Source organism: Ciceribacter sp. RN22 (assembly GCF_024054295.1).
Classification (GTDB): Bacteria; Pseudomonadota; Alphaproteobacteria; order Rhizobiales; family Rhizobiaceae; genus Allorhizobium; species Allorhizobium lividum.
On sequence record NZ_JAMXLD010000001.1, the window covers coordinates 290,369 to 345,965 of the forward strand.

The 55,597-nt window shown below is 62.4% G+C and carries 56 protein-coding genes, 2 pseudogenes and 1 riboswitch (1 of these 59 only partly in view); of the genes and pseudogenes, 35 read left to right on the forward strand and 23 right to left on the reverse strand.

Annotation, left to right across the window (positions count from 1 at the left end; genetic code table 11):
- A protein-coding gene (locus NHF53_RS01425; protein ID WP_252832808.1) for a bifunctional 2-polyprenyl-6-hydroxyphenol methylase/3-demethylubiquinol 3-O-methyltransferase UbiG crosses the window boundary here: on the forward strand, positions 1-716 show its 3' portion. The gene continues 22 nt to the left of window position 1, outside the view; 716 of the gene's 738 nt are visible here — the last part of the coding sequence; its start codon lies off the left edge, out of view; its stop codon occupies positions 714-716.
- Here NHF53_RS01425 and NHF53_RS01430 read toward each other — a convergent pair.
- The 6 genes and pseudogenes from NHF53_RS01430 to mutM form a co-directional block, all read right to left on the reverse strand.
- Positions 694-1,644, reverse strand: a pseudogene (locus tag NHF53_RS01430) (DMT family transporter). The gene NHF53_RS01425 and the pseudogene NHF53_RS01430 sit on opposite strands and share 23 nt — an antisense overlap.
- A 129-nt stretch (positions 1,645-1,773) precedes the next feature.
- Positions 1,774-2,364 carry a bifunctional 2-polyprenyl-6-hydroxyphenol methylase/3-demethylubiquinol 3-O-methyltransferase UbiG gene (locus tag NHF53_RS01435; protein ID WP_252832809.1) on the reverse strand — a complete coding sequence of 197 codons (591 nt, stop codon included), beginning with the start codon at positions 2,362-2,364 and terminating at the stop codon, positions 1,774-1,776.
- A 57-nt stretch (positions 2,365-2,421) separates the two neighbouring features.
- Entirely contained in the window at positions 2,422-3,978 is a 1,557-nt protein-coding gene (gene dnaA / locus NHF53_RS01440) for a chromosomal replication initiator protein DnaA (RefSeq protein ID WP_114363846.1), read from the reverse strand.
- An 834-nt stretch (positions 3,979-4,812) separates the two neighbouring features.
- Positions 4,813-5,079, reverse strand: a complete 267-nt coding sequence (gene rpsT, locus NHF53_RS01445) for a 30S ribosomal protein S20 (RefSeq protein WP_112685733.1) — start codon at positions 5,077-5,079, stop codon at positions 4,813-4,815.
- 196 nt (positions 5,080-5,275) lie between these two features.
- Positions 5,276-6,049, reverse strand: coding sequence for an enoyl-CoA hydratase (locus NHF53_RS01450; RefSeq protein WP_252832810.1), 774 nt, complete (start codon positions 6,047-6,049; stop codon positions 5,276-5,278).
- 24 nt (positions 6,050-6,073) lie between these two features.
- Positions 6,074-6,964 carry a bifunctional DNA-formamidopyrimidine glycosylase/DNA-(apurinic or apyrimidinic site) lyase gene (mutM, locus tag NHF53_RS01455; RefSeq protein ID WP_252832811.1) on the reverse strand — a complete coding sequence of 297 codons (891 nt, stop codon included), beginning with the start codon at positions 6,962-6,964 and terminating at the stop codon, positions 6,074-6,076.
- A gap of 147 nt (positions 6,965-7,111) precedes the next feature.
- Here mutM and ubiE point away from each other — a divergent pair, with 147 nt between their 5' ends.
- The 5 genes from ubiE to NHF53_RS01480 all read left to right on the forward strand — a co-directional run bounded on the left by ubiE (position 7,112) and on the right by NHF53_RS01480 (position 12,147).
- Positions 7,112-7,888: a bifunctional demethylmenaquinone methyltransferase/2-methoxy-6-polyprenyl-1,4-benzoquinol methylase UbiE gene (gene ubiE / locus NHF53_RS01460; RefSeq protein ID WP_252832812.1), complete on the forward strand. Its 777-nt coding sequence runs from the start codon at positions 7,112-7,114 to the stop codon at positions 7,886-7,888.
- Between the two features lie 62 nt (positions 7,889-7,950).
- The gene (gene ubiB / locus NHF53_RS01465; RefSeq protein ID WP_252832813.1) at positions 7,951-9,525 is read left to right on the forward strand and encodes a 2-polyprenylphenol 6-hydroxylase; all 1,575 of its coding nucleotides are present in this window, start codon (positions 7,951-7,953) and stop codon (positions 9,523-9,525) included.
- Positions 9,526-9,634: 109 nt separating this feature from the next.
- On the forward strand, positions 9,635-10,474 hold the full coding sequence (modD, locus tag NHF53_RS01470; protein ID WP_252832814.1) for a ModD protein: 840 nt from the start codon (positions 9,635-9,637) through the stop codon (positions 10,472-10,474).
- 102 nt (positions 10,475-10,576) lie between these two features.
- Entirely contained in the window at positions 10,577-11,797 is a 1,221-nt protein-coding gene (coaBC, locus tag NHF53_RS01475; RefSeq protein WP_252832815.1) for a bifunctional phosphopantothenoylcysteine decarboxylase/phosphopantothenate--cysteine ligase CoaBC, read from the forward strand.
- Entirely contained in the window at positions 11,794-12,147 is a 354-nt protein-coding gene (locus NHF53_RS01480) for an MmcQ/YjbR family DNA-binding protein (RefSeq protein WP_114363589.1), read from the forward strand. The genes coaBC and NHF53_RS01480 overlap by 4 nt, the downstream gene beginning before the upstream one ends.
- A 15-nt stretch (positions 12,148-12,162) precedes the next feature.
- Here the strand turns inward: NHF53_RS01480 and NHF53_RS01485 are convergent, their stop codons facing one another.
- Positions 12,163-12,975: a class II glutamine amidotransferase gene (locus NHF53_RS01485; protein WP_114363590.1), complete on the reverse strand. Its 813-nt coding sequence runs from the start codon at positions 12,973-12,975 to the stop codon at positions 12,163-12,165.
- 241 nt (positions 12,976-13,216) lie between these two features.
- Between NHF53_RS01485 and NHF53_RS01490 the strand changes: the two genes are divergently transcribed.
- The 3 genes from NHF53_RS01490 to NHF53_RS01500 all read left to right on the forward strand — a co-directional run bounded on the left by NHF53_RS01490 (position 13,217) and on the right by NHF53_RS01500 (position 15,483).
- Positions 13,217-14,128 (forward strand): pirin family protein, encoded by a 912-nt coding sequence (locus tag NHF53_RS01490; protein WP_252832816.1) that lies wholly within the window; start codon positions 13,217-13,219, stop codon positions 14,126-14,128.
- A 210-nt stretch (positions 14,129-14,338) separates the two neighbouring features.
- Positions 14,339-14,956 (forward strand): hypothetical protein, encoded by a 618-nt coding sequence (locus NHF53_RS01495; protein WP_252832817.1) that lies wholly within the window; start codon positions 14,339-14,341, stop codon positions 14,954-14,956.
- Positions 14,953-15,483, forward strand: coding sequence for a flavin reductase family protein (locus NHF53_RS01500; RefSeq protein ID WP_252832818.1), 531 nt, complete (start codon positions 14,953-14,955; stop codon positions 15,481-15,483). The genes NHF53_RS01495 and NHF53_RS01500 overlap by 4 nt, the downstream gene beginning before the upstream one ends.
- A 12-nt stretch (positions 15,484-15,495) precedes the next feature.
- Here NHF53_RS01500 and thiD read toward each other — a convergent pair whose 3' ends face one another.
- The gene (thiD, locus tag NHF53_RS01505) at positions 15,496-16,356 is read right to left on the reverse strand and encodes a bifunctional hydroxymethylpyrimidine kinase/phosphomethylpyrimidine kinase (protein WP_252832819.1); all 861 of its coding nucleotides are present in this window, start codon (positions 16,354-16,356) and stop codon (positions 15,496-15,498) included.
- A gap of 48 nt (positions 16,357-16,404) precedes the next feature.
- A riboswitch (TPP riboswitch) is annotated at positions 16,405-16,501 on the reverse strand.
- Between the two features lie 128 nt (positions 16,502-16,629).
- Here thiD and NHF53_RS01510 point away from each other — a divergent pair.
- Both NHF53_RS01510 and NHF53_RS01515 read left to right on the forward strand, forming a co-directional pair.
- Positions 16,630-17,430: an AraC family transcriptional regulator gene (locus NHF53_RS01510; RefSeq protein WP_252832820.1), complete on the forward strand. Its 801-nt coding sequence runs from the start codon at positions 16,630-16,632 to the stop codon at positions 17,428-17,430.
- A gap of 78 nt (positions 17,431-17,508) precedes the next feature.
- Positions 17,509-18,119 (forward strand): annotated as a pseudogene (locus NHF53_RS01515) (LysE family translocator).
- A 4-nt stretch (positions 18,120-18,123) separates the two neighbouring features.
- Here NHF53_RS01515 and NHF53_RS01520 read toward each other — a convergent pair.
- Positions 18,124-19,707, reverse strand: coding sequence for a peptide chain release factor 3 (locus NHF53_RS01520; protein WP_252832821.1), 1,584 nt, complete (start codon positions 19,705-19,707; stop codon positions 18,124-18,126).
- Positions 19,708-19,798: 91 nt separating this feature from the next.
- Between NHF53_RS01520 and dut the strand changes: the two genes are divergently transcribed.
- Positions 19,799-20,269 carry a dUTP diphosphatase gene (gene dut, locus NHF53_RS01525; RefSeq protein WP_114363597.1) on the forward strand — a complete coding sequence of 157 codons (471 nt, stop codon included), beginning with the start codon at positions 19,799-19,801 and terminating at the stop codon, positions 20,267-20,269.
- Here the strand turns inward: dut and NHF53_RS01530 are convergent.
- Entirely contained in the window at positions 20,266-20,724 is a 459-nt protein-coding gene (locus tag NHF53_RS01530; protein WP_252832822.1) for an Lrp/AsnC family transcriptional regulator, read from the reverse strand. The two genes, dut and NHF53_RS01530, sit on opposite strands and share 4 nt — an antisense overlap.
- A gap of 106 nt (positions 20,725-20,830) precedes the next feature.
- Here NHF53_RS01530 and NHF53_RS01535 point away from each other — a divergent pair, with 106 nt between their 5' ends.
- Positions 20,831-21,736 (forward strand): DMT family transporter, encoded by a 906-nt coding sequence (locus NHF53_RS01535; protein ID WP_252832823.1) that lies wholly within the window; start codon positions 20,831-20,833, stop codon positions 21,734-21,736.
- A complete protein-coding gene (locus tag NHF53_RS01540) occupies positions 21,733-22,035 on the forward strand; it encodes an NIPSNAP family protein (protein ID WP_114363600.1) in 303 nt (100 codons plus the stop codon). Before NHF53_RS01535 ends, NHF53_RS01540 begins: the two co-directional genes overlap by 4 nt.
- 4 nt (positions 22,036-22,039) lie before the next feature.
- Here the strand turns inward: NHF53_RS01540 and NHF53_RS01545 are convergent, their stop codons facing one another.
- On the reverse strand, positions 22,040-22,672 hold the full coding sequence (locus NHF53_RS01545) for a LysE family translocator (protein WP_252832824.1): 633 nt from the start codon (positions 22,670-22,672) through the stop codon (positions 22,040-22,042).
- 141 nt (positions 22,673-22,813) lie between these two features.
- Here NHF53_RS01545 and NHF53_RS01550 point away from each other — a divergent pair, with 141 nt between their 5' ends.
- Together NHF53_RS01550 and cysK are read left to right on the forward strand one after the other, a co-directional pair.
- Positions 22,814-23,431: a LysE family translocator gene (locus NHF53_RS01550; RefSeq protein WP_252832825.1), complete on the forward strand. Its 618-nt coding sequence runs from the start codon at positions 22,814-22,816 to the stop codon at positions 23,429-23,431.
- A gap of 136 nt (positions 23,432-23,567) precedes the next feature.
- A complete protein-coding gene (gene cysK / locus NHF53_RS01555; protein WP_252832826.1) occupies positions 23,568-24,536 on the forward strand; it encodes a cysteine synthase A in 969 nt (322 codons plus the stop codon).
- A gap of 81 nt (positions 24,537-24,617) precedes the next feature.
- Here the strand turns inward: cysK and NHF53_RS01560 are convergent, their stop codons facing one another.
- The 9 genes from NHF53_RS01560 to rsmI form a co-directional block, all read right to left on the reverse strand.
- Positions 24,618-26,150: a YifB family Mg chelatase-like AAA ATPase gene (locus tag NHF53_RS01560; RefSeq protein WP_252832827.1), complete on the reverse strand. Its 1,533-nt coding sequence runs from the start codon at positions 26,148-26,150 to the stop codon at positions 24,618-24,620.
- A gap of 201 nt (positions 26,151-26,351) precedes the next feature.
- Positions 26,352-27,299, reverse strand: coding sequence for a glutathione synthase (gene gshB, locus NHF53_RS01565; RefSeq protein ID WP_252832828.1), 948 nt, complete (start codon positions 27,297-27,299; stop codon positions 26,352-26,354).
- Positions 27,300-27,387: 88 nt separating this feature from the next.
- Positions 27,388-27,888, reverse strand: a complete 501-nt coding sequence (locus tag NHF53_RS01570) for a cupin domain-containing protein (protein WP_252832829.1) — start codon at positions 27,886-27,888, stop codon at positions 27,388-27,390.
- 140 nt (positions 27,889-28,028) lie between these two features.
- Positions 28,029-29,144, reverse strand: coding sequence for a sn-glycerol-3-phosphate import ATP-binding protein UgpC (locus tag NHF53_RS01575; protein ID WP_252832830.1), 1,116 nt, complete (start codon positions 29,142-29,144; stop codon positions 28,029-28,031).
- Positions 29,145-29,158: 14 nt separating this feature from the next.
- A complete protein-coding gene (gene ugpE, locus NHF53_RS01580) occupies positions 29,159-30,001 on the reverse strand; it encodes a sn-glycerol-3-phosphate ABC transporter permease UgpE (protein WP_252832831.1) in 843 nt (280 codons plus the stop codon).
- 10 nt (positions 30,002-30,011) lie between these two features.
- Positions 30,012-30,893 carry an ABC transporter permease subunit gene (locus NHF53_RS01585; protein WP_252832832.1) on the reverse strand — a complete coding sequence of 294 codons (882 nt, stop codon included), beginning with the start codon at positions 30,891-30,893 and terminating at the stop codon, positions 30,012-30,014.
- Positions 30,894-30,961: 68 nt separating this feature from the next.
- On the reverse strand, positions 30,962-32,260 hold the full coding sequence (locus NHF53_RS01590) for an extracellular solute-binding protein (RefSeq protein WP_252832833.1): 1,299 nt from the start codon (positions 32,258-32,260) through the stop codon (positions 30,962-30,964).
- A gap of 121 nt (positions 32,261-32,381) precedes the next feature.
- Positions 32,382-32,765, reverse strand: a complete 384-nt coding sequence (locus tag NHF53_RS01595; RefSeq protein ID WP_252832834.1) for a YraN family protein — start codon at positions 32,763-32,765, stop codon at positions 32,382-32,384.
- Positions 32,762-33,667 (reverse strand): 16S rRNA (cytidine(1402)-2'-O)-methyltransferase, encoded by a 906-nt coding sequence (gene rsmI / locus NHF53_RS01600; RefSeq protein WP_374591136.1) that lies wholly within the window; start codon positions 33,665-33,667, stop codon positions 32,762-32,764. Before rsmI ends, NHF53_RS01595 begins: the two co-directional genes overlap by 4 nt.
- A gap of 233 nt (positions 33,668-33,900) precedes the next feature.
- Here rsmI and dnaN point away from each other — a divergent pair, with 233 nt between their 5' ends.
- From dnaN to pyrF, 3 genes are all read left to right on the forward strand, one after another.
- Positions 33,901-35,019, forward strand: a complete 1,119-nt coding sequence (gene dnaN, locus NHF53_RS01605) for a DNA polymerase III subunit beta (RefSeq protein ID WP_252832835.1) — start codon at positions 33,901-33,903, stop codon at positions 35,017-35,019.
- Between the two features lie 136 nt (positions 35,020-35,155).
- Positions 35,156-35,749 carry a phospholipid N-methyltransferase PmtA gene (pmtA, locus tag NHF53_RS01610; RefSeq protein ID WP_114363640.1) on the forward strand — a complete coding sequence of 198 codons (594 nt, stop codon included), beginning with the start codon at positions 35,156-35,158 and terminating at the stop codon, positions 35,747-35,749.
- Between the two features lie 83 nt (positions 35,750-35,832).
- Complete coding sequence (pyrF, locus tag NHF53_RS01615; protein ID WP_252832836.1) at positions 35,833-36,525, forward strand: orotidine-5'-phosphate decarboxylase; 693 nt, start codon at positions 35,833-35,835, stop codon at positions 36,523-36,525.
- Between the two features lie 23 nt (positions 36,526-36,548).
- Here the strand turns inward: pyrF and NHF53_RS01620 are convergent, their stop codons facing one another.
- Positions 36,549-37,721 (reverse strand): NosD domain-containing protein, encoded by a 1,173-nt coding sequence (locus tag NHF53_RS01620; RefSeq protein ID WP_252832837.1) that lies wholly within the window; start codon positions 37,719-37,721, stop codon positions 36,549-36,551.
- A 31-nt stretch (positions 37,722-37,752) separates the two neighbouring features.
- Here NHF53_RS01620 and NHF53_RS01625 point away from each other — a divergent pair, with 31 nt between their 5' ends.
- Together NHF53_RS01625 and NHF53_RS01630 are read left to right on the forward strand one after the other, a co-directional pair.
- Positions 37,753-38,040, forward strand: a complete 288-nt coding sequence (locus NHF53_RS01625; RefSeq protein ID WP_112685799.1) for a DUF1330 domain-containing protein — start codon at positions 37,753-37,755, stop codon at positions 38,038-38,040.
- A gap of 114 nt (positions 38,041-38,154) precedes the next feature.
- The gene (locus tag NHF53_RS01630) at positions 38,155-39,135 is read left to right on the forward strand and encodes a complex I NDUFA9 subunit family protein (protein ID WP_252832838.1); all 981 of its coding nucleotides are present in this window, start codon (positions 38,155-38,157) and stop codon (positions 39,133-39,135) included.
- A gap of 400 nt (positions 39,136-39,535) precedes the next feature.
- On the opposite strand, the gene NHF53_RS01635 is transcribed toward NHF53_RS01630, so the two are convergent.
- The gene (locus NHF53_RS01635; RefSeq protein WP_252832839.1) at positions 39,536-40,342 is read right to left on the reverse strand and encodes an undecaprenyl-diphosphate phosphatase; all 807 of its coding nucleotides are present in this window, start codon (positions 40,340-40,342) and stop codon (positions 39,536-39,538) included.
- Positions 40,343-40,500: 158 nt separating this feature from the next.
- Between NHF53_RS01635 and NHF53_RS01640 the strand changes: the two genes are divergently transcribed.
- The 14 genes from NHF53_RS01640 (at position 40,501) to NHF53_RS01705 (ending at position 54,863) form a co-directional block, all read left to right on the forward strand.
- Positions 40,501-41,193 (forward strand): glutathione S-transferase family protein, encoded by a 693-nt coding sequence (locus NHF53_RS01640; RefSeq protein WP_112685805.1) that lies wholly within the window; start codon positions 40,501-40,503, stop codon positions 41,191-41,193.
- 12 nt (positions 41,194-41,205) lie between these two features.
- Positions 41,206-42,375 (forward strand): tRNA epoxyqueuosine(34) reductase QueG, encoded by a 1,170-nt coding sequence (gene queG / locus NHF53_RS01645; RefSeq protein WP_252832840.1) that lies wholly within the window; start codon positions 41,206-41,208, stop codon positions 42,373-42,375.
- A 4-nt stretch (positions 42,376-42,379) separates the two neighbouring features.
- Positions 42,380-43,252 (forward strand): SDR family oxidoreductase, encoded by an 873-nt coding sequence (locus tag NHF53_RS01650; RefSeq protein ID WP_252832841.1) that lies wholly within the window; start codon positions 42,380-42,382, stop codon positions 43,250-43,252.
- A 361-nt stretch (positions 43,253-43,613) separates the two neighbouring features.
- The gene (locus NHF53_RS01655; RefSeq protein WP_114363649.1) at positions 43,614-43,976 is read left to right on the forward strand and encodes a septal ring lytic transglycosylase RlpA family protein; all 363 of its coding nucleotides are present in this window, start codon (positions 43,614-43,616) and stop codon (positions 43,974-43,976) included.
- 108 nt (positions 43,977-44,084) lie between these two features.
- On the forward strand, positions 44,085-45,374 hold the full coding sequence (locus tag NHF53_RS01660; RefSeq protein WP_252832842.1) for an RsmB/NOP family class I SAM-dependent RNA methyltransferase: 1,290 nt from the start codon (positions 44,085-44,087) through the stop codon (positions 45,372-45,374).
- A 141-nt stretch (positions 45,375-45,515) separates the two neighbouring features.
- Positions 45,516-46,796, forward strand: coding sequence for an imelysin family protein (locus NHF53_RS01665; protein WP_252832843.1), 1,281 nt, complete (start codon positions 45,516-45,518; stop codon positions 46,794-46,796).
- A gap of 43 nt (positions 46,797-46,839) precedes the next feature.
- A complete protein-coding gene (locus NHF53_RS01670) occupies positions 46,840-48,378 on the forward strand; it encodes a di-heme oxidoredictase family protein (protein WP_374591139.1) in 1,539 nt (512 codons plus the stop codon).
- Positions 48,378-49,475, forward strand: coding sequence for an imelysin family protein (locus tag NHF53_RS01675; protein WP_374591142.1), 1,098 nt, complete (start codon positions 48,378-48,380; stop codon positions 49,473-49,475). Before NHF53_RS01670 ends, NHF53_RS01675 begins: the two co-directional genes overlap by 1 nt.
- A 2-nt stretch (positions 49,476-49,477) precedes the next feature.
- Positions 49,478-50,566: a DUF1513 domain-containing protein gene (locus NHF53_RS01680; RefSeq protein ID WP_252832846.1), complete on the forward strand. Its 1,089-nt coding sequence runs from the start codon at positions 49,478-49,480 to the stop codon at positions 50,564-50,566.
- Between the two features lie 36 nt (positions 50,567-50,602).
- A complete protein-coding gene (locus tag NHF53_RS01685) occupies positions 50,603-51,055 on the forward strand; it encodes a TspO/MBR family protein (RefSeq protein WP_252834878.1) in 453 nt (150 codons plus the stop codon).
- A gap of 75 nt (positions 51,056-51,130) precedes the next feature.
- On the forward strand, positions 51,131-51,580 hold the full coding sequence (locus tag NHF53_RS01690) for a PaaI family thioesterase (RefSeq protein WP_114363653.1): 450 nt from the start codon (positions 51,131-51,133) through the stop codon (positions 51,578-51,580).
- Positions 51,577-52,215: a 5'-methylthioadenosine/S-adenosylhomocysteine nucleosidase gene (locus tag NHF53_RS01695; RefSeq protein ID WP_252832847.1), complete on the forward strand. Its 639-nt coding sequence runs from the start codon at positions 51,577-51,579 to the stop codon at positions 52,213-52,215. The genes NHF53_RS01690 and NHF53_RS01695 overlap by 4 nt, the downstream gene beginning before the upstream one ends.
- A gap of 85 nt (positions 52,216-52,300) precedes the next feature.
- Entirely contained in the window at positions 52,301-53,863 is a 1,563-nt protein-coding gene (guaA, locus tag NHF53_RS01700; protein WP_252832848.1) for a glutamine-hydrolyzing GMP synthase, read from the forward strand.
- 205 nt (positions 53,864-54,068) lie between these two features.
- Positions 54,069-54,863 (forward strand): hypothetical protein, encoded by a 795-nt coding sequence (locus NHF53_RS01705; RefSeq protein WP_252832849.1) that lies wholly within the window; start codon positions 54,069-54,071, stop codon positions 54,861-54,863.
- 45 nt (positions 54,864-54,908) lie between these two features.
- On the opposite strand, the gene NHF53_RS01710 is transcribed toward NHF53_RS01705, so the two are convergent.
- Positions 54,909-55,520, reverse strand: a complete 612-nt coding sequence (locus tag NHF53_RS01710; RefSeq protein ID WP_114363657.1) for a GntR family transcriptional regulator — start codon at positions 55,518-55,520, stop codon at positions 54,909-54,911.
- Positions 55,521-55,597 lie beyond the last annotated feature (77 nt).

A 55,597-nucleotide genomic window follows, 5' to 3' on the forward strand; every position in this document is an offset into this window, starting at 1 on the left:
CTCGACACGACATGGCGATCCTCTACGACAGCTTCAACGGCGACGGCCCCGATCGCGAATTCTATCTCCGACTTGTGGACAAACCCTGCCGCATTCTGGATCTCGGCTGCGGTACCGGCTCGCTGACGCTCGCGCTTGCCCGGCGCGGACATGCGGTGACCGGACTGGACCCGGCTTCCGGCATGCTCGCGGTCGCGCGAGCCAAGGATACTGACGGTATGGTCGAGTGGATTTCCGGTAACGCCGTGGACTTCAGGCTCGGTCGAGAATTCGATCTGATTATCATGACCGGACATGTCTTCCAGGTTTTTCTCGACGATGCAGAGGTAGGTGCGGTTCTCGCTGCCGCACGCAAGCACCTCGCACCCGACGGCCGCCTGGTCTTCGAAAGCCGCAATCCACTCGTCCGTGAATGGGAGCAGTGGACCGAAGAGCTTACTCGGGAAAGGGCCGTCATTCCCTGTCTTGGTCCGGTCGAAGTCTACTACCAGGTGCAACATGTCGACGCGGAGCACGTCACCTTCGACACCGTTTTCACGCTCACCGAGACAGCTGAACAGCGAACGGGCGCGAGTACCTTGCGTTTTCCGAGCCGGGACACCATTGCCCGCCTTCTCGATGAAGCCGGCTTCCATACCGTCCACTGGTATGGAGACTGGGATCGCTCTCCATTCGCCCCTCAAAGCCCCGAGATCATCGCAGCCGCCAGTCGCTAGAGGCTTTAGTCCGAGAGGCGCGGGCCGTCAGACGGCGCCACAGCCTGCCATCGATGGCGAGAAGGCCGAGTCCGATCGCCAGCATTCCGACGAAGTGTCGCGGGGCGAGCCGCTCGCCAAGAACCACCGCGCTCAAGAGGATCGCGCTCGGCGGGATGAGGATTGTGACCAGCATGATATTCGTCGCACCCGCCGTCGCGAGAATCCTGAAAAAGAGGATGTAGGCGAGCGCGGTCGAGAGAACGGCGAGCCCGAACAGCGCCGCCTAGGCCTCAGGCCCAGGGAGCGGCAGGGCGAAGGGGCGATCGATGAAGAGCGCTACCGGCAGCAGCAGCAAGGACGAGGCCGTCACCTGGCCGGCGGCGGGCAGGAGTGGCGGCAACCCCATGCGGCGGAAACGGCGGCCGTAGACGCTGGCAAAGGCGTAGCTCAGCGCCGCACCGAGGACGGCAAGTTCGCCCCAGGCATCACCACCGAGGTCGCCGAGCACGGCTGGCCCGATCATGATCACAACCCCGGCGAGGCCGATCAACAATCCCGCCACGCGGTTCACTGTCAGCTTCTCGTCTTCGGTCAACAGATGTGCGACGAGAACCCCGAAAAGTGGCGTGGTGGCATTGAGGATCGCCGCGAGCCCGCTTGCGATATGGGTCTGCCCCCAGACGATCAGCGTGAAGGGAATGGCGTTGTTGAGAAGCCCCATGCCGAAGAAGGAAAGCCAGGCGTCACGGCTTTTCGGCACGGCAATCCCCGACAGCCGGACAACGATCCAGAGCGTAATCGCCGCCAGCAGGACCCGAGCCGTCACGATGGTGAGCGGTGGCCAGACCTTGACCAGAATTCCGTTGAAGAGAAAGGATCCGCCCCAAAGCAGCGAGAGCCCGAGAAGCATCAGCCATTCCGCGGTTGCCATTTCCTTGTGAGCCATCGCATCTTTCCTTTTCCGGAAAGATCGCAAATCTCAGGATGGTCCACCACCCGATTTCCGCCGCTGGCGAAACGCGGATCCGGCGAGCGGGAAACGACAAGGCACGAAGGGCTCAGCCTCAACGCCGGTTCAGGCCGGCCTTGCGACTACGTGAAGCCATTCCGTCGCCACACCGTCGTAGCCGCCACCATGTGCGCATTCGACGACCGGTTCGGCAAATCCTTGCATCCTGTACTGATGGATGAGCCATTCCGGCGCCGGCCGATTGTAATAGCGGCCGAACCGGTCGCAGCCCTCCTGCTGCCCTGCCTTGAAGCTTGCATAGAACAGTCCGGACGGGCGCAGGGCGCGGCGGATTTTCCCAATTACCGAGGGAAGTTCCGCCAATGGCACGTGCAAGAGACAGGCATTGGCCCAGACGCCATCATAGGCAGCGCTGGCGTCGAGCTCGGAGAAGAGCATGACCCGCACCGGACGGCGAAGCCGTATTTCGGCCTGCTGCGCCATAGCCGCCGAGCCGTCGGTCGGTACGACGTCGAACCCTCGCGCAAGCATGGCGGCGCTGTCGTCGCCGGCACCGCAGCCGAGCTCGAGAATCCGCGAGCCGGGCACCAGCGCGCCAAGAAAGGCCTCGAGCCTGTCATGCGGCAAAGATCGGCGGCGCACGGCGTAGGAGCCCGCATTCGCTTCGTAGAAGGCAAGCGACGGATCGTGGGGCATCGTGTCTCCTACGGCTGTCTCAGAAAGCGAAAGGCCGGCGTCTCCGCCGGCCTTGCCTCATGCGTTGTTCTCGTTGATCAGCCGCTTGAGAAGCTCGATCTCGTGGCTGAGCTTGGTATCGGCGCCGATCATCTCTTCGATCTTCCGGACCGCGTGCAGCACGGTGGTGTGGTCGCGTCCGCCGAAACGGCGGCCGATCTCCGGGAAGGAGCGAGGGGTCAGCGTCTTCGACAAGTACATCGCGATCTGCCGCGGCTTCACAATGACCCGGGTGCGACGGTTGGAGACCAGTTCCTGGCGCGAAACGTTGTAATGGCGCGCCACGACCCGCTGGATGTCCTCGATGCGGACGCGCTTCTGTTCTCCCGCACCCACCAGATGGGCGAGCAGTTCGTCCACCCGGTCGACCGAAAGGTTCGGCTCGAACGATCGACGGAAGATCAGCTGGTTGAAGGCGCCTTCGAGATCACGGCCGCTGCTTGCGACACTGCGCGCCACGTGCGCGAGGATCTCGACGGGAATGTCGAGCGAGCCGTCGTCCTTCTGCGCGGCTTCGAGCCGCTTCTTCAGCATGGAGAAGCGCATCTCGAAATCAGGCGCCTCCATCTCGATCGCAACGCCGCCCTGCAGGCGCGAGCGAACCCGCGGGTCGAGCGACTCCAGCTCCCAGGGCGCACGATCGGCGGCCACGACCACCTGCTTGGCGCTGTCGAGCAGCGTGTTCAGGAGATGGCAGAACTCATGCTGGATCATCTTGCCCTGCAGGAACTGCATGTCGTCGATGATGAGCAGGTCGATGTTGCGCAGCGAGTCCTTCAGCGTCAGCGCGTCGTTGTCGCGGATGGCAGTCGCGAAGCGCCACATGAAATATTCGGCCGTCAGATAAACGACACGCGGCGCCCGCGGGCTCTGGATCGCAGCGTTGGCAATGGCCTGCAGCAGATGGGTCTTGCCGAGACCGACCGACGAATGAATGAAAAGCGGATTGAAGCGAACGGCACCGGCGCCAGCCTCGGCAATGGTCTTGGCCGCCGCAAGCGCGACACGGTTCGAGGCGCCTTCGATGAAACCGTCGAAGGTAAAACGAGAGTCCAGCGGCGAACCGAACAGCGGTCCGGGCGGAGCCGAGCGGGGAGCAGCGCCCTGGTGGGCGGAAACCTGCCCGATCTGCTGGGGCGCGGAGGGCTTGCGAACGGTGGACGACGGAACGGTTTCGGAAACTGGCTTGTGATGTTCGTCCGGCGCCTGTGGGCGCACGCCGCGGCTTGCGCTGCGCACGACGATCTCCACCTTCAGGATGCTCGCGTCCTCCTGCTGAAGGATATTCGTGATCAGGTCCAGGTAGCGATTGTTGATCCAGGACTTGAGGAAGGTCGTGGGGACCGACAGTCGCAGAACGCTCTTCGAAGCCGAATGCAGCTTCAGCCGGCCGAACCAACTCGCATAGACATCCGGCCCGACCTGAGCCTTCAGCCTGGCACTGAAGCGCTCGAACAACACATCTTGCGTTGCCACGGACGAGTCCTCCGCCGCTTCAGAACGAACAATACCCGTCGTCTCCCGTGCATGGTTCCCGTCAACCGCTGCACCGGCCGTCAGTGAATTAATTTGCATTTTGCCGCCTTCCAAAAATTACCTTCGCCGAACAGTGCAATCTTCCCGCCCAGCTGCCTTTGACTGCCCGTGGTGCCTCTCACAAGAAAACAGCACACCTCACGAAAACGAGGCCAGATCCCATGCCAAGCGGATCAGGCACCCTGTCGTGACGGCCCAAGGCCAGTCCCCCTTTTCATTCATCAAACTCGCCGATCGCCCACCCTCGAAACGGACATTCGGCCGCGCCCTCGCCTACTCCTTACTACTTTCGCCAGCCCCTGAAACTGTGCACAAACTCACCCCGTCGCAATCCGAGCGGATTACGATGCAAGGTCAAACACTGGATGAAAAAACGGAATCAGAACCATTCCGCTACGAGAGCCACCGGGACATTTCAGCACCTGACCAGCAGTTGCAGATCGCCCCCGAGGTCAACTCCGTGCCTCTCGTTGGAAGCCATTTAGGCAGGATCAAAAGCCAAGATCAACAGTGAATTTTACCCAAAATTAAGTTCGAACCATTGACTCCCGACCCGAATTTTGTCCGCCACAATCGAGGAAAAAAGAATCGCTGTTGAATCAAGGGGATTCAAAAATGAGGAGACGCGAAGGTCCTTTGCGACAAAAAAAAAATAAATTCGCTTGACTCGAAACTGGTGGCGCCTGCCGTTAAGTGAAGAGGAGGCCCTCCACATCACCTCTGATAAGCTTTTGTTTTTATTTGATTTTTCTTGTCACCGTAATGACATCCTAGTGTCAACGTGACAGACCAATGACAACGATATGAAAGAAAACACGAAAAGCCCGGCTGGACAGCCGAGCTTCACGAAAAGTGGCGATATTGTGTCTTAAATTAGACGGCCAGTGCCTTAACGCGCTGGGCAAGACGCGAAATCTTGCGCGATGCGGTATTGGCGTGCAGGACACCCTTGGTCGCCGCACGATGCAGCTCGGGCTGGGCGGCCTTGAGAGCTTCACGCGCTACGGCAACGTCGCCGGTAGCGATGGCCTCTTCGACCTTGCGAATGAAACCACGAACCCGCGAACGGCGAGCCTTGTTGACTGCAGTGCGGCGAGCGATCTTGCGGGTCGCCTTCTTCGCCGAAGTGGTATTGGCCATGGATGCCTCTCTTCGAATTCTAACCAAACTCCGCCATCGCCGCATCGGGTCCTTGCGACCTACGCATTCAGCAATTCGGGAGCAATCGCGGAAAAGCCAGAAGCTTTCCTAACTGTGGGCGGGCATATAGCGGGAAAGCGGACCGCCGTCAACGCGCAATTTCGTCAGGACCGCGCTGCCCCGGCCGCTTTTGCCCTCAACGGTTCCTGAATGCCGCCTTGCGCTTCTCCACGAAGGCCGCCATGCCCTCCTTCTGATCCTCCGTCGCAAAGAGCGAATGGAAAAGACGCCGTTCGAAACGCAACCCCTCGGCCAGCGTCAGCTCGAAGGCGCGATTGACGCTCTCCTTCGCCATCAGCACGGCGGGGGCGGAAAAGGCCGCGATCTTCTCGGCCGCAGCGATCGCCTCCTCGAGCAGCCGTTCAGGCTCGACGATGCGCGCCACGAGCCCCGAGCGCTCGGCTTCCGCGGCGTCCATCATGCGGCCGGTCAGGCAGAGATCCATTGCCTTCGCCTTACCCACAGCGCGGGTCAGGCGCTGCGAGCCACCCATGCCCGGTATGACGCCGAGCGTGATTTCGGGCTGGCCGAACTTGGCCGTGGTCGAGGCGATGATGAAGTCGCACATCATTGCAAGCTCGCAGCCACCGCCGAGCGCGAAGCCGGAAACGGCGGCGATCATCGGCTTGCGAAAGCCTGCGACTTCCTCCCACCCGCTGATGAAATCGCCGAGATAGGCGTCGACGAAGTCGAGGGACTGCATCTCCTTGATATCGGCACCGGCCGCGAAAGCCTTTTCCGAACCTGTAAGCACGACCGCGCCAATGTCACCGTCCTTCTGGACGCCCGCGAGCACCTGGCGCAATTCCGCCATCACGGTCGAATTGAGCGCGTTCAGCGCCTGCGGCCGGTTGAGCGTGACGATCGCCACACGGCCGCGAACCTCCACAAGCAGCGTCTCATAAGTCATTCCAATCTCTCCCTTGGTCGGTGGCTATTCCTGGCAGCGGCTGCAATAGAATGTCGAGCGGCCGGCCTGGACGATGCGCGCCACGGTACCGTCGCATTCGGGGTTCGCGCAAGCGTGACCGTCGCGGTCATAGACACGGAAAGTGTGCTGAAAATAGCCGAGCGTGCCGTCCGTGCGGATATGATCGCGCAGCGAGGAGCCCCCGGCGGCGATGGCATCGGCGATGACGGCGCGGATGGCCTCGACAAGGCGGACAAGCTCCCTCTTCGGCTTGCCGGTCGGCGTTACCATCGTCCCCGCTGCCCGCAACGGCGAAAGCCCGGCGCGCCAGAGCGCCTCGCAAACATAGATATTGCCGAGCCCCGCTATATTGCTCTGGTCGAGCAGTGCCGCCTTGAGCGGCTGGCTGCGCCCGGCAAAACGCGCGGCTAGACCTGCCGCGTCGAGAGCATTGCCGACCGGTTCGGGGCCGAGATGACGGAACGCAGGATAGCTGTCGAGATCGACGCGCGGCACAAGATCCATGAAGCCGAAGCGCCGTGGGTCATTATATATGACGCGCACGGCATCTTGCGCCCCTTCGATATGAAAGACGACGTGATCGTGCTTCTCGTCCTTCGAGCGGACGTGGTGGAAGGCTCCAGGCAGTTCGTTCTCCGCCTCATGCTCAACCCTGAACGAGCCGGACATGCCGAGATGGGCGATCACCGTCTCGCCGCTGTCGAGGTCGATCAGCAAGTACTTCGCCCGCCGACCGAGCCCGACGATACGGGTGCCGGAAACACGATCGGAGAAGGCCGTCGGAAACGGAAAACGGAGATCGGCTCGGCGCAATTCCAGGCGCCCGATACGCGCACCCTCCATCGCCGGAGCAAGCCCTCTCCTGACCGTCTCTACCTCTGGCAATTCCGGCATTGCTGGCCCATCTTTCTGTTTCAACCACGCTTCTTGTGGTCTATAGACCAGCGCGAAGGTGTCGCAGCCGGTACCGGCGAGACAGATAGCGTGCCTTGGACGATTTCGCTATGGTCACCCGGCCATAAAGGACAATGGAGCGAGCACATGGCTGAAACCCGCACGACCGCCGAAGGCGGCATGGCGACATCGTACGGCTTCCGCGATGTGCAGGAAGACGAGAAACAGGGGCTCGTCAACGACGTCTTCCACAAGGTGGCCAAGCGCTACGACATCATGAACGACGTCATGTCCGCAGGCCTTCACCGGGTCTGGAAGAACGCCATGGTCGCAGCACTCAACCCCCGCAAGGATCCGGCATACAAGGTACTCGACGTCGCCGGAGGAACCGGTGACATCGCCTTCCGCATCATCGAAGCCTCCGATCGCCTCGCACTCGCGACCGTTCTCGACATCAACGGCTCCATGCTCGCCGTCGGCGCCGAAAGGGCCGCAAAGAAAGGGCTCTCCGACAATATTACCTTCGTCGAGGCGAATGCCGAAGAGCTGCCCTTCGAGGACAACAGCTTCGACGCCTATACCATCGCTTTCGGCATCCGAAACGTGCCGCATATCGAGGTCGCGCTGAAGGAAGCGTATCGTGTGCTGAAACGAGGTGGGCGCCTCCTCGTGCTCGAGTTCTCGGAGGTCGACATGCCGCTGCTCGACCGGTTCTACGACGAGTGGTCGTTCAAGGCGATCCCGCAATTCGGCAAAATGATCACAGGCGACGCCGAGCCCTACCAGTATCTCGTGGAGTCCATCCGCAAGTTCCCCAATCAACGCGACTTCGCAGCGATGATTTCAAAAGCCGGGTTTTCGCGTGTCACCTTCACCAACTACACCGGTGGCATTGCCGCGCTGCATTCCGGCTGGAAGCTCTGACCTATGAGGGCATTCTCCATGAAGTCCCTCCGCGGCCGGGCCCTTGAGGCTGACAACGCACGATGAGCACGATCGGCGCATATTTCCGCCTGGCGCGGGTCGGTTGGGTTCTGGTGCGCGAGGGTGTGATATCCGCCCTGCCCTCCGAAGGCCTGCCGCCGATGCTCGTCTTTGCCCAGTCGGCCGCCGGGCTGCTCGCCCGCAAGCGCGCGATGCGCGAACGGCGCTCGGATCGTCTGTCGAAGGCGGTGGCCCGCCTCGGCCCATCCTACGTGAAGATCGGCCAGTTCCTCGCTACCCGCCCCGACGTCGTCGGCGCGGAGATCGCGGAAGACCTTTCCGGCCTGCAGGATCGGATGGACTTCTTCCCGACCGAAGCCGCCAAGATTTCCATCCGCGAGTCGCTCGGACGTCCCGTCGGCGAACTCTACGCCTCCTTCGATGAACCGATCGCTGCCGCCTCGATCGCACAGGTCCACCTCGGTGAGGTCGAGACCGGTCAGGGCCGCAGGAAGGTCGCGATCAAGGTCATCCGTCCCGGTGTTCGCCGGCGCTTCGCCGCCGACCTCGAGGCGATGTACATCGTCTCGCGCCTGCAGGAACGCTTCTTGCCGCATATGCGACGGCTGAAGCCGGTAGAAGTGACGCGCACGCTCGAGCAGACGACCAAGGTCGAGATGGACCTCCGGCTCGAGGCCGCGGCACTGTCCGAACTCGCCGAGAATACGAAGAACGATCCGGGATTCCGGGTCCCCGCCGTCGACTGGGAACGCACCGGGCGTGACGTCGTCACCATGGAATGGATCGACGGCATCAAGATGTCGGACGTCGAGGCGCTCAAGGCGGCGGGGTACGATCTCAATGCACTTGCCGATACGCTGATCCAGTCCTTCCTGCGTCATACGTTACGGGACGGCTTCTTCCATGCCGACATGCACCCCGGCAATCTCTTCGTCGACGAAAGCAGCATGATCGTCGCCGTTGACCTCGGGATTGCGGGTCGGCTCGGCAAGAAGGAGCGGCGCTTCCTGGCGGAGATCCTCTACGGGTTCATCACCCGCGACTATCTGCGCGTCGCGGAGGTGCACTTCGAGGCCGGCTACGTACCCTCCCACCACAACGTCGCGAGTTTCGCGCAGGCGATCCGCGCGATCGGCGAGCCGATCCACGGTCAGCCGGCCGAGACCATCTCCATGGGAAGGCTGCTGACGCTGCTTTTCGAGGTGACCGAACTCTTCGACATGGCGACTCGCCCCGAGCTCGTCATGCTGCAGAAGACCATGGTGGTGGTCGAGGGTGTGGCGCGCATGCTCAATCCGCAATTCAACATGTGGAAGGCCTCCGAACCCGTCGTTTCCGGCTGGATTCGCGACAATCTCGGCCCCAAGCGGATCGTCACCGACCTGAAAGACGGATTGCACGCGGCCATCCGTCTAGCAGAGGCGATCCCCGAGATCGCAGTGAAGACCGAGAAGTTCCATACCGAACTTATGGCGATGAGCGAAAACGGCCTGCGCCTCGACCAGGAAACCACTGACGCGATTGGGCGTGCCGAAGCGCGCCATGGCAGGCTCGACCGCCTGGCGCTCTGGGTCATCGCGGCATCACTCGTCTACATCGCTGTCCAGATCCGCTGACCCGGCGCCGGCACGCAATCGCAGGACCGGACGGCATACATCTTGCATTGCATCTGGCATGACAACCGAACCCGACGTCACGGGTTCGACCTCATGTCCGGAGATTGCCATGTCCAGACTATCTGACAGCCTTCTCGATCAACTCCTGCTACAGGACGTACCGCTCGGCGATCTGACCACCGAAAGCCTCGGAATCGGCGCACGATCAGCAGAAATCACTTACTGCGCCCGCAACCCGATGGTGCTCTGCGGCAGCGAGGAGGCGGGTCGCATGCTCGAAATGCGGGGTGTCCGCATCGATCACCTGCTGCCGAGCGGTCGCATGCTGGCGGCAGGAGAGATATTCCTGTCGGCCCAGGGCAGCGCGCAGAGCCTGCATGCCGTGTGGAAAATCTCACAAACCCTTGTCGAGTACCTTTCAGGAATTGCAACACGTACGCGCCGGATCGTCGATGCGGCCCGCAACGTGGCGCCGGAGACAGTGATTGCATGCACCCGCAAGAATTTTCCCGGCACGAAGGAAGTCAGCATCCGGGCAATACGGGCAGGTGGCGGTATCATGCATCGTCTCGGCCTGTCTGAAACCATTCTCGTCTTTCCCGAGCACCTGGCCTTCGTCGACGAACCGCCGGAGATCTGGATGACAAAGCTTCGGGCACAGGCTCCGGAGAAGAAGATCGTCGTCGAGGCGGCAACGGTCGAGGCCGCCGAGCAGCTGATCGCCTGCGGCGCCGACGTGATACAATTGGAAAAATTTTCGCCTCAGGAAACGGCAGTGGTGGTGGAACTCGCCCGACGGCAGCGTCCAAGCCCGGTCGTAGCAGTCGCCGGCGGCATCACGGAGGACAATGTCGGCGCTTTCGTGGAGGCAGGATGCCGGCTCATCGTCACCTCCGCACCGTTCTTCGGCAAGCCGTGCGACGTCAAGGTCACTCTCAAGCCTTGCTGAGAGAGTGCGGGGACGATCCGGCTTCCACGCCTCCGGCGAAAATCGATTTCGATTTGCCGTGCCTTGCGGTAGGTTCGCGCAAACGAGCGACCGGACCATCAGATGAGCTTATCCGCCAAACGCATCCTCCTTGTCATTTCCGGCGGCATCGCCGCCTACAAGAGCCTCGACCTCATTCGTCGATTGCGCGAGCGCGGCGCGACGGTCCGGCCGGTCATGACGCGGGCCGCACAGGAATTCGTCACCCCGCTTGCAGTCGGCGCGCTCTCCGCGAGCCGTGTTTATACCGACCTCTTCTCCCGTGAAGACGAGCAGGACGTCGGCCATATCCGCCTTGCGCGGGAGTGTGACCTGATCGTCGTGGCCCCTGCCACCGCCGACCTGATGGCGAAGGCGGCCAACGGTCTTGCCGACGATCTTGCCTCGACCGTGCTGCTTGCGCGCTCGCGTCCCGTCCTGATGGCGCCGGCCATGAACCCGATGATGTGGTCGAACCCGGCGACCCAGCGCAATATTTCGCTGCTGAAGGCGGACGGCATGACCTTCGTCGGCCCTGCGGAAGGTGAAATGGCGGAGGCCGGCGAGCGGGGTGTCGGTCGCATGGCGGAGCCGCTCGACATCGTTGCAGCCATAGAGACCCTCCTGGATGGCGGCCCGAAACCGCTTGCCGGCAAGACGGCGGTCGTGACGTCGGGGCCGACGCATGAACCGATCGACCCGGTCCGCTACATCGCCAATCGCTCGTCCGGACGGCAGGGCCATGCGATCGCAGCGGCGCTGGCGAAGCTCGGCGCAGAGGTCACCCTCATATCCGGCCCCGTGACCATTCCAGATCCCGCCGGTGTCGCCACGCTTCATGTGGAGAGGGCAGAAGAGATGCGGGACGCGGTTATTTCGCGCCTGCCGGCAGATATCGCAGTCATGGTCGCGGCTGTCGCCGACTGGCGCGTGGCGACCTCCGCCGGCCAGAAGATCAAGAAGACGCCAGGGGAGGCTCCTGCGCCGCTGCAGCTTACCGAGAATCCCGATATCCTCAGAACGATAGGGCACCATGAGAAGCGCCCGACGATCGTGGTCGGCTTCGCCGCCGAAACCCAGGATGTCGAGCAGAACGGCCGTATCAAACTCGAAAAGAAGGGTGCCGACCTGATTGTCGCCAACGACGTCTCACCGGGAACCGGCATTATGGGTGGTGCCCGCAACCGGGTGAAACTGATCACCAAGACCGGCGTCGAGGAATGGCCGGAACTCGACAAGGATACGGTCGCCGAGCGTCTTGCGTACTGGATCGCCGAGCACCTGAACCAGGGAGCACTCCGATGAGCCTCTTCGAACGCGCAGGCTTCGACGCCTTCGTCACCGGCTTGGCTGGAGTGACCCTCGTGGACCAATGGGAGTCGCGCGTCGCCAAAGTCGGCGACAAGGTTTTTGCGGTCTTGAACGACGACGGCGCCAAGATCGCATTCAAGGTCAGCGAGGAGAGCTTCGAGATCCTGACCGCGCTCGACGGCGTCGGTCAGGCGCCCTATTTCGCCAAGCGCAAGTGGGTCGCCGTCTCACCGACGGCGCCGCTGTCAGATGATGAACTGCGCCATTATCTCCACCGCTCTTACGAGCTTGTCGCCGCCGGTCTTACGAAGAAACTCAGGGCGGAGCTCGGTATTCCATTCTGAGACGAGAATGGCGGCTCAGCCGGCCATGGCCGGCTGCAGCACGGCCGCACCGTCGACCGCCGGTTGGAAACGGACGACTTCGATCCCTTTTTCCGAGAGTGTCACCGCACTACCGGCCGGAATCTCCATCCACGCATCGGTATCATCGTTGAGCGGCTCGGAAACGAGGCAGTGCCCGCCCTCTCCCATCGGCGCGGCGAAGAGGGTCGGCGCATAGGCGTCAGTCGCGTAGCGCACCGCATGAAGCGAGTGCCCGTCGGAGAAGGCGGCGGTGAACCGTACCTTTGCGCTGCCGGTCAGATTGAGGCTCAGCTGCTCGACAAAGCCTATCGCCTCGGCCATGGCGGCGAGCGGCCGCTCGCGCATGCCGAACTGCAGCGCGAGCAGGAACAGGAGTTCGGAGTCGGTCGTGCCGACACGGGCATTGAAGTGTTCGTCGTCGAGCATCGATTCCATCGACCGGCGCAGGCGATCGAAGTGGTCGATCTGACCATTATGCATAAAGGACCAGGTGTCGCAGACGAAGGGATGGCAGTTGTCCCGACGCGTGGAACCGTGCGTCGCCGCGCGGACATGCGCCAGAAAGAGCCGTGAACGGATCTGCCGTGCCATGCTCTTGAGATTACAGTCCGACCAGGCCGGCAGAACATCGCGGAAGCGTCCGGGTTCCGGGCGATCTCCATACCAGGCGATGCCGAAACCGTCTGCATTGGTCGCCGTCTTCGCGCGGGTGGCGCAATGGGACTGCTCGATCAGGGAATGCGCGGGAGAGCTCACCAGTTCTTCGAGATAGATCGGTTGACCACGATAGGCTGCCCAGCGACACATGCTGCAATAGACTCCGGATGCATTCCGCCAATGGCGGCAAGGGATTAACTACTTTTGCCTGATTTGGATAACGAAAGCTAAATAGCCCATTCGCGGCCGAATTTTGACTGGTCGGCGCGATCACATTTTGCGCCGGAGGATTGCGTTCTGTGAACACTGCGTTCCGGGGAACGGTCTTCGCCACCCGCCGGATTTCCCTATATTGGGGGCAACTGAAATTCCGCTCGAAAGGAGCAATTCCATGTCCATTCGACCTGTGAAACATGAAAGTCGCGCCACGCCGGCGATGGAAGGGGCCGGTGTCAAATTGCATCGGGTCTTCGGCTTCGGCGATCCGTCGATGACCGATCCCTTCCTGATGATGGATGATTTCCGCAACGACAATCCGTCGGACTACCTCCGCGGCTTTCCGTGGCATCCCCATCGCGGCATCGAGACCATCACCTACGTCCTGGCCGGCACCGTCGAGCACGGCGACAGCCTCGGCAATCAGGGCCTGCTCGGTGCCGGTGACGTGCAGTGGATGACGGCGGGAAGCGGCATCATGCACCAGGAAATGCCGAAAGGCGACTTTGCCGGCAGAATGCACGGTTTCCAGCTCTGGGCGAACCTGCCGTCGTCGCTGAAGATGACGGCACCGCGCTATCAGGACGTCAAGAGCGCGGACATTCCCTTGATCGTCGACGATGACGGCACCGCAGTCCGCGTCATCACCGGAGACTTCTGGGGTAAGACCGGTCCCGTCGACGGCATTGCCGCCGAGCCCGTCTATCTCGACATCTCGGTTCCGCCGGGCAAACGGAAGAGCTTCCCGGTCGATACCTATCGGTCGGCCTTCGCTTATATCTTCGCCGGCTCCGGCACCTTCCGCGATGCCTCGAAGCCCTTCGGCGTGAAGGTGGAGAAGGAGTACCAGGGGCAGGAACTCAACATCCGCGACCTTTCCGGCAACCGCACGCTCGTCGTCTTCGACACCGGCGACGAGGTCACGGTGCAGGCCGGCGAAGAGGGTATCCGCTTCCTTCTCGTCACGGGCAAGCCGATCCGCGAGCCGGTCGCCTGGCACGGACCGATCGTCATGAACACCCGCGAGGAACTGATGCAGGCGATGCGCGACCTGCAGAACGGCACTTTCATCAAAGCCGATCACTGAAGGCAACCAAACGATCGGAACGAGAACGCCGGAGCAGCCGGGTCCGGCGTTCTTATCGTTCGCCATCGACAGCCCCTCCGGCAAGGCCTAGTCTCCTCTCGGCTGCTCGTCAGAAGCGCGTGCGGAAACCGGCGTGCCGTTCCTTCCGCCCGAAATGCAACCGCTATCCTCTGAAGTCCGCGGAGCCCGGACAGGGAAAGGAACAGGCGCGTGGAGAGGAATGTCCTTGAAGAGATCGAAGAGCGCCTGAGGGCAACACGGCTCGAGTTCGAGGCGGAGATCGAACGCCAGCTCAAGGCCCAGCGCGAGCATTTCCGCTACCGCCTGCAGCGCGGCAAGGTACGCTTCGAACGGGATGTCCGCGAGTTCCAGTCCCGCTATCGCATCAACCTCTGGCCCTACATCACCCGCGCCCATGTCGCCTATGTCCTGACGGCGCCGATGATCTACGCACTCATCGTGCCGCTCGTCTTTCTTGATCTCTCGGTGACGATCTACCAGCACATCTGCTTCCGCGCCTACGGCATTCCGCGGGTCAGGAGGAGCGACCATGTCATCATCGACCGGCACCACCTCGCCTATCTCAACGGCATCGAGAAACTCAACTGCATCTATTGCGGCTATGCAAATGGGGTAATCGCCTACGCCCGCGAGATCGCTGGCCGTACCGAGGCCTTCTGGTGCCCTGTCAAGCACGCCCGCCGGGCCGTCGATCCGCACGAACACTTCAACCGCTTCTTCGACTATGGCGACGCGCAATCCTATCGCGCCTGGCTCGACGCTCAGAGAAAGGGACAACAGTCATCGAAGGAAGGACCGCGGTCATGAAGGAATTTCCGCTTTCCAAGGTCTACCAGCTCATCGAACCCGGCCCGGTCGTCCTCTTGACGACCTCGGAAGGCGGCCGGCCCAACGTCATGACCATGTCGTGGCACATGATGATGGAATTCACTCCGCCGATGATCGCCTGCATCGTCAGTGCTGCCGATCACAGCTTTCATGCGCTCCAGCAAACCGGCGAATGCGTGATCGCCATCCCGACCGTCGAACTCGTCGAAAAGGTTGTGGCAGTCGGCAACTGCTCCGGCCGGGACACCGACAAGTTTGCGACGATCGGTCTGACGCCCCTGCCCGCCGAGGAAGTGCGTGCGCCGCTCATCGGCGAGTGCTTCGCCAACCTCGAATGCCGCGTAGGCGATCAGGGATTCGTCGCACGCTACAATCTGTTCGTCCTGGAGGTGGTGAAGGCGTGGTATGACCCCGCCCAAACGGCGCCGCGGACCATTCATCATCGCGGCTACGGCACATTCGCCGTCGACGGCGAGGAAATCACGCTCGACTCTCGGATGCCCTGACGGGCTAACTGGTTACGGTGCGCCTTCGTCTCTCCAGAGCGCATGAAAGTGGTGCACCGGCCCGTGCCCGGAGCCGACGTTCAGGGCGTCCGCGGCATTGATCGCTCCGGCGACGTAGGCCTTTGCGACAGCGACGGCCTCTTCCGGCAACGCTCCCTTGGCAAGCTCGGCGGCGATCGCGCTCGACAGCGTGCAGCCGGTACCGTGCGTGTTGCGGGTCGCAACGCGTGGCGCCTCGAACCAGGTAAGACCCGCGGCAGACGCGAGCACATCGGGACTGTCGGCTCCCGGAAGGTGTCCCCCCTTGACCAGCACCGCTTTCGCGCCAAACCGCATGAGGCGGAGCGCCTGACCGGCCATTTCGTCCCGATTGCATGCCTCGGGCTCTCCGAGAAGGGCCGCCGCCTCCGGCAGATTGGGGGTGATGACTGTCGCGATGGGCAGAAGCCGGCCGGTGAGAGCCGCTACCGCGTCATCCGTGAGCAGCGACGCGCCGCCCTTGGCGATCATCACCGGATCGAGAACCACCGGCACCTCGTGAAGACGAGCAAGGACATCGGCCACGGCTCCCGCAATCGCCACGTCGGCGATCATGCCGATCTTGACGGCATCCACGCGGATATCGGCGAAGACCGTTCGGATCTGCTCCGCCACGAAATCCGGCGGCACGACGTGTATGCCGCTCACGCCTTGGGTGTTCTGCGCCGTCAGGGCGGTCACGACCGCCATGCCGTAGACACCGCGCGCGGAGAAGGTCTTGAGATCGGCCTGAATGCCGGCACCGCCGGACGGATCGGAACCGGCGATCGACAGGACATTGGCAATCGCTGCTGCCGACGAGCTCCGCCCTGCCATATTGTGAATGTCGGTCATCTTCAGCCTCTCCGTGGCGGAGAGGTCACAAGACTTCGGCACTGCAGGCCTCGCCCCGAAACGACTCCCTCCGCCAGCATGATCTGGTTCAGGTTCAAAGGGTCCTTCTCAGCCCGCCTGCCGGCGGACGCCCCTGTCTCGCCTTTCTGTCGCACAGATCGCCGCGGCTGTCACCCAGACTGTCGCAGGACGGTTGCCGCTGGAAGACGAAACTGGCACTCTGCATGACGCTGGCAGAGCCCACCCAGCCAGCATTTCGGAGCCGTCGCGTGCATGAGTAAGGGCCGATTCAAAATTGCGAACACTGCGCTTTTCGGCGTGACCGCGGTCACTGCCGACACGCAACACAGCTTCCCGCGCCACACCCACGACGCCTTCGGTGTCGGGATCATCCGCCGGGGTGCGCAGAAGTCCCTGAGCGGGCGCGGCGTGGTGGAGGCGGGCCCGGGCGACATCATCACCGTCAATCCCGGCGAAGTGCACGACGGCGCACCGATCGGAGACCACGGTCGTTTCTGGCAGATGCTCTACCTCCTGCCGGAGACAATAGCGGCCGCGACACTGGACATCACCGACGGCGGCAGTGGGACGTTCGAGTTCGAACATCCGGTCATCCGTGACGCCCGCCTCGCGGGGCGCTTTCGACAGTTGTTTGCCACGACGACGGCAGACGACGGGGCGTTTCTCGAGGGCGAAACAGGACTTCTGGCACTCGTCGCCTCCGTGTTGCGGCCGCGCGCGACGGCGGCCGCGACGAAGAGTGCCGGCATCCGACGCGCTGCAAGACTGCTGGATGACGATCCAGCGCGCCCGGTAACTCTCGGAAGACTGGCGCAGGAAGCCGGCGTCAGCAAATTTCAGCTGCTGCGAGCATTCGTGAGGCAGACCGGGTTCACGCCGCACGCCTACCAGATCCAGCGGCGGATCGACATGGTACGACGCCTCATCGACGCTGGCTCTCCGCTTGCGGAGGCGGCAGCGACAAGCGGCTTCGCCGATCAGAGTCATATGACCCGCGCCTTCGTGCAGCGATACGGGGTGACACCCGGCGCCTATGCCGCGGCCGTCCACTGAAAGCCTGCTGCAATTCTGTTCAAGACCGGCGGCCGTGTTCCGGTGTTTGCTTTGCCCTCCCATGCAAGGAGAGCTGCAATGACCCCTGAATACCTCATGACGTCGCTGATCATCATCCTTCTGCCCGGCACCGGCGTCATCTACACGATTGCCCATGGCCTCGGCGCCGGCTGGCGGGCGAGCGTGATCGCGGCCTTCGGCTGCACGCTCGGCATCATTCCCCATGTCGCGGCGAGCATTACCGGTCTTGCCGCCCTCCTTCATGCAAGCGCGCTCGCCTTTCAGGCGTCAAGTATCTCGGGGTCGCCTATCTGCTCTTCATGGCATGGGGCATATGGCGGGACGAGGGTGTGCTTCAGGTCACCTCGGCCCGCGCATCATCGGGAGCAAGCAAGATCATCCTCGACGGCCTGCTCCTCAACATCCTCAATCCGAAGCTGTCGCTTTTCTTTCTCGCCTTCCTGCCGCAATTCGTGCCGGCGAACACGCCGAACGCATCCCTGCACATGCTGGTGCTGGCCGGCGTCTTCATGGTGCTGACCTTCGTGGTCTTCATCGGCTATGGCGTCTTCGCCGCGGCCACGCGGCGCCACGTCATCAGCCGGCCTCGGCTGCAGCTGTGGCTACGCCGGTCGTTTTCCGGTGCTTTCGCGGTCCTCGGGTTACGTCTGGCGCTCGCCGACCGATAGGAACTCACGCCGCCTTGGCGACGTGATATTCCTTGATGGCGACCATCTTGATGGCAGGGTACCGCTCCGCCTCGTAGCGAAGCGAAAAAGCGTCCTGCGCCATGAACACCGGATCGCCGTCGAGGTCGCGGCACATATTGCCCCGCTGCTGGGTCATGAACTTTTCGAGTTCGGCCGGCTGATCAGCGGAGATCCAGCGACAGACGGAGAAGCGCGGCATGTCGAAGGAAACCGGCAGGCCGTATTCCGCAGAAAGCCGCTCCTTCAGGACGTCGAGCTGCAGAGCGCCGACCACGCCGACGATCGCCGGCGACCCGTCCTCCGGCTGGAAGAGCTGCACCACGCCCTCCTCCGCCATCTGCTGCAGCGCTTCCTTCAGTTTCTTCGCCTTCATCGCGTCCTCGAGCCGTACGCGGCGCAGGATTTCCGGCGAGAAGTTCGGCACGCCCTGGAAGACCAACGGCTCCCCTTCGGTCAGCGTGTCGCCGATCCGGAGTGTGCCATGGTTCGGAATACCGACCACGTCGCCCGCATAGGCGGTGTCGGCAAGCTGGCGCTGGGAGGCGAAGAAGAACTGAGGAGCCGTCAGCCCCATCTGCTTTCCGGTGCGCGACAGCCGCGCCTTCATGCCGCGCTCCAGCTTGCCCGAGCAGATGCGGGCAAAGGCAATGCGGTCGCGATGGTTCGGATCCATGTTGGCCTGAATCTTGAAGACGAAGGCCGTCATCCGGTCTTCGGCAGCGTGCACCGTGCGGATGTCTGCCACCTGGTCGCGCGGCGGTGGCGCGAATGCGCCGAGCGCGTTGATGAGGTCACGAACACCAAAGTTGCGTAGCGCCGAACCGAAGAAGACCGGCGTCATGTGGCCTTCGAGAAACGCCTTGCGGTCGAACGGACGGCAGGCCTCGCGGGCAAGCTCCAGTTCCTCGATGAAGGCTTGCCGTTCATTCTCCGGCAGGTGTTCGGCGACGCTCTGCGGGCCATTGACCTTCAACGGCTCGACCTGGGTGTCGGAACCGCGGAACGTGTTGTCTGCCAGATTGTAGGAACCGCAGAAGGTCTTCGAGCGGCCGACCGGCCAGGTGACCGGTGCGGTGTCGAGGGCCAGCTTCTCCTCCACTTCGTCCAAAATCTCGAAGGGATCACGGCTTTCGCGGTCCATCTTGTTCACGAACGTGATGATCGGAATGTCGCGCATGCGGCAGACTTCGAAGAGCTTCAGCGTCCGCGGCTCGATACCCTTGGCGGCGTCGATGACCATGACGGCAGCATCGACCGCGGTCAGCGTGCGATAGGTGTCGTCGGCGAAGTCTTCGTGACCGGGTGTATCGAGGATATTGAAGACCTTGCCGTCGTATTCGAACGTCATGACGGATGTCACGACCGAAATGCCGCGTTCGCGCTCGATCTTCATCCAGTCCGAACGTGTCTGGATGCGATCTTTCTTCGCCTTCACCTCGCCGGCGAGCTGGATCGCCCCGCCGAACAGCAGCAGCTTTTCGGTGAGCGTCGTCTTACCGGCGTCCGGGTGCGCGATAATCGCGAAGGTGCGGCGGCGGGATACCGCCTCTGCAAGCGTTTCAGCCATGAGTGTGAATCCTGTGAATTGCCGCGTATCTAGCGATTAAAGGCCGGCATTGCAATTGACCTCGGGAGATCGCGCGCAAAGTAATGGAAGCATGAACATCCACAACGACATTCGCCCGACCGTCAAGCTTCTCCGTCTTCCCCATGGAGAGGACATCCCCCTGCCCTCCTATGAGACGGCGGGGGCCGCCGGCATGGACCTGCGCGCGGCCGTTGCCGAGGGCGCTCCGATGACGCTTGTGCCCGGCCAGCGGGCTCTGGTTCCGACCGGCTTCGTCATGGAGATCCCCGAAGGCTTCGAGGCGCAGATACGTCCGCGTTCCGGGCTCGCCTTCAAGCACGGCGTCACCTGCCTCAACACGCCAGGCACCATCGACAGCGACTATCGCGGCGAGGTCAAGGTGCTTCTCGTCAATCTCGGCGGCGAACCATTCGAGATCGGTCGGGGCATGCGGATCGCCCAGATGGTGATAGCGCCGGTCACGCAGGCGCGCATCACGGAGGTCACGGAGACTTCTACGACCGTGCGCGGTGCCGGCGGTTTCGGCTCGACCGGCGTCTAAATAACCGGCGGCAGACGCCGCTTGACGGTCGTCGACTTGATCATCGACGTGTTCGTCTGCGCCCGCTCCACCACGCGTTCGAGGATGCGGTCCAGATCGGTCATGCTGCGCACGGCCATGCGGCAAATGAAGCAGTCGTCACCCGTCACCTTGTCGGCCTCCGTAATCTCCGGCGTCTCCTGAATGATCCGCTCGACGATATGCAGCATGCCGGGCAACGGCCGCACGCGGACAATCGCCTGCAAGGGATAGCCGAGCGCTTCCAGCTCCACATCCGCGCTGTAGCCAATGAGCACACCGCGCTCTTCGAGCCGTCGCAGCCGCTCCGAGCAGGTCGGGGAGGAGAGCCCGGCGCGGGCGGCAAGTTCCTTGAGCGAAAGGCGAGCGTCTTCGGCAAGCGCTTCGACAATCTTCCGGTCGGCGCCATCCAGAAACTGAAGGAAATGCGTATTCACCGGCGTTTCTCCTAACTTTATTCTGCCTCCAGTATTGTATACCTCATTTCGAGAAAGCAAATCCGCATTCGTCTTCACTAGACTGCAACCATCCAAGGAGGTTGCCATGTCCCCTATCATCAAGAGCGGAATCCTCGATATGACCATTGCCATGGTGCTGTCCGGCACCATCGGCTGGTTCGTCCTGAAGTCGGGGCAGTCGCCCGTCAATGTTGTCTTCCTGCGCTGCCTGATCGGCGCTCCGGTTCTCGCGCTGCTCGCGCGCCGTGCGGGCATGCTCACTCTGCTCGACTGGCGCCGCCTGCTCTTGGCCATGCTCGGTGGTGTCGCACTCGTCCTGAACTGGCTCGCCCTCTTCTCGGCCTATCCGCTCGCTTCCATCTCGGCGGCAACGATCGTCTACAATGTCCAGCCCTTCATGCTCGTCGGTCTCGGCGTTCTCTTCCTCGACGAAAAGGTCTCCGCCAGCAAGCTCGTCTGGCTCGGGCTCGCCTTTGCCGGCATGCTGGCCATGACGCTATCCGGCCCACCGGTGGAAGGGAACGCCCAGGGCAATTATCTGCTGGGCATCCTGCTCGCGGTCGCCGCTGCCTTCTGCTATGCGGTGGCCGCCTTTTTGACCAAGCGGCTCAAGGGCACGTCCCCCTATCTGATCGCGCTGATCCAGGTGCTCACCGGCATTGTCATGCTGGCGCCCCTCGCCGACTGGCAAGCCCTGCCGTCGGCGCCCCGAGACTGGGCCATGGTGGCGACGCTTGGCATCGTCCACACCGGAGTGATGTATGCGTTTCTCTATTCGGCGATCCAGAAGCTGCCGGTCGTCATGACCGGCACGCTGTCCTTTCTCTATCCGGTCGTGGCAGTGATCGTGGACATGTCCGCGTTCGGACATGTATTGACGCCCGTGCAGGCGCTCGGTGGTGCTGCCATTTTGTTCGCGGCCATCGCGACCACGCTCAATCTCGCGCCAAGAGCGCTTCTCCTGCCGAAAAGAAAGGTCTCGCAACGATGATAACCTGCTATCTCCGCTATGTGATCGATCCCTACAAGGTCAGGGAATTCGAGCACTATGCGCGGCTCTGGATACCGCTGGTCGAGCGGCTCGGTGGCACGCACCACGGCTATTTCCTGCCACATGAGGGCGCAAACAACATCGCGCTGGCGCTGTTCAGCTTTCCTTCGCTCGCCGACTACGAGGCGTACCGGCAGAAGATGGCCGACGACATCGAATGCCAGTCGGCTTTCGCCTATGCGGACGAGACCCGTTGCATCCTCAGCTACGAGCGGAGCTTCATGCGACCGCTGTTCTGAGCCGTCAGCGCTGGGCTTCCGTTGCCATGCGCACTGCAAGCCCGGCGAGAACCGTTCCCATCAGCCAGCGCTGAATGGTCATCCAGAACGGTCGCCCGGCGAGAAAGAGCGCGATCGCGCCGGCACTCACCGCGATCATGGCGTTGACGGTGACGCTGATCGTGATCTGGGTGAACCCGAGAACCACCGATTGAACAAACACGCTGCCGGAAGACGGATCGATGAACTGCGGCAGCAGCGACAGGTACAGCACCGCCACCTTCGGATTAAGCAGGCTCGTGACGAACCCCATCGTGAACAGGCGCCGGGACGAATCCTTCGGCAGCTCGCGAACCTGAAAGGGTGAGCGCCCGCCCGGTCGCAATGCCTGCCACGCAAGCCATGCGAGATAGGCGGCACCTGCAAGGCGCAGGGCGTCATAGGCATAAGGTACCGCCAGCACCAGAACGGTGATGCCGAGCGCCGCCGACAGCATGTAGAAGACGAAACCGAGCGCCACGCCGCCGAGAGAGACGAGACCCGCTGCCGGCCCCTGGCAGATCGATCGCGACACGAGGTAGACCATGTTCGGTCCCGGAGTGAGCACCATACCGAGACAGATGAGACCAAAGGCGAGAAGCGAGGCGGTGGACGGCATGGCGTGTCTCTTCAATGAAAGGCTGCACAAGTGGAAAGCAGAAGGAAACGACACCGGCAACCATGATCGTGTCACCGTTGCAAGTTTGCCGCTGATCGGTTAGCCGTGCGAACATTCGTTCATCCGACCGGGGAGCCCGTCATGACCGCCGCCACGCTGCTCGCCTATGCCGGCGCACTCTTCATCGCGGCAGCCATTCCCGGCCCCGGTATGACGGCGATCGTGGCGCGGGCGCTCGGCTCGGGCTTCCGTCCGACCTTCTTCATGGGGCTCGGGCTGATCCTTGGCGATCTCTGCTACCTGACGGCGGTCGTCCTCGGCCTCTCCTATGTGGCCCAGACCTTTGTGACGCCCTTCCTCGTCATCAAATATGCCGGCGCCGTCTATCTCGGCTACATCGCCTACAAGCTCTGGACGGCCGGCCTGCTGCCGCAGGAGGTCCAGGCGCGCAAGGGCGGCGGCCTTGGTGCCTCCTTCCTCTCGGGTCTTTTCGTGACGCTCGGCAATCCGAAAACGATGCTCTTCTACGTCGCTCTGGTGCCGACGCTGATCCCGCTCCAGTCGATCGGACCGGCGGACTATGCCGCACTTGCCGGTATCACTTTCGTCGTTCTGCTGGCCGTGCTCATCCCCTATATCGTGCTTGCGGCACGCGCACGCACCCTGCTCAAGCAGCCTTCTGCGCTCAAGCTCCTGAACCGCGTGGCCGGCAGCATTCTGGCGAGCACCGCCGCCTATATCGCTGTCCGATCCGCCTGAAATAAATATTTGAGACCTTCGCCCAACCGGCGTGATTTTTCTCCCCCGACGACTTGCCGTAGGCAAAGGGTTCTAGCCGGGTGGGGACTTTGATCCTATTGTGCGCTCACCAAAACCGTACTGCAGGGAGAGCACCATGTCCGACACGAAGAAGCCCGGCCGCGGCCGTGTTTACAGCTCCATTCTCGAAACCATCGGCGACACGCCGATCGTCCGGCTCGACAAGCTGGCGAAGGAAAAGGGTGTCAAGGCGAACCTGCTCGCCAAGCTCGAATTCTTCAACCCGCTCGCCTCGGTCAAGGACCGCATCGGTCTCGCCATGATCGAGTCGCTCGAACAGCAAGGCAAGATCAACCCCGGCAAGACGGTGCTGGTGGAACCGACCTCCGGCAATACCGGGATCGCGCTTGCCTTCGCGGCGGCCGCCAAGGGTTACCGGCTGATCCTCACCATGCCGGAAACCATGTCGATCGAGCGCCGCAAGATGCTCGCACTGCTCGGGGCCGAACTGGTGCTGACGGAGGGCCCCAAGGGCATGAAGGGCGCGATCGCCAAGGCAGAGGAGCTCGTTTCCGAGCTGCCCGACGCCGTCATCCCGCAGCAGTTCGAGAATCCGGCCAACCCTGAAATTCACCGCAAGACGACGGCCGAGGAGATCTGGAACGACACCGCCGGCGCCGTCGACATCTTCGTCTCCGGCATCGGCACCGGCGGCACCATCACCGGCGTCGGCCAGGTGCTGAAGGCCCGCAAGCCTTCGCTCAAGGTCGTTGCCGTCGAACCCGCAGACAGCCCGGTCCTGTCCGGCGGCAACCCCGGTCCTCACAAAATCCAGGGCATCGGTGCCGGCTTCGCTCCGAAGATCCTCGATACGACGATCTATGACGAGATCGTCACGGTAACCAACGACGAGGCCTTCGAGAATGCACGTCTCGTCGCCCGTCTCGAAGGCGTGCCGGTCGGCATCTCTTCCGGTGCTGCCCTCGCGGCGGCAATCAAGATCGGCCAACGCGAAGAAAACGCCGGCAAAACCATCGTCGTCGTGATTCCCTCCTTTGCCGAGCGCTATCTTTCGACCGCACTCTTCGAAGGACTCGGAGGCTGAGGCACGCGCCTTCGCGATCCGCCATCAAGAATCATCTGCCGCTGATCCGGCCGTCCCTTCGGGCGGCCGGATCTTGATTGTTTACGCCGCCGCCGACAAACGCTCGGAGGGAATACGATAGGAAATCGCCTCGGCGACATGGATACGCCCCAGCCGGTCGGCGCCGTCGAGGTCGGCAAGCGTACGGGCGACTTTCAGGACACGGTGGTAGCCGCGGGCCGAGAATCGGAACTTCTCCGCCGCATCACGCAGGAGTTGCAGGCCGGACGGGTCAGGCTCTGCGAGCGTTTCGATCAACGCCGTCGAGCAGCGGGCATTGGTCATGACCTCTGGCAGCCCGGCCAACGCGAAACGCTCCCGCTGCCGATCCCGTGCCCGCCGGACGCGCCGCGCGACCTCCGCACTCGGCTCGGCGGCCATCGGGCGGATAAGATCGGTTGCCGCGACTGCGGGGACGTCGATGCGAATATCGATCCGGTCCATCAGTGGACCGGAAATCCGCCCCTGATACTCGGTGAGACAGCGCGGCCCTCTGGCACAGCTGTGCCCCGGCTCGCCCGCAAGCCCGCAGCGGCACGGATTCATGGCCGCTATCAGCTGGAAATCGGCGGGATAGGTGACACGATGGTTGGCACGGGCGATCACGCATTCACCCGTTTCCAGTGGCTGCCGCAATGCATCGAGCACCTGCGGCGCGAATTCCGGCAGCTCGTCGAGAAAAAGCACGCCTTTGTGGGCGAGTGACGCCTCTCCGGGCTTCGCCCGCAACCCGCCGCCGACGAGAGCCGCCATCGTGGCGGAATGATGCGGCGTGCGAAACGGTCGCCGGTCGGAGAGCTTGCCGCCGGACAGTTGCCCGGCGATCGAATGGATCATCGAGACTTCGAGGAGCTCGGGCGCAGAGAGAGCGGGCAGGATCGACGGCAGGCGCGAGGCCAGCATGGATTTGCCGGAACCGGGAGGACCAACCATCAGGAGGTTGTGGCCGCCGGCTGCCGCCACTTCGAGAGCACGCTTCGCACTCTCCTGACCGCGAATGTCGGCGAGATCTGGCAGATTGGCGGAAAGCGCACGAACGGCCGGCTCGGGTCGCGAGAGCACCTGGGTTCCCCGAAAGTGATTGGCGAGCGCAATCAGGCTACGCGGCGCCAGAATGTCGATCTCCGCCCCGGCCCACGCCGCCTCGGGTCCGCTGTCGGCGGGGCAGATCAGACCCTTGCCAAGCGCATTGGCGCCAATCGCCGCCGGCAGCGCACCGGCAATCGGGGCAATTGTTCCGTCGAGATTGAGTTCGCCGATGACCACGTAATCCGAAAGCGCATCACCGGGAATGGCGCCGAGTGCCGCCATGAGGCCGAGCGCAATGGGAAGATCGAAATGCGAACCTTCCTTAGGCAGGTCGGCCGGTGCGAGGTTGACCGTGACGCGCTTCGGCGGCAAAGCGAGCCCCGAAGCATGCAAGGCCGCTTGCACCCGTTCGCGACTCTCGGCGACCGCCTTGTCTGGCAGACCGACGATCTGCATGCCGATCTTGCCCGGCGCGACCATCACCTGCACGTCGACAGGAACCCCTTCGATGCCCTGAAATGCAACCGTACTGACACGCGCAACCATCGCCCGCCCCCTCGATCTGCCCCCTGGCATGGCGGGAAAATACATCTTCCGCGCGCTACCGATCGAACACTGACACGGATTTCAGGCAATGACAAGAACATTTGCAGAACAGATGTGCGCAATATTCCCGCATAGGTTTTAGATCGGTTGCATCCGAGAACAAACATCGTACGCCGTGGGCAGTAACGCCGCCCGGCAGTCTCAGGCGCGCTTTCTCTCGATTGCGTCCCACAGCAGGGCGGCAATGTCAGCGCCACCGAAACGCTTCACTTCACGGAGGCCGGTCGGCGACGTGACGTTGATCTCCGTCATGTAGTCGCCGATCACGTCGATGCCGACGAGGAGGAAACCGCGCTCTCTCAACGCCGGACCGATACGGGCGCAGATTTCCTTCTCCCGCGCCGTCAGTTCCGTCGCCTCGGCACGTCCGCCGACATGCATATTGGAACGGCTGTCAGTCTCGGCCGGCACGCGGTTGATTGCGCCCACCGGTTCCCCGTCAACGAGGATGATGCGCTTGTCGCCCTTGCGGACGTCCGGCAGGTAAGCCTGCGCGATGAAGGGCTCACGGAAGACCTGATGGAACATTTCCAGCAGCGAGGAGAAATTGCGATCGTCGCGGGTGGTATGGAAGACGCCGGCGCCACCATTGCCATAGAGCGGCTTCAAGATGATATCGCCCATTTCCTCACGGAAGCGCGCGATCTCGTCGTTGTCGCGGGTAATCAGCGTCGGCGGCATCAGGTCGGCAAACTCGGTGACGAATATCTTCTCCGGCGAATTACGGACCCAGGCCGGATCGTTCACGACCAACGTCTTCGGATGAATCCGTTCGAGAAGATGGGTCGAGGTGATGTAGGCCATGTCGAACGGCGGGTCCTGCCGCAGCAGGACGACATCCATCGTGGAGAGGTCGACGCGCTCCGGCGCTCCAAGCGTGAAGTGGTCGCCCTTGACGTCGCGCAGCTCCATCGGCTCGACGGTCGCAAAAACCCGCCCGTCACGCATGGTCAGCCGGTCGGGCGTGTAATGAAACAGACGGTAGCCACGCGCCTGCGCCTCGAGACTCATCGCGAAGGTGGAGTCGCCTGCAATTCCGATGCCGGACACATGGTCCATCTGGACCGCGATATTGGTGATCTTCGCCATTGCCTGCCCCTCGTTGAAAGCAGGTCAGATGTAGGTCGCCGCCGCCGCGATGGCAACGTCGCGGCGTCCTAATTTTCTGAACCTCGGTTCAACCGAAAAAGCCCCGACCAGACGGAGAGCGCAGTGCGTTGCGAATCCTGTAGAGGGTCGCGAGCGGTTCCGGAAACGGCTTGCGCAGGAAGGCGATCTTGCGGACGTAATTGTCGATCCGCCAGGTCGCCCAGGTGCCGCCGCGGAAATAGGCGATGTCGCCGGCCTTCAGTACTCTTTCGCTGCCGTCTTCCGCCGTGACATGAACCTCGCCCTCCTGGATCACCACAGTCTCGTCCCAGCCGAAGTACCAGCGGAACTCGCCGGCGGTGCAATCCCAGACGGCCGTCGAGCTCGCCTCGTCCGTACTCGTCGAGTGATCCCCGACGCGCGCGACGGGCGTTCCGCGAATGATCCAGTCCGGATTGATCGGAGCAGGCCTCAGCGCCAACATGCCACTGTTCGCCGCAACCACAGGCGGCTTCTCTCCGGGCTGCTGTTCCTTCGGCAGTGTGGCGAGCGCACCTGCCATGCTGACGAGAAGAAGCTTCAGAGCCATGTTCCATCCCTCGAAGACGTTGGTTTCGTGAGGAAGTAGCAGGCAGGCGTAAGAACACGATTAGCGCGCTCGCTAAAATTGTCTACAACCGGCGATTTCGACCTTTCCCGGAGACTGGTCTCCCGGTCGGAAGCGTCTGATCAAGCTGAAAGGACGCCGTGCCGAACGTCATTGGTGGACGCGACCGGCGGCATCTCTGCGAAAGGCTCGATCCGCCGGCCTGTATCGGCCGCAAAGAAATGCAGCCGTTCGGCAGGTGCCGTCACCCGCATGTCCGATGCGATCTCTGTTTCGAGACCGAGGGTGACCGTCAACGGCTGGCCGGCGACGAACCCGTGAACAAGGCGATGTGCGCCGAGCTCCTCGATGTAATCGACGGCGAACGGCAACGACGGCGTACCTTCCGCGGCGACGACAAGGTCCTCGGCACGCACACCGACGGTCACCGGCCCGGAAACGACTGCATGTCGCCCAGTCGCAATGCTCGTTTCGCCGATCCGCAGGCGGTCGCCATCGAGCACGCCCTTGACGAGGTTCATCGCAGGCGAACCTATGAAGCTCGCGACAAAGGTTGAGGCGGGATTGCGATAGACCTCCAGCGGCGTGCCGATCTGCTCGATCCGGCCGGCGTTCAGCACCACGAGGCGATCGGCAAGTGTCATCGCTTCCAACTGGTCGTGCGTCACGTAGAGCGCCGTGGTACCGAGACGCCGCTGCAGTCGGCGAATCTCGCCGCGCATGGTCACGCGCAGTTTCGCATCGAGATTCGAAAGCGGCTCATCGAAGAGAAAGGCTGCCGGCTTGCGGACGATGGCGCGGCCCATGGCGACACGCTGGCGCTGGCCGCCCGAGAGCGCCCTGGGCTTGCGCTTGAGATAGGGCTCAATCTCCAGCATGCGGGCGGCTTCCGCGACACGCGCCTCGATCTCCGCCTTCGGCGTCTTGCGGTTCTTCAGGCCATAGGCGAGATTGTCGTAGACCGTCATGTGCGGATAGAGCGCATAGTTCTGGAATACCATGGCGATGTCGCGGTCCGCAGGCTCCATCTGATTGACGATGCGGTCATCGATGCGGACTGTGCCTTCCGAGATGGTCTCCAGCCCCGCGACCATCCGCAGCAGGGTGGACTTGCCGCAACCCGAAGGCCCGACCAGCACGATGAACTCGCCATCGCCGATCTCGATGTCGATCGCCTTCACAGCATGCACGCCGCCGTCATAAATCTTCGAAACCTGGTCGATGTGAATGGAAGCCATGAGCTCAGCCTTTCCTATTTGTCGGTTTCCGTCAGGCCCTTGATGAACCAGCTCTGGAAGATCACGACGACGATTACGGGCGGCAGCATGGCGAGAACGGCCATGGCGAATGCCTCGTTGTAGTCGGGAATCTGCGAGCCGACCCAGACCTGAAGGATCTGCTTGATGCCGCGCATCAGGGTGTAGAAGCTCTCGTCCGTCGTCATCAGCAACGGCCAGAGATACTGGTTCCAACCGTAAACGAACATGATGATGAAGACCGCCGCGATCATGGTGCGCGACAACGGCACCAGAACGTCGATGAAGAACTTGATCGGTCCCGCGCCATCTATGCGCGCAGCCTCGAGCAACTCCTCCGGCACGGACTTGAAGAACTGCCGGAAGAAGAAGGTTCCGGTCGCCGACGCGAGCAGCGGCAGGATGAGCCCGGTATGGGTGTTCAACAGCCCGAGCTCGCTCATGACCTGGTAGGACGGCATGATGCGCACCTCGAGCGGCAGGAGCAGCGTCGTGAAGATCAGCCAGAAGGCCAGGGTCGCGAGACGGAAGCGAAAATAGACGATGGCATAGGCCGCCATCATCGAGAGCACGATCTTGCCGACGGCAAAGCCGACGCCGAGGATCAGCGAGTTCCACGCCATGGTCAGGCCGGTGACCTGGCCTGTAAAGCCGCCGCCATGGAACAGCACCTTGCTATAGGTTTCGTCGAACTGGTCGCCGATCGCCAACATCAGACCCTTGGAGTGAATTTCCGCAGCGCTGTGCGTGGAGGTGGTGAAGGCGACCGCCAGCGGCCCCAGCATCAGGACGACCCCGGCGATCAGGATCAGGTGGTCGAAGAACTTGGTTCGGTACATGCGCCCCTCCTCAACCGTAGTGAACGCGGCGTTCGATGAAGCGGAACTGGATCAGAGTCAGCACCAGCACTACCACCATCAGGATCACCGACTGGGCCGAGGACGAACCGAGGTCATTGCCGCGGAAGCCGTCGAGATAGACCTTGTAGACCAGCGTGATCGGGTTGTTGGCCGCCTTATCCTTCACGATCACGTCGATCACGCCGAAGGTGTCGAACAGCGAATAGGTCATGTCGATGACCAGTAGGAAGAAGGCCGTCGGGGTCAGCAGCGGCAGGATGACCGTCCAGAATCGCCGCGTACCGGACTTGCAGTCGATCGCCGCCGCCTCACGGATGGAAGCGGGAATGCCCTGCAGGCCGGACAGGAAGAAGATGAAATTGTAGGGGATCTGGTTCCAGACGGCGACCGCCACCATGGCGAATGCCGTGTCGAAGTAGTTGATGCCGACCTTCATGTCCCACCCGAACAGTGCGACGAAGTGCACGAAGGGGCCGATATGCTGGTCGAAGAACATCATGCCGATCAGGCCCGCGACCGGCGGGGCAATGGCATAGACGACAATCAGCAGCGTCTTGTATGCAGACTGGCCGCGGATGACGGCATCGGCCTTCAGCGCCAGCAGCAAGCCGAGCGACAACGTCAGGAACGTCACGATCAGGCTGAAGGCGATCGTGAAGCGGGCGATCTTGAGATATTCCGGCGAGCTCAGGGCGTCGGTGTAGTTGCTCAAGCCAACGAAGCTCTCACCGAAGCCGAACGGATCTTCGATGAAGAACGAAGAACGGATTGCCTGGGCCGACGGCCAGTAGAAGAAAATCACGATGATCGCGAACTGCGGCAGCAGGAACAGATAGGGCAGAAATCGCGAAGAAAACTGGACGCGCTTCATCGGGTGCCTTTCAAAGCAAACCCCGGGGGCGAAAACCCCCGGGAGCTCAACACATCAGGTTCCGGAAATCAGCCGGCGGTCTTGGCGAAGCGGGCGAGCAGCTCGTCGGCTTCCTTCTTGATGGCTTCCATCGCATCCTTCGGCGTGGTTTCGCCGGAGAAGATGCGGTTGTACTCGCGTTCCATCACGGTGCGGATCTGCGGATAGAAGCCCATGCGATAGCCCTTGTCCCACTCGGCGCCCGGCAGCGAGAGCTGCTGAATACCGACTTCGGCGGCCGGCTTCTCGTTGTAGTAGCCTTCCTTCTTGGCGAGCTCGTAAGCTGCCTTGGTGATGGCGACGTAGCCGGTCGACTGGTGATAGAACTTCTGGATCTCAGGCGAGGTCAGGAAGTGGAAGAAGGATGCGACACACTTGTTTTCGGCTTCCGGCTTGCCGGCCATGGCGAACAGCGAGGCGCCGCCGATGAAGGTGTGAACGCCTTCCGGAATGATCGACTTCCAGTAGGGCAGGAAGGTTGCAGAGAAAGGCATGGTCGCAGTCTTCTGCAGGCCACCGAACGAACCCGAGGAACCGATCCACAGCGCAACCTTGCCTTCTTCGAAGGGTTTCTGGTTGTCCGACCAGCCGGCGCCGTAATAGCCGAACAGTCCCTGGTCGTACCAGGCCTTCAGCTTTTCATACATCATGACGTGGTTCGGATCGGTGACGTTGATCGTCGTGTCCGTGACGCTGTCATAGCCGTTGTTGTTCGAGGCGAATTGCAGGTTATGGCGTGAGAAGAAATTCTCGGTGAATTCCCAGGTGAGCTGCGACTGGACGAGCGGGATGTAGCCGGCCTCTTTCAGCTTCGGAGCAATGGCTTCGAACTCTTCCCAGGTCTTCGGAGCTTCGACACCGGCCTTCGTCAGGGCGTCGGTGTTCACGTACATGATCGGCGCCGAAGAGTTGAACGGCATGCCGACGAACTTGCCGGTGGAGTCGGCGTAGAAATAGCGGACGCCTTCGATGAAGTCGTCGCGATTGAAATCATAGCCGGCATTCTTGATCAGATCTTCGGCCGGAACGACAGCGCCCTTGGCGTTGATGATGGTGGCAGCGCCTGCATCGAAAACCTGCAGGATGTTCGGCTGCTCACCGGAACGGAAGGCCGCGATGCCGGCGGACAGGGCTTCTTCGTAGGTACCCTTGGAGACCGGCGTCAGCGCGCATTCGCTCTGAGCCTCGTTGAATTTCTGGGCCACCTCGTTGATGACTTCGCCGTTGCGGCCACCCATACCGTGCCACCAGGTGATGTTGGTCGCGGCAAACGAGGTCGAGGCGGTCATCGACAGGGCGACGGTCGCCAGTGAAAGCTTCTTGAACATGGAAAAATCCTCTCCGCCAATATTGGGGTGAGGAGTGCATATTCGGCTTCTGTGACGCCACCTTAAAACTTCTATGTCATTCCCGTGACAATTTGGAGGATTTGCTCCAGGCAACGCATGCTTAGAAAGCATCCTCGAAGTGTCGAGGAATGCGAGCGGGACGGACAGCGATAATGTCATATCGGAGCGACAACTCCGCCGCGTCCCGTTGCCGCGAGAGCCAGATCGCGCTCGCCGCGCGTATGCGCTTCTGGGTATGGAAGCTTACGGCATCGACTGCGCTACGTTCCAGTCGCCGGGCTTTCACCTCCACGAAGACCGCAAGTGCGCCCTTGCGCGCGATGATGTCGATCTCTCCGGCGCGGGTACGAAAGCGCAAGGCGACGATGCGGTACCCCTTGATAAGAAGAAAAAGCGCCGCAACGTACTCGGAAAAGCGCCCGCGTCGTTCTGCCTTGAGCCGCCGACCGTCGGGTTTTCTCTCCTCCAGCCGGCCTTTGCTCATTTCTCGACCTTGAGCTCGAGAATCCGCTGGTAAAGGTCCTTGCGGAGCAGGCCCGTCTGCCTTGCCGCCTCGGTTGCCGCCTTGCCGGCGGGGAGATCGACAGCAAGGCGCTTCAGGAGCGTGTCGACGTCGTCCTGCGCCGGCGCCTCCGGGGGAGCGGGCGGGCCAATCACCAAGACGATTTCGCCCTTCACGACCCGGTCGCCGTCGTAGTAGGCCGCGAGCTCTGCGAGAGTGCCGCGCCGGAATTCCTCGAAGGTCTTGGTCAATTCGCGGCATACGCAAGCTGGACGCGCAGCACCGAGTACATCGGCGGCGGCGGCCAGCGTGTCTCCGATGCGATGCGGCGACTCGAAGAACAGCAGCGTACCGGGAACCTGCCGCACCTCCTCCAGCCGGTTCCGTCGCGCCTTGTCCTTTGTCGGCAGGAACCCCGCGAAGAAGAAGGCGTCATTCGGCAGGCCGGAACCGACGAGAGCGGCGAGCGGCGCCGACGGACCAGGAATCGGCACTACGCGGCAACCGGCCTCGATCGCCATGCGCCCAAGTCGGTAGCCGGGATCTGAAACCAGCGGCGTGCCGGCATCGGAAACCAGTGCCACGGATCTTCCCTCCGCAAGCGCCGCAAGCAGCTTCGGACCTGCCGCCTCTGCATTGTGTTCGTGATAGGCGATCGGCCGGTTATGGATGCCGTAGCGATCCAGCAGAACGCGGGTCACACGCGTGTCTTCGCAGGCGAGCACGTCCGCGCCGGCAAGCACCTCGAGCGCCCGCAGAGTAATGTCACCGAGGTTGCCGATCGGCGTTGCGACCAGATAGAGCGCAGGTTCGAGCGGCCGCGCGGCGATCACCGTATCATAGAGGCGGTAGGTCTTCGGGGACGCCTCGGCGTTCTTCCGGATGTCAGTCACGATGGGCGTCCTTTCGGGGATGGCAAGGGCCTTTATGGTTCAGCGTCCGCCTTCCGACAAGGCCGTCGTGCGCAATCCACGCGCTCACGCGCGATGCCTCTTGCAATCGACCGCCTTTTGCTGCCATTTTGCGCGTCCACATTCTCGGGCCGACGAACAGCGCGGCGTCATATTGCGGCCATCCCAGCTCCCCGGATGGCGACAGGTCGAAAGCGGTAAAGTCTATGCGTATCACTCTTGAACGGTCCAACCTCCTCAAATCGCTGAACCATGTCCATCGCGTGGTCGAACGTCGCAACACCATCCCGATCCTGTCGAACGTGCTGCTGCGGGCGGAGGGCGCCAGCCTCGACATGAAGGCCACCGACCTGGACCTCGAGATCACCGAGGCAACCCCTGCCATGGTCGAGCAGGCAGGCGCGACGACCGTGCCGGCCCACCTCCTTTATGAGATCGTCCGCAAGCTGCCGGACGGGGCCGAGGTCTTGCTGGCCACCACGCCGGACGGCGCCTCGATGACGGTCGCCTCCGGTCGCTCCAAGTTTTCGCTGCAGTGCCTGCCGGAATCCGACTTCCCGGATCTCACCGCCGGCACTTTCAGCCACGCCTTCAAACTGAAGGCCTCCGATCTCAAGATGCTGATCGATCGCACGCAGTTCGCGATCTCGACGGAAGAGACCCGCTACTATCTGAACGGCATTTTCCTGCACACGATCGAGAGTGCGGGTGCGTTGAAGCTCCGGGCAGTGGCGACTGACGGGCACCGGCTGGCGCGTGCCGACGTGGAAGCACCGTCCGGCTCGGAGGGCATGCCGGGGATCATCATCCCGCGCAAGACCGTCGGCGAATTGCAGAAGCTGGTCGACAATCCCGATCTCGTCGTCACGATCGAAGTTTCGGATGCGAAGATTCGCTTCACCATCGGCTCGATCGTCATGACCTCGAAGCTGATCGACGGCACCTTTCCCGACTATCAGCGCGTCATTCCGACAGCGAACGACAAGGAAATGCGCGTCGACTGCCAGACCTTTGCGCAGGCGGTCGACCGCGTATCGACCATCTCGTCGGAACGCGGGCGTGCGGTGAAACTCGCGCTCTCCGACGGTCACCTGATGCTGACGGTCAACAATCCCGACTCCGGCAGCGCGACCGAAGAGGTCGCGGTCGGATACGAAAACGACCCGATGGAGATCGGCTTCAACGCCAAGTACTTGCTCGACATCACCGCGCAGCTTTCCGGCGACGATGCGATCTTCATGCTCGCCGACGCCGGATCGCCGACGCTCGTTCGCGACACGGCCGGCGACGACGCCCTCTACGTGCTGATGCCGATGCGCGTCTAGGGGGCTGGGCGATTCCACTGGATTTCTGCTCCGTGTGCGCCATTTAGTCTTGTTTTTGCGACAAAGCAGCGCAACATAGCCGAAGCGGCTGCGTAACTGCCGCCGCACGCATCCGGTCGCTGGTGAGGATTAGGCCATGGTACGACGTTTGAAGGAACGGTTCGAAAAGAAGTTCGACGAGGAGATCCGGTTCTTCAAGGGCATGATGCAAGGGCCGAAACTGGTTGGCGCCATTGTCCCGACCTCCTCGATCACTGCAAAGAAAATGGCGAGCATCGTCAATCCGAACTCCGGGTTGCCGGTCCTAGAACTCGGCCCTGGCACCGGGGTCATCACCAAGGCGATCCTCGCCCGCGGCGTACCGGCGGAAAGACTCGTCTCCGTCGAATATTCCGAAGACTTCTACAATCACCTCAAGGACACTTATCCGGCAGTGAACTTCATCCACGGCGATGCCTTCGATCTCGACCGCACGCTCGGCGCGCTCGCGGGTCAGAAGTTCGATTCCGTGGTCTCTGCCGTTCCGCTTCTGAACTTCCCGATGCAGGATCGAATCCGCCTTCTGGAATCGCTTCTCGACCGGCTGCCGCCCGGTCGCCCGGTGGTGCAGATTTCCTATGGACCGGTATCGCCGATCATTGCGAAGCCCCATAGCTATCACATCCAGCACTTCGACTTCATCGTCCGCAACATCCCGCCGGCGCAGCTCTGGATTTATCGCCGGGCATAGCCGGCAATGTTCACCTTCTCCCTTGCGGACCGCCGCGTCACGTGCGACTGGACGGCGATGGAAAACTGGCCGGGAGTGAACCCTTGACCGCACGAGAACGCCTCATCGTCGGACTGGACGTACCGACGCTGCGTGAAGCCGAAACGATCGTCGACAAGCTTTCGGACGACATTCTCTTCTACAAGATCGGCTACCAGCTTGCCTTTGCCGGCGGACTCGAGTTTGCCCGCGATCTCGCCGCATCGGGCAAGAAGATCTTTCTCGACATGAAGCTGCTCGATATCGACAACACGGTCGCGGCTGGTGTCGAGAACATTGCGAAGATGGGCATGTCGATGCTGACGCTCCACGCCTATCCGAAGGCGATGCGTGCAGCGGTCGAGGCCGCCAAGGGCTCCGGCCTCTGCCTGCTCGGAGTGACCGTGCTGACGTCCATGGACGAAGGCGATCTTATCGAGGCCGGCTACGAATACGATCCGCACACGCTCGTCCTGCGCAGGGCCGAGCAGGCACGTGCGGCCGGCATGGGCGGCATCGTCTGCTCGGCAGAAGAGGCGCGCGCCGTTCGCAAGGTCATTGGTCCCGACATGGCGCTTGTCACACCGGGCATCCGGCCGGCCGGTGCAGATCGCGGTGACCAGAAGCGGGTCATGACACCCGCCGACGCCCTGAAGGCGGGTTCCAGCCATCTCGTCGTCGCCCGCCCCATCGTCAAGGCGCCGGATCCGAAGGAAGCGGCGCGCGCCATCCTCGCCGAAATGGCCGAGGTCCTCTGACCTCAGTACCAATCCGGACGCCGCTATTTTCGCTCGGTGTTGAGCACCATGGGGGATATGGCGCCTTCAAAGCGGTTTCCGGCGAGGACGTTATCGACCGCCCGATCGCGGGGATCGAGGCTGCTGCCGAAGGGATACCTCGGATCGACCTTGCAGTACCATTTCCCGACGTCGCGGTGATTGAGCCAGATTGCCGGATAGGCAACGATACTCGAACGGTAGACGAAGCGATTGTCGATGATCCGGTTGGATCTGGGTTCCTGGTGGCGGATGGTTCCCCCTTCTCCACAGTTGCGATAGACGAAAATGCCGCCCTTCGTGGGATTCCGGAAAACGTTGCCGGAGATGACGTTTCGCGCCGAGCCATCAACGGCGATCATTTCGCGGTCGGCCTTGATGGAGAAGCGATTGCCGGAGATGACGTTTTCGGCCGATTCCGCATCCAGGTAGATCACGGTCTTCGCTGATTTCCCGCGTATGGTGGAGTTCGTCAGCGACGACTTCGTCACCCCCGGGCCGAAATAGAGGGGGATCGTGCCGACTGCTTCAACGGAGATATTCGTCAGTTCGATGCCGGAGGGAGCGTTCCGCTGCGCGTTGGCGGTGTGATCGCGAGTGAGGGAAGATTTTCGTACGTCCTCTGCTTCGCCGTTCGGGCCGAGACCGGTCAGACGTATGTTTCCGACGATTTTGCAGTTCGTGATGCGTATGTCTCGAGGAACACTCCAGCCGGAATCGCCGGGCAGCTTCTGAGACCTGACGAGGACTGTCGGCGCTCCTACGCTGTATTTCATCTTGGAACTGCCGAGCGTTGCTCCTTGACAATCGAGGCTTACCCCCGAAGCGGCCTCGCCGGCAAACACCAGCTTCCGGGTAATCACGTCGTCCGGTCTCAGTTGAAGGTCGCAGTCCACATTGATCCGATCATCCTTGCCGTCGGGCGCACTTCTCAACTTTTCGTAGAAGGCCGCATCACACATCTTCGCCCGGGCGTCCGTCGACCATCCCAAACTGAAAATCATCGCCGTGACGGCGATCATAATGGATTCATGCAAGGCCGTCCGACCGGACGCTTCCCACCGGGACCATGGCTTCAATGTCGTCTCCCTTTGCGAATGCGATGTGATTCCGGAACATACGGGCCCGCACGTTAGCCCGAAATGAACAAACTTGACCCCTCCGTCGAATTCACTCAAAACCGCTGGACAGACCAGACAGGAGGACAGGATGCCCAAAGGTTACTGGATTGCCCGCGTCGATATCCGCGATCCGGAGCGTTACAAGGATTATGTCGCGGCAGCCAAACCGGCCTTCGAGAAGTATGGCGCCACGTTCCTCGCCCGCGGCGGCGCGTTCACCGAGCTCGAGGGGAAGGCCCGCGCACGCAACGTGGTCATTGAATTCCCCTCCCATCAGGCCGCCGTCGACTGCTACAATTCGCCGGAGTACCAGATCGCCGCAAAGATCCGCCAGGAAGTCGCGGATGCCGAGATGGTTGTCGTGGAAGGCGTCTGAAACGCCGATCCAGACGGCCTCTCTGCGGCGCGATGGCACTTCACGTCGCGGAACGATTCGTCTAATAGACACCCTGAAGTCAAACTGCCCAATTCTCTCCGAGGGAGCCTGCCAATGACCCTGTCCAATCTTCCGCCGCTCGTGACCGTGTTTGGTGGATCGGGTTTCGTCGGGCGGCACATCGTGCGCGCGCTCGCCCGCCGCGGCTACCGCATCCGCGTCGCGGTCCGCCGGCCGGATCTCGCAGGCTTCCTGCTGCCGCTGGGCAATGTCGGCCAGATCTCGCTCGTCCAGGCCAACCTGCGCTACCGCGCCTCGGTCGACAAGGCAGTCGAGGGCGCGAACCATGTCGTCAACTGCGTGGGTATCCTGTTCGAGAGCGGACGCAACCGCTTCGACGCCGTCCAGGACTTCGGCGCCCGCGCGGTGGCGGAAGCGGCCCGCAATGCCGGCGCGAGCCTCACCCATATTTCGGCGATCGGCGCCGACGTGAACTCCGAATCGCAGTACGCGGTTACCAAGGGCAAGGCGGAGGCCGCAATCCTCTCGACCAAGCCGGATGCCGTGATCATGCGCCCCTCGATCATCTTCGGACCCGAGGACAGCTTCTTCAACAAGTTCGCCGCCATGGCCCGCAAGGCGCCGTTCCTGCCGCTGATCGGCGGCGGCAAGACCAGGTTCCAGCCGGTGCACGTCGGTGATGTCGCAGAAGCGGTTGCCTGCTCCGTCGACGGCAAGCTCAACCGAGGCAAGATCTACGAACTCGGCGGACGCGAGATCCTCTCCTTCCGCGAATGCATGGAGATCATGCTTGCGACGGTCGAACGCCGCCGCGGTTTCCTGAGTCTGCCGTTCGGGGTGGCTTCATTGCTCGCCGGCCTCATGTCGCTCGTGCCCTTCGTGAAGCCGCCGCTCACCGGCGACCAGGTGAAACTCCTGAAGAAGGACAACGTCGTCTCCGAGGCGGCGAGGGCCGAAGGTCGCACACTCGAAGCGATGGGGATCACTCCGGTTACCCTGGAATCGGTCCTGCCGTCCTACTTGGTGCAGTACCGTCCGCACGGGCAGTTCACCGGGGCCGGCAAGGAGGCGTGACGCCTTCTTTGAGACTCTGCCACGGCGTTGGCGTTGCACAAATGACGCAGTGGCAAAGTACCTTTGTTAACCGTCAATTCAGCAAGATCTTCTATTGAAGAAGTGACCAGCAATGCGTAGATCGTCCACCGCGTTCGGGCGCTGCGTTGTTGCGTTGACGGAACGCATACCATCATTCCGAGAGGCAGATTTTATGGGTAAGTCTATCGCACTCTTTTTTGCGTGTGCGGCACTGGTCATCATGGCAGGCTCGTTCATGGCGCCCTCGACGGGCGTAGCGGGAAAGTCGAATTGCGCACCGGCCTACGGCGTCGACCCCTGCAGCACGGCGTCGATCCCGACTACCCGCTGATCTTCACCTGTATTCTCGGGCGCCCCTGAGGGCGCCCGGTTCGGCGCCTCAGAACCCGAGAGTCAGCGCCACGAGGCCGAGACCACCGACGGCAATCCGCCACCACGCGAAAAAGGCGTATCCGCGCCTCGAAACGTAGTTGAGCAGGCTCCTCACCACCAACAAAGCCGATATGAAGGCCGCGACGAAACCAATCGCGATGAGGGCGCTGTCGTCGAAGTTCAGCGCGTTGCGGTTCTTGTAGAGATCGAGGGTGAAGGCGCCGACCATGGTCGGCATGGCCAGAAAGAAGGAAAACTCCGCTGCTGATCGCTTGTCCGCGCCGAGGAGCAGAGCGCCGACAATCGTTGCACCCGACCGGGAAACGCCGGGAATCATCGCCACGCATTGGCAAAGGCCGATCTTGAAGGCGAGCGGCGGGGAATATTGCATGGCGTCGGTGTAGCGAGGCGTGAGTACCTGCCGGTCAATCCAGAGCAGCACGAAGCCGCCGAGGATGAGCACGACGCACATCAGCACGGGCGTCTCAAAGAGCACGGACTTGATGAAGTCGTGAGCGAGCGCTCCGATGACCGCCGCCGGCAGGAAGGCAATCAGAATCGAAAGGACAAAATGACGGCTGCGAGCGCTGGAGGGCAGCGTCAACGCGATACCGACAAGCTTCTGTGCATAAACGCTGAGGATCGCCAGGATGGCGCCGAGCTGGATCAGCACAGCAAAGGTGTTGCCGGGCGAACGGAAGCCGAGAAAATGCCCGGCGAGGAGCACATGAGCGGTGGAGGAAACGGGAATGAACTCCGTGAGCCCCTCGATGAGGCCGAGAAGGAGCGCGCTGAGGATCGATTGGTCTTCCATGAAAAGTCCTTGTGGTGCCGCTGGCGAAAGGGCTGATTCGCTTGTATTGAGGGGGCCGAGAACCTATAGCTTGGAGACCGTGGCTATGGCCAGCCGTACGAGGCGGGGCAGAAGCGTCCAGTCACCATGGCGTCTCAGCAGTAGAGAATGCGGACAAAATGCCAACACTGTATCATCATCCCATGTCGACCGCGTCCCGGTTCATCCGGTTGGTCCTTTCGGAATACGGCTTCCCGGCCGACCTGGTGGAGGAGCAGACCTGGGAAAAACGCAGGGAATTCCTGGCCCTCAATCCGGCAGGAACGCTACCCGTCTATGTTGACGATAATATGCGCGCGTTGTGCGGGCCGACCGTCATCTCCGAATTCCTGGACGAGACCCACGGCGTGCTGAAGCGTGACCGGCGGCTGCTTGCCGAGGATCCGTTCCAGAGGGCCGAGATCCGTCGCCTCACTGAATGGTTCCTGCAAAAGATGGAGCAGGACGTCACCCGACCTCTTGTGCGGGAGCGCGTTCACAAGCTGCAGATTCCAAATGGTCTCGGCGGCGGAGCACCGGACTCCAAGGTGCTGCGGACAGCCCGCAACAACATCCGCCAGCACATGAAATATCTCGCCTGGCTCTCCGGATCGCGGCCCTGGCTTGCCGGCGACCGCCTGAGCTACGCCGATCTCGCCGCGGCGGCGGCGATCTCCGTTCTCGACTATCTCGGCGAGATCGACTGGTCGGAAGCGCCCGTCGTCAAGGAGTGGTATCAGCGGCTCAAGTCCCGCCCCTCCTTCCGTCCGCTGCTCGCCGAGCGCGTGCGCGGCCTGACGCCGGTTTCGCACTACGCGGATCTGGATTTCTGACGAGGAGCGGCCATGCCCGCCGACGGAGCATCGGAAAGACCGAGCGACGACAAGGCCGCGCGTCTGCGTCGCCGCCTGACCGACTTCGTCCGCGAGGAGGCTACGGCACAGGGCTTCGAACTCTGTCACATTACCGGACCTGATGTCATCCCCGAGGCCCCGGCGCGCCTGGCCGCCTATATCAAGGCTGGCTATCACGGCACCATGGAGTGGATGGAGGAGACGCGCGAGCGTCGCGCCAACCCGAAAATGCTCTGGGGCGACGTGCGCTCGATCGTCATGGTCGGCATGAATTACGGTCCGGACGAGAACCCGCGGCGCGTTCTCGAAAAAAAGGACAGGGCGGCGATCTCCGTCTACGCCCGCAACCGGGACTATCACGACGTCATGAAAGGCCGCCTGAAGGAGATTGCCGGGCGCTTCGCCGCCCGCGCGGGTGCGGACGTGAAGGTCTTCGTCGATACGGCCCCTGTCATGGAAAAGCCGCTGGCCGCCGCCGCCGGCCTCGGCTGGCAGGGCAAACACACCAATCTGGTGAGCCGCCAATACGGTTCCTGGCTCTTCCTGGGAAGCCTCTTCACCACTGCGGAACTCGACTTCGACGCGCCCGAAGCCGACCATTGCGGCTCCTGTCGCGCCTGTCTCGATGCCTGTCCGACCTCGGCCTTTCCCGCGCCGTACCGCATCGACGCACGGCGTTGCATTTCGTATCTCACGATCGAGCATAAGGGACTGATCGATCGTGACTTGCGGCCGGCGATCGGCAACCGGGTCTACGGCTGCGACGACTGTCTGGCCGCCTGCCCCTGGAACAAGTTTGCCGAGACCGCCCGCGAAATGAAGTTGAAGGCCCGCGACGACCTGCGGGAGCCAGAGATCGCCACCCTGTTGTCGCTTGATGATGCAGCCTTTCGAGGCCTCTTCAGCGGATCGCCGGTGAAGAGGATCGGGAGGAACCGCTTCATCCGCAACCTCTTGATTGCCGCCGGCAATTCCGCGCGACCAGAACTCGCGGAGCCGTGCCGACGATTGCTGGACGACGACGCGCCCGAAGTCCGCGGGATGGCCGTCTGGGCGTTGTCGCGCTTGCTTGACGGCGAAGCCTTCGAGGCCCTACGGCTCGGTCACCGGCCGCAGGAGCAGGATCCGGACGTACAGGCCGAGTGGGATTTCGGGAGATGACACGATGCGGATGATGATCTTTGGCGCAGGCTACTCCGGAAAGGCGATCGGTGTCCTTGCCGCCGCCAGGGGACATCAGGTTGCCGGCACGACGCGGAGTATCGACAAGGTGGCGACGCTCGACGAAGCCGGCATCGCTCCCTTCGAGTTCGAAGGAACATCGTTCTCCGGAAAACTCACCGAAACCTTGCGGAACGTCACCCACCTCGTCCAGTCGATTGCCCCCGGCCCGCGCGGCGACCCCCTGCTTCCGCTTCTCGGCGACGAGGTGCGAACGTATTTGCCGCGGCTCGAGTGGATCGGCTATCTGTCAACGGTTGGCGTCTACGGCGACCACGCCGGCGCCTGGGTTGACGAAGAGACGCCATGCCGGCCCGTTTCGCAGCGTTCTGTCGAGCGCCTGCAGGCGGAGGAGGCGTGGCAGGCGCTCGTTGCCGCAAGCGGCGTGCCGCTGGCGATCCTGCGTCTGTCGGGCATCTACGGGCCCGGCAGAAATCCCTTCGTCAATCTCGCCAACGGTAGCGCGCGCAGGCTCGTCAAGAAGGGTCAGGTGTTCAACCGGATCCGCGTCGAGGACATCGCCGCAGCCACACTTTTCCTTGCCGAGGCGCGCACGTCCGGCATCTTCAATGTAACGGACAACGAGCCGTGCCCGCCGCAGGACGTTGTTGCCGAGGCGGCACGCCTGATGGATGTCGAGCCTCCTCCAGAGCAGGATTTCGAGACGGCCGAGCTCACGCCAATGGCGCGTTCGTTCTACGGTGAGAACAAGCGCGTTTCCAACGCGCGGATCACCGGTCTTGGCTTCCGTTTCCAGTACCCGGACTACCGGGCTTCTCTCGGCGAACTGTGGGCCAGCGGCCGCTGGAACAAGTAGAAGCCTCGCCGCGTTTCCGTCGTTCATCGTCCATCTCGGGACCCGGACGCCTCGCAATGCCCCGGAATCTTCACATTTCGGGCAGGAAATGGGGCATTCCGCAAAAATTTTCCAAAATATTTTTTGTGAACGTGACGAACATAGGCTGAACTGGAACCGCGTTCCAATTTTCCGCTGATTTTGAACACGTTTTCTCTTTTTGCCGCACGCTCTTCATAATTTGTTCACCATGATTGAAATCACAAATGTTACAATATGTAACACTTCGTGAGTTCATAAAGGCACGTTTTTGCCACTTTTGACCCCGCCTTAGCGTTCCCACGCAAATTCCAGCTACAACGAACGACTAGGGAAATCGAACTTGAAGAATATCCGGCGCTCTATTGCCACCATTGCAGCTATAGCTGCATTCGGTGCTTTCGCCCCTGCGCAGGCTTCTGCAAACTCGTCCTGCGGTGGCGCTTCCTGGTATGCCCTTCACTCGCGCACTGCTTCCGGTGAGCGAATGAATCCTTCCCTCCTTACGGCGGCTCACAAGTCGTTCCGCTTCGGCACCAAACTCAAGGTGACCAACGCGAGAAACGGTCGGAGCGTCGTGGTGCGGATCAACGACCGCGGACCCTTCGTCCGGGGTCGCGTGCTGGACCTCTCCAAGGCAGCCGCACAGAACATCGGCATGGTTCAGAGCGGCCACGCCAAGGTTTGCTATGAGGTCATCGGCTGACGAGAGGCCACCCAAAAGGGGCTCCGTTCCGTTCTTCGTAAGGCGCGGGTGCTTGCCCTCGGCGTCGTTCGCCGCTACCACGCAGTCTTCTGTTGCAGGAGACATGACATGCGTTTGGGCGGCCGCCTTGCCGGCGCGATCGAAATTCTGGACGATATCGAGACCCGTCGCCGACCGGTCGCGGACGCGCTGAAGGACTGGGGACTGTCCCATCGCTTTGCCGGCTCGGGTGACCGCGCGGCGATCGGCAACATCGTCTACGACGCGCTGCGCATGAGGCTCTCTCATGCCTGGCTGATGGATGACGAGAGCGCGGCTGCGATCGGTTATGCTGTGCTCCTGCGCCAATGGGGCTTTACGCCGGAGAGCCTGACAAACGAACTGGACGGAGACAGCTTCGCTCCGGCAGCGCTCGGCCCGGCACAGCTTGCTGCGTTCGCCTCACGTCGGATCGAGGATGCCCCGCTGCATGTGCAGGCCGACATCCCCGAATGGATCCAGCCGTCTTTCGAAACCGTATTCGGAGAAGACTGGCTCGTGGAAGCCAAGGCGCTCACCAAACGTCCCACACTCGACTTGCGCGCCAACACGCTCAAGGCCTCGCGTGACAAGGTGCTGAAGGCGCTCGATCGCGTCGGCGCCCAGGCCGCCCAGATCGCCCGCAACGGCATCCGCATTCCCGCCGGCGAAGGCCCCTCGCGGCTCCCCAACGTGACGGCCGAGCTTTCCTTCCAGAAGGGCTGGTTCGAGGTTCAGGACGAGGGATCACAGATCGTCGCCGATCTCGTCGATCCTCGTGAAGGCGAGCAGGTTCTCGATTTCTGCGCCGGCGGCGGCGGCAAGACGCTCGCCATGGCGGCGGCCATGCACAACAAGGGTCAGGTCCACGCCTATGACGCCGACCGCAAGCGGCTCGCCCCGATCATCGAACGCCTCAAACGCGCCGGCACGCACAACGTCCAGGTCCACGACGCTATTTCCGCGATAGCCCCCCTGACCGGTCGCTTTGACCGCGTGCTGGTGGATGCCCCCTGTACCGGAACCGGCACCTGGCGGCGGCGTCCGGACACCAAGTGGCGGCTGACGCCGCGCAATCTCCAGGAACGCGTCGAGCAGCAGCGGGAAGCGCTTGCCGAAGCCGCGGTCTACGTGAAGCCGGGCGGCGAGCTCCTTTACGTGACATGTTCACTGCTCCCGGAAGAAAACGACGACCAGGTCCGTGGCTTCTGCGAGAGCCACTCGGATTTCGAGATCGATTCGGGTTTCGACGTCTGGAACCGGCTTTTTGCTTCGTCGAACGCGCGTCCGCGCAGCCGTGACGGCCTGACGCTGACACTCAGCCCCGCCGCCACCGATACGGACGGCTTCTTCTTCTGTCGCATGCGCCGCCGCAGCTGACCGCAGCGCGTCGATACGCGCCCGGAGCTCCAGCCAAGCGACGGAAATTTATTCTAGACTATTTGACACCAGTTTATTTTTACTCCAAGACGTTCGGGTCCATTTCACTCATAGGCGCCCAATCCGCCTCAGGAGATATTCATGACCCGGAAATCCATTTTTGGTGCCACCATCGCATTGATGGTCGCGTCGACGGCCATGATTGCCGCACCCGCCCTTGCCGCACCCGACGCGGCGCAGGTGCTGAAACACTACGCCGTCCTCGCGCAGGCGAAGTATGAGGACTCACTGTCCACGGCCAAAGTCCTCGACGCAGCAATCGACGCTTTGATCGCCAATCCTAGCGAGGAAACGCTGAAGGCAGCGCGCGCAGCCTGGATCAAGGCCCGTGTTCCCTACCAGCAGTCGGAAGTCTATCGCTTCGGGAATCCGATCGTCGACGCCTGGGAAGGCAAGGTGAATGCCTGGCCGCTTGACGAGGGCCTCATCGACTATGTCGACGCGGCCTACGGCACGGAGAGCGACGAGAACGCGCTCTATGTAGCCAACGTCATTGCCAATCCGCAGATCAAGATTGGCGGCAAGGAGGTGGATGCCTCGGAGATCACGCCTGAGTTCCTCGCTGAAACACTGCACGAGGCCGGCGAGATCGAGGCAAATGTGGCCACCGGCTACCACGCGGTCGAGTTCCTCCTCTGGGGGCAGGATCTCAACGGCACCGGTCCTGGCGCCGGCAACCGGCCCTACACCGACTACGATCTCAAGAACTGCACCAACGGTCATTGCGACCGTCGGGCCGCCTACCTCAAGGCGGCGTCGACCCTGCTCGTATCAGACCTGCAGGACATGGTCGCTGCATGGCAGCCAGATGGTGAAGCCACGAAGGCGGTCGAGGCCGACCCAAAGGCGGGGATTACCGCTATCCTCACCGGCATGGGTTCGCTTTCCTATGGCGAGCTCGCCGGCGAGCGCATGAAGCTCGGCGTGCTGCTGCATGACCCCGAAGAGGAGCATGATTGCTTCTCCGACAACACCCACAACTCGCATCTGAACGACGCGATCGGCATCGCATCCGCCTATACCGGCGAATACGCCCGCGTCGACGGCACCAAGATGACCGGCCCGTCACTGTCCGAGCTTGTTGCCGCCAAGGACCCGGCACTCGATGCCGAAATGAAGGCAAAGCTCGAGAAGACACTCGCGGCCATGAATGCAATGGCCAAACGCGCCGAGACGGTAGAGGCCTACGATCAGATGATCAGCGAAGGCAATGCAGAAGGCAATGCCACCGTGCAGGCCGCCATCGACGGCTTGATCGACCAGACCAAAACCATTGAGCGCGTCATTGCTTCGCTGGATCTCGGCGCGATCGAGCTCGAAGGCTCCGACAGCCTCGACAATCCCGAAGCCGTGTTCCAATGAGATGAAGGCGGGCTGCCGGACTTTCCGGCAGCCCGACATGCATATGCAAGCGACCTGCGTCTTCTCGCTCCGATCCCGGCACCGGTTGGCTTTTCTCGCCGCCGCCTCGGTGCTGTTTGCGCCGCCCGCCGGTGCTGCGGAAGTGGAGCGCAACGATCTTTCGGCGGAAGACATCACCCGCGTCGAGCATATTACGCGGCCGACCACCGACTTCTCCAAGCCGGAACGATATGAAGCAATGCCGGGTGGCGCGGCAACGTCGCGAAATCTCGTCAATTCCGATGCGTTCTCCCACGCCTCCGCCAACCTCGCCTTCTCGGAAGAAGAGAACTTCAAGCTCGGCAATGCGCTGTTTCGAAAGCTCTGGGTCTCTTCGCCCTCCTCCACCCAGGCGTCCGACGGGCTCGGCCCGCTGTTCAACGCGCGCGCCTGCCAGAACTGCCACCTGAAGGACGGGCGCGGCAGGCCACCGGAAGGCAATGCCGACGCGACATCGATGTTCCTGAGGCTTGCCCGCCCAGCCCGCACGAGCGAGGAGCGGCAAGCTGTCGCCGATCTCAAGGTGGTCAACTTTTCCGATACGACCTACGGCGCCCAGCTTCAGGACATGGCCGTGCCCGGTGTCGCCGCGGAGGGCCGGGTGGTCATCACCTACACCGAGGAGCCGGTAACGCTGGCAGGCGGTGAGATCATCACGCTGCGCAAGCCGCAATACAGCGTCGCGGACCTCAACTACGGGCCGCTCGGCATCGACACAACGCTCTCACCGCGCATCGCCAATCCGATGATCGGCATGGGTCTCATAGAAGCGATCGCCGCCGCCGACATTTTGGCGAAGGCCGACCCGGATGACCGCGACCGTGACGGCATCTCCGGTCGCGCGGCGCGCGCGCGCGACCATCGCACCGGCGAGCTCAAACTCGGACGCTTCGGCTGGAAGGCGCAGAACGCCTCGGTTCGCGACCAGAGCTCCAGTGCCTTCACCGGCGACCTCGGCATCTCCACGCCGGACACCCCGCGCCATTGGGGTGACTGCACCGAGGCACAGGACGAGTGCCGCTCCATGCAGAACGGCGTACAGACACGGCTTGGCAATACCGAAGCGCCCGATCCGGTGCTCGATCTCGTCACGTTCTATTCGGAAAATCTCGCCGTTCCCGCACGCCGTGACGTCGACGCCCCGGAGGTGCTGAAGGGCAAGTCTCTGTTCTACGGCGCCGGCTGCATCGCCTGTCACACGCCGAAATACGTGACACGGCGCAACGCTGCCAACAAGGCCCAAGCCTTCCAGTTGATCTGGCCCTACTCGGACTTCCTGCTGCATGACATGGGCGAAGGACTTGCCGACGGCCAGCAGGTGGGAGATGCCACAGGTCGGGAGTGGCGCACTCCTCCGTTATGGGGCATCGGGTTGACCGACGAGGTCAACGGGCACACCTTCTTCCTTCATGATGGTCGCGCACGTAGCCTCACCGAGGCGATCCTCTGGCATGGCGGAGAGGCCGAAAGCGCGCGCAACGCATTCGCGTCGATGACGCACGAAGCACGTCAACACCTGATCAGATTTCTGGAGTCGCTGTGATCAAATTCCTGTTCCGCTCGATTGCCGCCCTCTTCGCCCTGAGCCTTCCGGCGACCGCGCAGGAGACGTTCATACCGACACTCCAGGCGGACGTGATACCCTCCGTGCTCGAAAAGGCGGTCGATCGTTTCATCCGCCCGGGATACCGGGACTTTCGGGACAGGGCTGGAGACTTCGAAGAGGCGATGCAGGCGCTCTGCACCGCTCCGTCGCAGGAGCGATTGGACGCCGCCCGAAGCGCCTTCGACAAGAGCGTCGAGGCCTGGTCGAAAATCGAGATCGTCCGTGTCGGGCCGGCGATCGAGGCCAACCGTCTCGAACGCATTCTGTTCTACCCCGATCGCAAGAGCACGGGCCTCAAACAGGTGCAGGCACTGCTTGCCAAGCCCGACGAGAACGCCACCAAGGTCGAGACGCTCAGGGAAAAGAGCGTCGCCGTGCAGGGCCTCGGGGCGGCCGAATTCGAGCTCCACGGTACCGGCTCCGATGTCCTGTCTCAGCAAACAAACGGCTTTCGTTGCCGCTACGGAGCGGCGATCGCCGGAAATCTCGCGCATCTCGGCAGCGAGCTTGCCCAGGAATGGGACGAGCCGACCGGCATTCAGAATGCCTGGAAACATCCGGGCGCCGACAATCCGTACTTCCGGGACGACCGAGAGGCAATGACCGCTCTTCTCGGCATCCTCGTCCACGGTGCCGAGACCGTGCGCGACCAGCGCATCGAGACATTCTACAAGGGAGAGGATGCCAGGACGTCGCCCCGGCAGGCGATCTTCTGGCGCTCCGGCCTCACCTTCGCGTCAATCCGCGGCAATTTCGAAGGCATCCGCGCGTTGATCGACCAGTCGGACATGGAGGAACTCCTCGACCCCGGTTCCCGTTCGATCGTCACCTCCGTGGATTTTGTTCTCAAATCGCTGATACGCGTCGCCAGCACGCTCGACGAGGACGTCGAGGCGGCAACAGGCACGCCGGAGGAACGCTCCAAACTCGATTTCCTGCTGCTGAACAGCAAAGACCTGATCCTGCGGCTCAACGACGATTTTGGCGGCGCACTCGGTCTCGGCGCAGGCTTCTCCTTCTCGGACGGAGACTGATCATGCGGAAAAGTGCGCTCATCGATCGTCGCAGCTTCATCAAGGCGGCGGGTGTCGCCTTCCTGGCGAGCCTATCCTCCAGGGCCGCTCTCGCGCTAGATCGCGCCGACGCGGTCTTCGCCTCCGGTTTTCGCGCGCCCAACGGTACATACGGTCTGGCGCTCCTGAGCGAGAACGGCGAGATCATCACGCAGATGGATCTTCCCGGACGCGTGCATGGACTGACCTCTTGCGCGACATCCGGCAGGGTGGTCGCCTTCGCACGACGGCCCGGCACCTTCGCGATGGCCGTCGATCCGAAGACGGACATGGAGCCGACTGTCTTCGCTTGTGGGGATAACCGGCACTTTTTCGGCCATGGCGGTTTCTCGCCGGACGGGCGCGTCCTCTATGCCTGCGAGAACGACTTCGACAACAATCGCGGCGTCATCGGCGTTTATGACGCGGCGAACGGCTTCTCCCGTCTAGGCGAAGTTCCGGCCCATGGTGTTGGAACACACGACATGACGGTGAGCGGCGACGGTCGACTGCTCATCATCGCCAATGGCGGCATCGAGACTCATCCTGATTTCGGACGAACGAAGCTCAATCTCGATCATATGGAGCCGAGCCTCGTCATCAGCGACGCGAGAACCGGGGCGCTCGTCGAAAAGCACGCGTTGCCGGAGAACCTTCGCCGGCTTTCGACCCGCCACCTTGCGCTCGCGGACAACGGCCGCATCTGGTTTGCCTGCCAATACGAAGGCCCGCGCAACGACCTTCCACCGCTCGTAGGCTATTTCGGCCACGGCGAAGAACTTCGATTCGTCGATCTGCCGGAGGAGACGACAGAAGGGCTCGCAAATTACGTCGGCGCGATCGCGGTTAACCGTCGCGACAACGTCGTCGGCCTCACCTCACCGAAAGGCGGCCTCGCAGTGACGCTCGACGGCACCAAGGGCACGATCCTGCGACAGATGCGGATCGCCGACGCGGCGGGCATCGCGCCCGGCGCGGGCGGCTTTGCCGTATCGTCTTACAATGGGCATTTTGGGCGAACACAGAGCGCCGTCGCCTGGGACCAGCATATCGTCCGTCTCAGCACGCTTTGACCTTGGATGAAGCCGATCGCACCCTACATCTTCATCATGCGCTCGCTTCTGATCCATCTCGTCTTCATCGTCGTTACGCTCGGTTTCGGCCTGCTCTCCGGTCTCGCGAACCTTCCGGACGAGTGGTATCAGTCGCTCGACAAGCCGCCGTTCAATCCGCCCGCCTACGTCTTCGGTCCGGTCTGGACCACGCTTTACGTGCTGATCGCGATCGCCGGTGCCCGAATGTGGCTGAGAGCCCCCGCTTCCGCGGCAATGCAGCTCTGGTTCGGCCAGATGATATTCAACCTCTTGTGGTCCCCCTCCTTCTTCGGTCTGCAAAGCCCGGCGCTCGGCCTCGTCGTCATCCTGCCACTTCTCACCCTGATTCTCGCTTTCATCGCCAAGGCCTGGGATGTCGACCGACCTTCGGGCCTGCTTTTCATACCGTATGCGGCCTGGGTCGGCTTTGCCTCGCTTCTCAATCTTTCGCTCTTCGTGCTCAACTGATTTTCTCGTTGCCGGCGGCTTGCCTGCCTGTTGAGGGCGTGCCAATTTCGCGCCTCTCAAGGGGAATGGCGACAAATGAGTGACATAGACAGCGAGGACGTGCACGAACGCATCCGGCAAAGCTTCGCGCGGCAAGGCGCCATGGAGACGCTCGGTGCCGAGCTCACCCGCATCTCGCAGGGCGTGGTCGAAATCGAGCTGCCGTTCGACATAAAACTCACACAGCAACACGGCATCCTGCATGCGGGCGTCATCTCGGCCGCGCTTGACAGCGCCTGCAGCTATGCCGCCTACACGGTCATTGCCCCGGACGCCTCGCTGCTCACGATAGAGTTCAAGGTCAACCTGATGTCGCCGGGACGCGGCGACCGGTTCCTGTTCCGCGGCGAAATCACCAAGCCGGGCAGCACGATCATTGTTGCAGACGGTCGCGGTTACGCGGTCGGCGACGGCCCGGCCAAGCTGATCGCGTCCATGACCAGCACGCTGATGGTCGTGCGTGGACGGGAGGGGATCACCGGGTGACGTTCGAGCTGAAAACGGTTAGCGGCAAGTCGATCCTCTTCGTGATGGCCGCGGAGGCGGAGTATGGTCCTTTCCTGCGGTCGCGCTTCGACCCCCTGATGACAGGCGTCGGCCCGGTTGAGGCCACGCTCGCACTGACCCGAGCCGTCTCCGCGCTGGAGGCGGCAAAGACGCTTCCGGATCTCGTCGTCTCGCTCGGTTCGGCCGGTTCGAACACCCTCGAGCAGACGGGGATCTATCAGGTCGGGTCGGTCTCATATCGCGACATGGATGCCTCGCCGCTCGGTTTCGAGAAGGGCCGCACGCCATTTCTCGACCTTCCCGCGGTCATCGACCTCCCATTGCGCATTCCCGGCATTCCGACAGCCAGCCTTTCGACCGGCGCCAACATCGTTTCGGGAGATGCCTATCACGCTATCGGTGCCGACATGGTCGACATGGAGACCTTTGCGGTCTTTCGTGTGTGCAGCACGTTCGGCCTGCCACTGATCGGCCTTCGGGGGATTTCCGACGGGAAGGATGAGCTTCGCCACGTCGGCGACTGGACGGAATACCTGCACGTCATCGACCAGAAGCTCGCCGGCAGCGTCGACACGCTGTTTGCGGCACTCGAGGACGGCCTCTTCTGGTTCTGAAGTCGACGCGGCGTACTGCGAAATTTTCCGGATCTGCGGCAAATCAGCAATTGCCAGAACGGGCGGTTTTCATTAAAGGCTCGACATGACCCAGACAGCTCATCCCGACAGCGTTCTCATCATCGATTTCGGCAGCCAGGTGACGCAGCTCATCGCCCGGCGCGTCCGCGAGGCGGGCGTCTATTGCGAGATCGTTCCGTTCCAATCTGCAGACGAAGGCTTTGCGCGGCTGAAGCCGAAGGCGGTGATCCTCTCGGGGAGCCCGGCCTCGACGCTTGAAGAGGGAAGCCCTCGCGTACCGCAGGTCGTCTTCGACAGCGGCGTTCCAATCTTCGGCATTTGCTATGGGCAACAGACGATCTGCATGCAGCTCGGCGGCAAGGTCGAGGACGGACATCACCGGGAGTTCGGCCGCGCGTTTCTCGATATCGAGAAGGACTGCGCACTCTTCGATGGTCTCTGGCCCACCGGCTCTCGCCACCAGGTCTGGATGTCCCATGGCGACCGCGTAACCGCATTGCCCCCCGGCTTCGAGGTAGTCGCGACCTCTGCCAACGCTCCCTTCGCCTTCATCGCCGACGAGAAGCGCAAGTATTACGCCGTGCAGTTCCATCCGGAAGTCGTGCACACGCCTGACGGTGCCAAGCTCATCGCCAACTTCATCCACAACGTCGCCGGCATCAAGGGCGACTGGACGATGTCGGCCTATCGCGCCAAAGCCGTTCAGGCCATCCGCGACCAGGTCGGCGACAAGCGGGTCATCTGCGCCCTCTCGGGCGGCGTCGACAGCTCCGTCGCGGCGCTGCTGATCCACGAAGCGGTCGGCGACCAGCTCACCTGCATCCTGGTCGACCATGGGCTGATGCGCAAGAACGAGGCGGCCGACGTGGTCGCCATGTTCCGCGAGCACTACAACCTGCACCTCATTCACGTCGATGCCGTCGACAGGTTCGTCGGCGAGCTGGAAGGCGTTTCCGATCCGGAAACCAAACGCAAGATCATCGGCCGGCTCTTCATCGAAACCTTCGAGGAGGAGGCCAAGAAGCTTGGCGGAGCCGACTTCCTCGGTCAGGGCACGCTCTACCCTGACGTCATCGAAAGCGTTTCCTTCACCGGCGGACCGTCGGTGACGATCAAATCGCACCACAATGTCGGCGGCCTGCCGGAACGCATGAAGATGCAACTGGTGGAGCCGCTGCGCGAACTCTTCAAGGACGAAGTCCGCGTACTCGGCAAGGAGCTCGGCCTGCCCGACTCCTTCATCGGCCGTCATCCTTTCCCGGGTCCGGGCCTCGCCATTCGCTGCCCCGGCGGCGTCACCCGCGAGAAGCTGGACATCCTGCGCGACGCCGATGCGATCTATCTCGACGAAATCCGCAAGGCTGGTCTCTATGACGCGATCTGGCAGGCCTTCGCCGTGCTGCTGCCGGTGCAGACCGTCGGCGTCATGGGCGACGGCCGCACCTATGAGTTCGTCTGCGCGCTGCGCGCGGTGACCTCGGTCGACGGCATGACGGCCGACTTCTACCACTACGACATGGAATTCCTCGGCCGCGCCGCCACCCGCATCATCAACGAAGTCCGCGGCATCAACCGCGTCGTCTATGATGTAACCTCGAAGCCGCCGGGCACGATCGAGTGGGAATGAAATAACACAGATCCCGGGTAGTCGGCGGGAAGGATATTCCTGCCGAACCCAGTCTTCGTGAACGCTTGCCCGTACGTCACACCGTCTGCGTGAGACGATCAGCCTTCGATCGCCAAAGTTGACGCATGTCAACGCGGATCGCAATGTCAGCGCGTAGAGTTCAGCTGCTCTTCGAGCAGGTGAACATCGAGCGAGGGCGGCCGGCATGACGCGGCAGATCGAGCGAACGGTGACAGTCATTCGCGGCATAAGGGCTGCTTCTCTTGCGGTCCTTGTCGTCCTCTGCGCAAACCTTATGGGGACGGCCGTCGCGTTCGCCGATCGTAACTCCCCCCAGTTCCACCGGGGGGCATGCGAGGGATCCTACCCCGGATGGCTGCGCGGCGTGGTCGACGGATACCACGATCTATCCCTGAGCTCCGTCAAGGACCCCTCAAGCGTCCTGCAGATGGTTCCCACTCCGGAAGAGCTTACGTCGGCCGACGAACGCCTCGGATACGGCGAGGGCCTCAAGGAGGGCTTCAAGCTCGGTGTCAGCTACGGCGTGGAACTTGGAAGGGCGGCGCGCACCACTGAGTCCGATGCCGAGACAATGGGCCAAATGACGGCCCGGTTCCAGGCATTCGTACAGGAACATTGCGGTGACCTTCTTGCCGCATTGGACTGGAAAATGACCTTTATGAATACAGCTGAAACGTCGACTGTCGCCACCCTGAACGAAGCCCAGCTGGCCATGCATCTCGCGGCGACGGCCAACCAGTTGGCAATCAGCGCTGAAAGGATGGCTCGTGGGGCACAGGAGGCGGAGGCAAAAGGTGACTTGCCTGCGGCGTTGAAGTTCCGTGCCACTGCGCAGTCTTCTGCTCAAATGTCCGCAAGTTTTGCCCAGATGGCCCGAAGCCATGCGGCAGCCGGTCGCGAGGAAGCCGTTCAGGCCATCATCGATGCGGAGGCCGCTGCGGAGAGAGCGAAGAAGGCTGTCGACGGCGCGGGCGGCTAGCCGCACAAGGCGCCCGAGCGAACCTCGCCGCTGTCGCGCGCCGTCTCACGTCGCGCGTTCGAGCCCGCGGATATGGTTGCGCAGCATGGTCGCCGCACGGTCGAACTCCTTCTTCTTCAGGGCATTCACGATCTGACGATGCGCAAGGCTGGAGCCCGGCTGCCAGCCGGCCGAGCGGGTTGCCGAGAATATGATCCGCGAATTGGCAAGCTGAAGATCGTCGAGCATCGAAAGGAGCTTCGGCATCCGGCACGGCGCGACGAGTTCGCGGTGGAATACGCGATTGGCTTGCTCCCACTCAACCATGGTCTGCGCCTGATCGGCCGCGATGAGCGCCTTCTCAATCCGCTCGAGGCAGGCCGCGTTCATGCGGGGCCCGGCAAAGGTGAGTGCAAGACTTTCCAGTGCCGCCCTGATCTCGACCGTCTCCTGGATCGCGGCAGGATCCAGCGGCGCGACCCGGACCCCTCGGCGAGGCTCGGCGACGACTAGCCCGCGTGACCTCAGCAGCTGGAAGGCCTCCCTCGCCGGTACATGGCTCGCCTCGAATTCCTCCGCAATCCTATCCTGACGCAGAGGCGAGCCCGGAAGCAGTTCCCCGGCAACGATCCGCTCGCCCAACACTCTCGCGATGCGTTCCGCGACCGTCTCCGCCATCGTTGCCTCATAGATAATCTATATTAATTGTCGTTGACGGTCCGCGATTTTGCAGACAGCCTGACTCCATGAGGAGA

What these genes read in the sequence shown, in the direction of transcription:
- mutM (WP_252832811.1), bottom strand. Translation starts at nt 6,964, where the DNA reads ATGCCGGAATTGCCAGAGGTAGAGACGGTCAGGAGAGGGCTTGCTCCG.
- NHF53_RS01590 (WP_252832833.1), bottom strand. Translation starts at nt 32,260, where the DNA reads ATGTTCAAGAAGCTTTCACTGGCGACCGTCGCCCTGTCGATGACCGCC.
- NHF53_RS01510 (WP_252832820.1), top strand. Translation starts at nt 16,630, where the DNA reads ATGAGTAAGGGCCGATTCAAAATTGCGAACACTGCGCTTTTCGGCGTG.
- NHF53_RS01630 (WP_252832838.1), top strand. Translation starts at nt 38,155, where the DNA reads ATGACCCTGTCCAATCTTCCGCCGCTCGTGACCGTGTTTGGTGGATCG.
- ubiB (WP_252832813.1), top strand. Translation starts at nt 7,951, where the DNA reads ATGAGCACGATCGGCGCATATTTCCGCCTGGCGCGGGTCGGTTGGGTT.
- NHF53_RS01570 (WP_252832829.1), bottom strand. Translation starts at nt 27,888, where the DNA reads ATGGCTCTGAAGCTTCTTCTCGTCAGCATGGCAGGTGCGCTCGCCACA.
- NHF53_RS01485 (WP_114363590.1), bottom strand. Translation starts at nt 12,975, where the DNA reads ATGTGTCGCTGGGCAGCCTATCGTGGTCAACCGATCTATCTCGAAGAA.
- NHF53_RS01650 (WP_252832841.1), top strand. Translation starts at nt 42,380, where the DNA reads ATGCGGATGATGATCTTTGGCGCAGGCTACTCCGGAAAGGCGATCGGT.
- queG (WP_252832840.1), top strand. Translation starts at nt 41,206, where the DNA reads ATGCCCGCCGACGGAGCATCGGAAAGACCGAGCGACGACAAGGCCGCG.
- NHF53_RS01640 (WP_112685805.1), top strand. Translation starts at nt 40,501, where the DNA reads ATGCCAACACTGTATCATCATCCCATGTCGACCGCGTCCCGGTTCATC.
- rpsT (WP_112685733.1), bottom strand. Translation starts at nt 5,079, where the DNA reads ATGGCCAATACCACTTCGGCGAAGAAGGCGACCCGCAAGATCGCTCGC.
- NHF53_RS01680 (WP_252832846.1), top strand. Translation starts at nt 49,478, where the DNA reads ATGCGGAAAAGTGCGCTCATCGATCGTCGCAGCTTCATCAAGGCGGCG.
- coaBC (WP_252832815.1), top strand. Translation starts at nt 10,577, where the DNA reads ATGAGCTTATCCGCCAAACGCATCCTCCTTGTCATTTCCGGCGGCATC.
- NHF53_RS01660 (WP_252832842.1), top strand. Translation starts at nt 44,085, where the DNA reads ATGCGTTTGGGCGGCCGCCTTGCCGGCGCGATCGAAATTCTGGACGAT.
- NHF53_RS01635 (WP_252832839.1), bottom strand. Translation starts at nt 40,342, where the DNA reads ATGGAAGACCAATCGATCCTCAGCGCGCTCCTTCTCGGCCTCATCGAG.
- ubiE (WP_252832812.1), top strand. Translation starts at nt 7,112, where the DNA reads ATGGCTGAAACCCGCACGACCGCCGAAGGCGGCATGGCGACATCGTAC.
- NHF53_RS01670 (WP_374591139.1), top strand. Translation starts at nt 46,840, where the DNA reads ATGCAAGCGACCTGCGTCTTCTCGCTCCGATCCCGGCACCGGTTGGCT.
- NHF53_RS01500 (WP_252832818.1), top strand. Translation starts at nt 14,953, where the DNA reads ATGAAGGAATTTCCGCTTTCCAAGGTCTACCAGCTCATCGAACCCGGC.
- guaA (WP_252832848.1), top strand. Translation starts at nt 52,301, where the DNA reads ATGACCCAGACAGCTCATCCCGACAGCGTTCTCATCATCGATTTCGGC.
- NHF53_RS01685 (WP_252834878.1), top strand. Translation starts at nt 50,603, where the DNA reads ATGCGCTCGCTTCTGATCCATCTCGTCTTCATCGTCGTTACGCTCGGT.
- NHF53_RS01575 (WP_252832830.1), bottom strand. Translation starts at nt 29,144, where the DNA reads ATGGCTTCCATTCACATCGACCAGGTTTCGAAGATTTATGACGGCGGC.
- NHF53_RS01480 (WP_114363589.1), top strand. Translation starts at nt 11,794, where the DNA reads ATGAGCCTCTTCGAACGCGCAGGCTTCGACGCCTTCGTCACCGGCTTG.
- pmtA (WP_114363640.1), top strand. Translation starts at nt 35,156, where the DNA reads ATGGTACGACGTTTGAAGGAACGGTTCGAAAAGAAGTTCGACGAGGAG.
- dut (WP_114363597.1), top strand. Translation starts at nt 19,799, where the DNA reads ATGAACATCCACAACGACATTCGCCCGACCGTCAAGCTTCTCCGTCTT.
- dnaN (WP_252832835.1), top strand. Translation starts at nt 33,901, where the DNA reads ATGCGTATCACTCTTGAACGGTCCAACCTCCTCAAATCGCTGAACCAT.
- thiD (WP_252832819.1), bottom strand. Translation starts at nt 16,356, where the DNA reads ATGACCGACATTCACAATATGGCAGGGCGGAGCTCGTCGGCAGCAGCG.
- NHF53_RS01545 (WP_252832824.1), bottom strand. Translation starts at nt 22,672, where the DNA reads ATGCCGTCCACCGCCTCGCTTCTCGCCTTTGGTCTCATCTGTCTCGGT.
- NHF53_RS01705 (WP_252832849.1), top strand. Translation starts at nt 54,069, where the DNA reads ATGACGCGGCAGATCGAGCGAACGGTGACAGTCATTCGCGGCATAAGG.
- cysK (WP_252832826.1), top strand. Translation starts at nt 23,568, where the DNA reads ATGTCCGACACGAAGAAGCCCGGCCGCGGCCGTGTTTACAGCTCCATT.
- dnaA (WP_114363846.1), bottom strand. Translation starts at nt 3,978, where the DNA reads ATGCAAATTAATTCACTGACGGCCGGTGCAGCGGTTGACGGGAACCAT.
- NHF53_RS01540 (WP_114363600.1), top strand. Translation starts at nt 21,733, where the DNA reads ATGATAACCTGCTATCTCCGCTATGTGATCGATCCCTACAAGGTCAGG.
- NHF53_RS01550 (WP_252832825.1), top strand. Translation starts at nt 22,814, where the DNA reads ATGACCGCCGCCACGCTGCTCGCCTATGCCGGCGCACTCTTCATCGCG.
- NHF53_RS01595 (WP_252832834.1), bottom strand. Translation starts at nt 32,765, where the DNA reads ATGAGCAAAGGCCGGCTGGAGGAGAGAAAACCCGACGGTCGGCGGCTC.
- gshB (WP_252832828.1), bottom strand. Translation starts at nt 27,299, where the DNA reads ATGGCGAAGATCACCAATATCGCGGTCCAGATGGACCATGTGTCCGGC.
- NHF53_RS01520 (WP_252832821.1), bottom strand. Translation starts at nt 19,707, where the DNA reads ATGGCTGAAACGCTTGCAGAGGCGGTATCCCGCCGCCGCACCTTCGCG.
- NHF53_RS01490 (WP_252832816.1), top strand. Translation starts at nt 13,217, where the DNA reads ATGTCCATTCGACCTGTGAAACATGAAAGTCGCGCCACGCCGGCGATG.
- modD (WP_252832814.1), top strand. Translation starts at nt 9,635, where the DNA reads ATGTCCAGACTATCTGACAGCCTTCTCGATCAACTCCTGCTACAGGAC.
- NHF53_RS01690 (WP_114363653.1), top strand. Translation starts at nt 51,131, where the DNA reads ATGAGTGACATAGACAGCGAGGACGTGCACGAACGCATCCGGCAAAGC.
- NHF53_RS01585 (WP_252832832.1), bottom strand. Translation starts at nt 30,893, where the DNA reads ATGAAGCGCGTCCAGTTTTCTTCGCGATTTCTGCCCTATCTGTTCCTG.
- NHF53_RS01710 (WP_114363657.1), bottom strand. Translation starts at nt 55,520, where the DNA reads ATGGCGGAGACGGTCGCGGAACGCATCGCGAGAGTGTTGGGCGAGCGG.
- NHF53_RS01435 (WP_252832809.1), bottom strand. Translation starts at nt 2,364, where the DNA reads ATGCCCCACGATCCGTCGCTTGCCTTCTACGAAGCGAATGCGGGCTCC.
- ugpE (WP_252832831.1), bottom strand. Translation starts at nt 30,001, where the DNA reads ATGTACCGAACCAAGTTCTTCGACCACCTGATCCTGATCGCCGGGGTC.
- NHF53_RS01665 (WP_252832843.1), top strand. Translation starts at nt 45,516, where the DNA reads ATGACCCGGAAATCCATTTTTGGTGCCACCATCGCATTGATGGTCGCG.
- NHF53_RS01625 (WP_112685799.1), top strand. Translation starts at nt 37,753, where the DNA reads ATGCCCAAAGGTTACTGGATTGCCCGCGTCGATATCCGCGATCCGGAG.
- NHF53_RS01535 (WP_252832823.1), top strand. Translation starts at nt 20,831, where the DNA reads ATGTCCCCTATCATCAAGAGCGGAATCCTCGATATGACCATTGCCATG.
- NHF53_RS01560 (WP_252832827.1), bottom strand. Translation starts at nt 26,150, where the DNA reads ATGGTTGCGCGTGTCAGTACGGTTGCATTTCAGGGCATCGAAGGGGTT.
- NHF53_RS01450 (WP_252832810.1), bottom strand. Translation starts at nt 6,049, where the DNA reads ATGACTTATGAGACGCTGCTTGTGGAGGTTCGCGGCCGTGTGGCGATC.